The sequence below is a fragment of the Pandoraea soli genome (assembly GCF_902459595.1).
GTDB classification, from domain to species: Bacteria; Pseudomonadota; Gammaproteobacteria; order Burkholderiales; family Burkholderiaceae; genus Pandoraea; species Pandoraea cepalis.
The window spans coordinates 1-57671 of record NZ_CABPSG010000011.1 but is presented as its reverse complement, the minus strand read 5'-3'; the positions used below and the strand labels follow the sequence as shown (position 1 = coordinate 57671).

Genomic DNA, 57671 nt, shown 5'->3' with positions numbered 1-57671 from the left:
ATCGCCAGGTTCGCCAGCTTCACATGACCATAGCCGCGAATCTTCGCCGGCGCTTCGGCCAGCGCGATCACGTCAGCCAGCGTGTCGGCCGACAGGCCCGCCAACGCACGCGCCAGCGTCGTGCGATAGTCCGCGATCAACTGACGCTCCATGCGGCGCTCCAGCGTGTAACCGAAGACGTCGAGCGCACCGCCGCGCAAACCACGCAGCTTCGCCATGCCGCGCAGCACCGGCCACAGCCACGGCCCGATCGTCACCTTCTTCGGCACCGCACCGTCCTTGCCGCGAGCAATCAGCGGCGGCGCCATATGGAACTCGACACGGAAGTCGCGTCCCGGCTTGCCTTCGAAGGTCTCGCCCAACGCGTCGGCGAACGCCGTTTGCGCATACAGGCGCGCCACTTCGTACTCGTCCTTGTAGGCCATCAGGCGCGAGAGCTGCTGCGCCACGGCGCGCGACAAGCGGCCAGGCGCCCCCGCCACGCGCGTTTCCGCATCGGCCACCTGCTTCACGAAGGCCGCGAACTGCGCCGCATACGCTGCACTCTGATACTGGGTCAGCAACGTCATGCGATGCGCAACGAGTTCGTCGAACGTCATGTCGTCGGCCACCGGGGCATGCACCGGCGTCGGCGTGGCCTTGGCCGTCGTCTGCGTCAGCGCCGTCGGATCCCCCGCCGCCAACCGACCGATCGCCAGCGCCAGCTGGTTCATCGGCACCGCCACGTTGTTCAGTTCGATCGCACGTTGCAGCGCGTGCAGCGACACCGGTACCAGCCCCAGTTGCCACGCAAAGCCGAGCATGATGATGTTCGCGCCCATCGTGTCGCCGAGGAAACGCTGGGCGAGCGCCTGAGCGTCGCACGCATCGAGCTTGTCGCTACCGGCCGCGTGACGCATCTTTTCGAGCAGCGCGTCGGCATGAAGATTCGCATCGGGGTTCTGCACGAACGTCGCGTTCGGAATCGCATGCGTGTTGACCACCACGCGCGTGCGGTCGCGTCGCACGGTTTGCAGCGCATCCGCACTGGCCCCCACGACCATGTCGCACGCGAGCAGCACGTCGGCCTGCTGCGTGTCGATACGCACCTGGTTGAGCGCCTGCGGCGTGTTGGCGAAGCGCACGAACGACAACACGGCGCCGCCCTTCTGCGCGAAACCCATGAAGTCGAGCACCGACGCGCTCTTGCCTTCCAGATGCGCCGCCATCGTGATGAGCGCGCCGATCGTCACCACGCCGGTGCCGCCCACGCCCGTGACCATGATGTCGAACGGGGCATCGCCCGCGAGCGCGCTCGGCTGCGGCAGCGCGTTCAGACGTCCTTCGAAGGCCGCCTGATCGAAAGCGGCGGCGAGCGCCTTCTTCAACTGCGCGCCCTTGACCGACACGAAGCTCGGGCAGAAGCCGTTCACGCAGGAGAAGTCCTTGTTGCATGACGATTGATCGATGCGGCGCTTGCGCCCCAGCGCCGTTTCCACCGGCTCGACCGACAGGCAGTTCGATGCCACGCCGCAATCGCCGCAGCCTTCGCAAACCGCCTCGTTGATGAACAGACGCCGATCCGGATTCGGGAATTCGTTTTTCTTCCGACGACGACGCTTCTCGGCCGCGCACGTCTGATCGTAGATGAGCACGGTCGTGCCGGCGATCTCGCGCAACTCGCGCTGCACGGCGTCGAGTTCGCTACGGTGATGGAACGTCGTGCCCTTCGGGAACTGGCCTTCGTGGCCGATGTACTTCTCCGGCTCGTCGCTCACCACGACAAGTTTCGCAATGCCCTCGGCTTCGACCTGACGCGCGATCTGCGGCACCGAAATCGAACCGTCGACCGGCTGGCCCCCCGTCATCGCCACCGCATCGTTGTAGAGAATCTTGTAGGTGATGTTCGCCTTCGACGCCACCGCCTGGCGAATCGCGAGCAGCCCCGAGTGGAAGTACGTGCCGTCGCCCAGATTCTGGAAGACGTGCGCACGCTTGGTGAAGTGCGAGTGCGCGGCCCAGTCCACGCCCTCGCCGCCCATCTGGATCAACCCCGTGGTGTCGCGATCCATCCACGACGCCATGAAGTGACACCCGATGCCGGCCTGCGCGATAGAGCCCTCAGGCACCTTCGTCGACGTGTTGTGTGGGCAACCCGAGCAGAAATACGGCACGCGGCGCACGCCGTCGGCCGGGTTCGACAGGATGTCGTGCGCCACGAGATCGACCACACGCTCACGACGATCCAGCGCCGGACGATGCTTCGCCAGCCAATCGGCGAACACCGGCAACACGCGCGACGGACGCAGCTCGCCCAACGCGGAGAGCAACGTGCGCCCCTCGGCGTCGGTCTTGCCGAGCACGCTCGGGCGCGTGCCCGTCGTGCGGTTGTAGAGGTATTGCTTGATCTGCTGCTCGACGACCGGGCCCTTCTCCTCGATCACGAGGATTTCCTTCAGGCCAGCGACAAACGTGTCCAGGCGCGACATCTCCAGCGGGAACGACAGGCCCACCTTGTAGATGCGCACACCCGCCGCCGCGAGGTCGTCGACGGTGAGGTCCAGACGACGCAGCGTCTCCATCAGGTCGAGATGTGCCTTGCCGCACGTCACGATACCGACGTCGGCGTCCGGGGCCGGGGCAATCCACTTGTCGATGCTGTTCACGCGCGAGAAGGCGCGCACGGCGTCGAGCTTGTCCGCCAGACGCGCTTCGAGCGCCAGGCTCGGCAGATCGGGCCAGCGGTTGTGCAGGCCGCCCGCGGGTGCAACGTAGTCGGGCGGCTCGACCCAGTCGGTGCGGATCTTGTCGAGATCGACCGTGCCGCGCGATTCGACCGTCTCGGAGATGGCCTTCAGGCCCGCCCAGGCGCCCGAAAAGCGCGACAGCGCATAGCCGTAAAGACCGAACTCGACCAGTTCGCCGATGTCGGCCGGGTTGAGCACGGGCATGCTCCACGACATCATCGTAAAGTCGCTCTGATGTGGCATCGACGACGACACGCAACCGTGGTCGTCGCCCGCCACCACAACCACGCCACCGTGGCGCGACGCGCCGTAAGCGTTACCGTGCTTGAGTGCATCGCCGGCGCGATCCACGCCCGGGCCCTTGCCGTACCACATGCCGAACACACCTTCGACGGTGCGCTCCGGGTCGGCTTCCACGCGTTGCGTGCCCATAACGGCGGTGCCGCCCAACTCTTCATTGATCGCCGGCAGGAACTTGACGTTGGCCGCATCGAGCAGCTTCTTCGCCTTCCATAACTGCTGATCCACGCCGCCGAGCGGCGAGCCGCGATATCCGCTGATGAAGCCGGCAGTGTTCAGGCCGCGCGCGGCGTCGAGCTGGTGCTGCATCAGCAGAATGCGCACGAGCGCCTGTGTCCCGGTCAGGAAAATCTGACCGCGACTCGCCGTGAGCGCATCGGAGAGTTGATAGTCGGGATGGGCCAGGGAATTGGCGGTCGGCGTCGCGAGGGCGGCGCGCATGGGGGCATTCATCGTGTCTCTCCTGATCCCCGCGGCCTGCGCCAGAGCGATCTGACGACGGCGTCGGCCGTGCTTCGGGGGCATTTGTCCTGTTCGTCTCGATGTCTCGACCGCATCGAGCGGCCGCGCATCGGTATGCAAGCAGTGTATGGGGAGGCAGGAGAAAGATTTTTACTATTTCACTCCATTTGACGCACAATTAGAAACGTTCATTTCGTAAAAGGTTGTTTTGAGAAATGGAATTACTCGATAATTTTGCACGCCAGATTCTGCGACTATTGCAGATCGACTCGCGCCGCTCGGCGCAGGAGCTGTCGGATAACGTGGGATTGTCCGCAACACCGTGCTGGCGGCGCATCAAGGACATGGAGCAAAGCGGCGTGATCCAGCGCTACACGGTGCTGCTCGACCGGGAAAAGCTCGGCCTGCACGTGTGCGCCCTGGCCCACGTGCAACTCACCCGCCACACGGAGGGCGGCACGGAGCAGTTCGAGCGCGAAATCCGCACCTGCCCGGAAGTGACGGAGTGCTACAGCACCACGGGCGAAGCCGACTACATCCTCAAGATCGTGGCGCCCGACATCAAGGCCTACGACGCGTTCCTGCACGAACACATCTTCCGTCTGCCCGCAGTGGCCAACGTCAAGACCAGCGTCGTGCTGCGTGAAATCAAGTTCGATACGAGCCTGCCCATCTGACGCGCGCCTTTCATCCCATTCCCATTCATTGACATCGCGTCACCTCGCCCCCTTGACGCGTCGGCCGTTCTTCGTCAACAATGCAAATGATTCTTATTTGCATCTTCGTCCGGAGGCTGAACCTATCCGGCCGCAGGGCGTGAGATCTTTCGCCAGCCGCGCCTGCCGGCGTGTTCCCAAGCGTCGATAACGTCACGCGGAACACGACGATTGCCACGAGCGCTTGCCAGCCAGCAACGGGGTTTTCTTGCTCTGGGAGCCAGCAGTGAAGCAGTCGTCAAGCGGCGGGGGCCGCGCCTTTGTCATATCAACGCACCGGGGGGGCCGGAAATTCGGTGCTCACGGTTCGATCCGATCCGAAGATTCGCAACGCGACCGCGCGAGTGCGCATCGCTGGTGTCTCCGCCCGCTCGCGGGGGCGGTGCTTGCTGCGTTCTGGTCGCCTGCCGTCTTCGCGCAATCGGCCTCGGGCACCGGCTCGGCCGAGCCCGCGACGACGATTCAACTCGCGCAAGCCTCGCCCAACACGCCCTTGCAGCTCGCCGAAGCCAATCTGCGGGAGGTGAACGTCACGGCGACGCGCACGCCGACCGAAGCGGATCGAACCCCAGCGTCGATTTCGGTCATCACCGATCAGGATCTCGAAGAACAACAAGCGCAAGACATCAAGGAGGCCCTGCGCTACGAGCCTGGCGTCACCGTGCGCCGCGCACCGTATCGTCCCGCATCGGCGGCCGCCGGCGGCGGTCGCGACGGCAATTCGAGCATCAACATTCGTGGCCTCGAAGGCAACCGCGTGGCGCTCTTCGAAGATGGCATCCGCATGCCGTCCGGCTATGCGTTTGGTCCGCTCGAAGCCGGTCGCGGCGATTATCTGAGCATGGACCTGCTGCGCCGTATCGAAATCCTGCGCGGCCCCGCCTCGTCGCTCTATGGCAGCGACGGACTCACCGGCGTCGTCAACTTCCTCACCAAGGATCCGCAAGACCTGCTCGATGTATTCGGCAAGTCGACCTATGTGTCCCTGCGTCCGTACTACAACTCGATGGATCGCAGCTTCGGCACGACCGCGCAGGCCGCGTGGGGCGCCGATCAGTGGCAGGGCATGGTGATCGTCGACGGCAACAAGGGTCACGAACTCGACGGCAAGGGCACCAACGACTCGGCCAGCACCGCCCGCACAACGGCCAACCCGCAGGACAGCAACGGCGACTCCGTGCTTGGCAAACTGGTCTTCAAGGCCACGCCCCGCTCAACGTTCAAGCTCACGGGCGAGACCGTGCGCCGTCGGGTGGACGCGAACGTTCTGTCGGCCATCAATCCGCCCACGACGCTGGGCCTGACCACGAGCGATCGTCTCGAACGCAACCGAGTCAGCCTCGACTACGACTTCAACGACGCCTCGCAGGCCTACGTGCAGAACGCGCACGCGCTGCTGTACTTCCAGGACGCGAAGAACAGCCAGTTCGCGTACGAGAAACGCACGGCGGGCGATCGCACGCGCGACAACACGTACAAGGAGCGCACCGTCGGCGGCGCCGTGCAGGCGGAAAGCCACTTCACGACCGGCCCGCTCGCGCACAAGCTCGTGTACGGCGCCGACGCGAGCCTCGCGTACATCACCAGCTATCGCAACGGCACCGTGCCGGGCATGGGCGAGTCGTTCCCCAACAAGGCGTTCCCGGACACCGACTACACACTGTTCGGCGCCTTCGCGCAGGACGAAATCCGCTACGGCGCGTTGAGCGTCACGCCGGGCATTCGCTACGACGCCTACTGGCTCTCGCCGAAGCAGAACGATCCGCTGTATGTGTCGCAGACGGCCTCCGGCGCGCGCGTTCAACCGACCTCGTCGAACGATGGCGCGTTCTCGCCGCGCCTGGCGATCATGTACGAGATCGCGCCTTCGCTGATTCCTTACGTGCAATACGCGCGCGGCTTTCGCACGCCAACGCCCGATCAGGTCAACAACGGCTTCTCGAACCCGATCTTCGGCTACATGTCGATCGCGAACCCGAACCTCAAGCCCGAGACGAGCGATACCTTGGAGCTGGGCTTGCGCGGACGCCTCGCCACCACGCTCGGCCCCGTCACCTACAGCACCGCGGTCTTCGCGGGCAACTACCGCAACTTCATCTCGCAGCAGAACATCAGCGGCTCGGGCCGCCCGAGCGATCCGCTTATCTATCAATACGTGAACTACAGCCGCGCCCGCATCCAGGGCTGGGAAGGTCGCGCCACGTGGGCGCTCCAGGGCGGCGTGACGCTGCGCACGGCGATGGCCTACACACACGGCACGACGCAAAACAACGGCGCCGCCACCCAGCCGCTCAACACCGTCAATCCGTTCTCGATGGTGCTCGGCGTGCGCTACGAACCGAACACGACGTGGTTCGCGCAAGCCGACCTGCTCTTTCAGGCCGCGAAGGCACAAAGCCAGATCGCGAAAACCTGCACCTCGGGCACGCAGCAGAACCAGACCTGCTGGGCGCCGCCGTCGTCGGTCGTACTCGACCTGTCGGGCGGCTATCGCCTCAACAAGTCCGCGACGCTCTACGCCGGCATTTACAACGTGTTCGACCGCAAGGCCTGGAACTGGTCGGACGTGCGCGGCCTCGCCGATAGCTCGACGCTCAAGGACGCGTATTCGGCACCGGGCCGCAGCGTGGCCGTAAGCCTGAAGCTTCAGTACTGATCCGTCGGCACGAGGCGCGCAATGGCGCTCATGCGCCCGCTCGCGCGCCCGCCATCACGTAACGAACACAACGAACGCACCCCCTGCCACAAAGGAATCGCCATGATGAATACGCAAACCGCTACGCCCGCCGCCCGCCCGGCGTTCCCCGCGCTCGCCGACGTCACCCGTCTGCGCAGCGACTTCCACCGCGTCAAGACCGAACGGAACCTGCGCGATCGCGACGCCGCCGCCGCCCTGGGCGTCTCCGAAGGCGAGACGGTCGCGGCGTTCGTCGGCGAGCACGTCGTGAGGCTGCGTCCCGAGTTCATCGAGATCGTCGAGGCGCTGCCCGCGCTGGGGCGCGTGATGGCGCTCACGCGCAACAACGCCGCGGTTCACGAAAAGGACGGTCAGTACGAGAAGCTCTCGCACACGGGCACCATCGGCCTAGGGCTCGGCAAAGACCTCGACCTGCGCGTCTTCTATCACCAATGGGCGTTCGGGTATGCCGTCGAAACGCCGACGGAGAACGGCCCCCGCCGCTCGTTGCAATTCTTCGACAAGACCGGCACTGCCGTGCACAAGATGTTCCTGCGCGATCACAGCGATGCGCTCGCGTATGACGCCCTCGTCGCCCGCTTTCGCGCGAGCGACCAGACGCCGGGTCAGCACGTCGTCGCTGCCGACGCCCCGAAGGCCGAGATCCCCGACGCCGACGTCGACGCCGCCGCCTTCCAGCGCGACTGGCTGGCCATGACCGACACACATCAGTTCTTCGAACTGCTCAAGCGCCACCGGGTGTCGCGCGCCCAAGCGTTGCGTCTCGCCCCCCAAGATCATGCGCAACGCGTGAGCGCGACATCGGTGCGCACGTTGCTCGACAACGCCGCCGGCACCGCCCTGCCGATCATGGTGTTCGTCGGCAACGCGGGCATGATCCAGATCCACACGGGGCCGGTGAGGACGATTCGGGTGATGGGTCCGTGGGTCAATGTGCTCGATCCGGGCTTCAACCTGCATCTGCGTGAAGACCTCGTCGACTCGGCCTGGATCGTGCGCAAGCCGACGGCAGACGGCATCGTCACCTCGCTGGAACTGCTCGATGCCTCGGGCATGGTGATCGCCATGTTCTTTGGTGAGCGCAAGCCCGGGCAGGCCGAGCGCGACGACTGGCGCGAGACGCTCGCGCGAGTGAGGCATGCGTCGCACGCGGGCGATGCGCAAGGCGTCACGGAGAGTTCGACGTGAACCGCCCAATCGACACACGCGGGGCCTCGCGGCGCGCTCTGTTGACCAGGAGCGCTGCGCTGGCAGCCGGCGCGTGGCTGGGCGCGCGAGTCATTACGGCGCAGGCCAACGCAACGACGCCTGCGGCACTTGGACGAGATGGGCCGAAGCGCGTCGTGGTCGCGGGCGGCGCGCTCACCGAAATCGTCTACGCGCTCGGTGCGCAGGCGCGTGTGATCGCCAACGATCTGACGAGTCTGTATCCGGAAGCCGCCACCCGGCTGCCCAAGATCGGCTACCTGCGCACGCTGTCGGCGGAAGGCGTGCTCTCGCTGCGTCCGGATCTGCTGTTGGCCGGCGCGGAAGCGGGTCCGCCCAATGTGCTGTCGCAGATCGCGGCGGCGGGCGTGCCGGTCGAGCGCTTCGTGCACGGCTATACCGCCGAGCGAGTGCTGGACAACATTCGGGCCGTCGCCGTCGCCCTGCGCGTACCTCACGACGGCGCTCGTGTGGCGGACCGCTTCACCGCGGACTGGCTACGCGTTCGCGATCAGGTTGAACAACGGTATGGCATTGCGCGGCGCCCGCGTGTGCTCTTCATCCTCGGCCACACGGGCAACCAGGTGATGGTGGCAGGGCAGGACACAGCGGCGCACGCCATGCTCGCCTACGCCGGTGCGGACAACGCATTGCGTGGCTTCACTGGCTACCGGCCGCTCACGGCCGAAGCAGCGGTCGCCGCCCAACCCGACGTGCTGCTCACGACCACGAGCGGGCCATCGCCCGCCGATCCCGCTGCCACCCTGCTCGCACAACCGGGGCTGGCGAACACGCCCGCCGGGCGCGCCAAACGCGTAGTGAGCTTCGACGCGTTGTATCTGCTCGGCTTCGGTCCGCGTCTGCCCCAAGCGGTTGCCGATCTCGCGCTGCGCGTGCATCCCGTTTGAATGCGCGTCGGCGCCATCCCGAAACCTGCCACTCGCCATTGAACCCCCTATGTCAGCCGCTCCCCCGCTACCGAAGTCGTTGCCATCCCGCCAATCCGGAACCGGACACGCCACGACCGTTGCCACCGCGTTGGGTCACGCCAGCGCGGTGCGCTGCCGTCCGACCCGATGGATCGTCATGACGGCGCTCACCGGCTTGCTCGCTGTCGCGGTGCTTGCGGCGCTGTGCGGCGGGGCCTATCGCATTGCGCCCGGGGAAGCGATTGCCGCGCTGTTCCGGGGTGCCTCGGGTGACTTTGCACAGGATCAGGCACGCAACGTCATGTTGCAGATCCGTCTGCCGCGTATCGCGCTCGGCATCCTGGTCGGCGCGGGCTTCGGCGCCGCGGGCGCCGCGTTGCAAGCCCTCTTTCGCAATCCGCTCGCCGACCCCGGTCTGATCGGCGTGGCCAGCGGGGCGGCGCTGGGTGCGGCAGGCGTGATCGTCCTTGGTGGCGTTCTGCTGCCGGCAGCGTTGGCCGCCTCGTTCGGCCTGTGGTTGCTGCCAGCGGCGGCGTTCGTCGGTGCGCTCGGCGTCACGACGCTCGTCTACCGACTGGCCGCGGGACGCGGTCGCCTCGCCCTGCCGTTGCTGCTGCTCGCCGGGATTGCGATCAATGCCGTTTCGGGGGCGGCCATCGGTTTGCTCACCTACCTCGCCGACGATACGCAGTTGCGCACACTCACGTTCTGGACACTCGGCAGTCTCGGCGGGGCGCAATGGCCGATGCTCGGCGTGATCGTGTTGCCTGTCGCGCTGGGGATCGTTGTGCTCGCCACGCAGTGCCGCTCGCTTAACGCCCTGCTGCTGGGCGAAGCGGAAGCGCTGCATCTCGGGGTCGCCGTGCCGTCGGTCAAGCGTCGCGTGATGGTCGCGTGTGCGCTGTGCGTCGGTGCGTTGGTCGCGTCGAGCGGCATGATCGGTTTCATCGGCCTGATCGCGCCGCACGTCGTTCGGCTGATCGTCGGCCCCGACCCACGCGCCGTGCTCCCTGCGGCGGCACTCTTCGGCGCGATCCTGACGTTGCTCGCCGATCTGGTCGCGCGCACCTGGGTGGCGCCGGCGGAACTGCCGTTGGGCATTCTCACGGCATTGCTCGGCGCACCGTTCTTCCTCATGCTGCTGTGGCGGCGCCGAGGGCAGTTCGGGCTATGACGTCGATACCTTCGGTCTGACGAAACAGGACATTGCCATGCTCAGCGCACACGACCTCACGATTGCCCACACCGACACCCATGCGCCCGTGCTCGACGGCCTGTCGCTCGACATCCGTCCCGGCGAACTGCTCGTGCTGATCGGCCGAAACGGCGCGGGCAAGAGCACGTTGCTCAAGGCGATGGCCGGCGAACCTTTGCCACCGCGCACGCGGTTGCGCGGCGACATCACGCTGAACGGCGCGCCGCTCGCGCAATACACGGTGGCGGCGTTGGCGCGCTTGCGCGCTGTGTTGCCGCAAACGGCCCAGTTGTCGTTTCCGTTCAGCGCGCTCGACATCGTGACGATGGGGCGTTTGCCATTCCCGAGATCGCGTCGACGTGACGGCCTCGGGAAGAGCGTCGAGAGCGATACGGAAATCGCGACCCTCGCGCTGGAACGCGCGGGAGCGGCGCCGTTGCTGCATCGTGACGTGATGACCCTGTCGGGCGGCGAATGGGCGCGGGTGCAGTTTGCGCGCGTGCTCGCGCAGCTATGGCCTGACGACGACGCATCGGCACCGGCGGTGCCGCGCTATCTGCTGCTGGACGAACCGACGGCGGCGCTCGACCTGGCGCATCAGCATTACTTGCTCTCGCTCACGCGGGAGCTTGCCGGGACGTGGGGCTTCGGCGCAATGGCCATTGTGCATGACGTCAACCTCGCGGCGCGTCACGCAGACCGCATGGCGTTGCTTGCCAACGGACGCATTCTCGCCACAGGGACGCCCCGCGACGTGATGCACGCAGACCTCATCGAGACGACGCTCGGCCTGCCGGTGCATGTGATGACGCCCGAGACATTACCCGGTGGTTCGAGACTCGCCAACGCTCGCGCAGGTGTGCCTTTCGCACTGCCCGCGTGAATGCGCCGCGCGGTTCACGCGTCAGCGCAACCCGTCGTTTCGCCGGCATCAGACCACTCAGGGCGCGGGCACGCCGTCCTTCGCCAGATTGGCACGTGCGCACAATACGGCGGCGAGATCCCATAGCGCATAGCCCACGCTCTTGAAAATCACGGGCCCGCTCGAGCGGAAACGATCGGGCGTGATGATGGCGTCGAGCAGCGGCGCAGCACGTCCCCAATCGATGGCCGCATGCAGCAAATCACCGGCTTCGTGCTTGACCTCCCAGGTATCGACGACGAGCGTGCCGCGCACGGCGGCATCGCGACACAACTGCGGCGGCAACTCGCGCATGTCCGGGCGGAACGCACCGACACCCGCGACGAAGATGTCGTCACGCCAGCGCAGCACATCGCTATCGGGCAGCACAGGCTCGCTGCTGGTCGTCGCCGTGATCACGATGCTCACGGTATTGAGCACCGGCTCCACCGCGTCGACCACGGTCGCTTCCACGCCGAGCGTCGCAGCGTGTTCCGCGAGCGCGTGGGCACGCTCCGCGCTGCGTGAAAAGATCATGAAGTGACGCGTGCCCATCCCGGCGGCAAACGCTTCCAGATGTGCCCTCGCCTGCACCCCGGCCCCAACGATCAACACCGGCCCCTTGGGGCGCGGCGCGAACTTGCGCGCCGCGAACAGCGTCACGGCGGCCGTGCGACGGCCGGTGATGGTGGGTCCGTCGAGCAACATCAGTCGTTCCCCGGTATGCGGATCGAAGACCATCACCTCGCCGATGATCGACGGTTTGCCCACGCGGCAATTCTCGGGATGCACCGTGATGTGCTTGGTCATCGCGACATCGCGATTGGCGGCGGGCATCACCAGCAGCACGCCGCCACGGCGGCCGCGCTCTGGTTCGGTCAATGCGAAATGCAGACGCTCCGGCGCGCGCGCGGTGCCCGAGCGCATCTCCATGAGCATGGCCTCGATCCCGTCGGCCAACTGAGGGTACGGCAGCAACTGTGCGGTTTGATGCGCGTCCAGCGTGATCATCGATAGGTCTCCGCGCCGGGGCGTGCGTCATTGTCGGGCGGCAGCGTGCTCGTCGCCGTCACATTGCGTCACGCATTGGCAGGTCTGATTTGAGTGTAGCCTGCATCGCGTGAACGCGTCTGCCGCTTCAAAAATTATTCGCGACGCAGCGCACATGCGCTCAGCGATTCGCATTGCGCATGCGCTTGCCGTCGTCGAGCGTCGCACCGCGCACTTCGAAGTGCACGCGGTCACGCATTGCCCCGGCAGCATCGACAAGTTCGAGCGTGTGACGCCCCGGCCACGGCAGCCATCCCACTCGCGCATGGCCCGCAAGCGGCTTGCCGTCGAGCCGCCATGCGGCCCCCTTCGGCCAGGCGGCGGCCACCTGAAACCATAGACGCTGGTTCGCGGGCGGAATGTCCGGATCGAGCGCCACGATCGTGCCGTCGGGCGGCCCGGCAATTCGCCAGAGCGGTCCGCCGGGCGCTTTGGTCGCGAGCGAGGACAGCACGATTGTGCGCTGCGACGTTCCGGGAAGGAACCACTCGTCGCGAGCAGGTTCAACGTGCTCTGCGTACTGCACCGCAACATGTTCGAGTCCGGGCGGCGGCGCGGGCGGCAGGCTCGCCGTGCGTCGATGCAGATAGTCCATGAGGCGATGCCAGATCGGCGCGGCTCCGGACACCCCGGAGACGTCCCACATCGGCGCTCCGTCGGCATTGCCCACCCACACGCCGACCGTATAGTGCCGCGAATACCCGACGGCCCAGTTGTCGCGCATGTCCTTGCTGGTGCCCGTCTTCACGGCGGTCCAGTAACGCGTCGAGAGCGGGCTGTCGAGCCCGAACGTGCGGGTGCGCGCCTGCCGGTCGGCGATCATGTCCGAGACGATGAAACTGACCTGCGGCGAAAAGACGGTCGTGTGCGTCGCGTTTCGCGCCCGCGCATTCGTGACGTCGCCGCCGCTCGGGCGGGCCGTCGCCGGCATGCGCTCGTTCACACCGCTGGCGATGCCTCCGTTGGCGAGCGCGCGATAGGCGTTCGCGAGCGTGAGCAGCGTGACGTCGGCGCTGCCGAGCGCGAGACTGTAGCCGTAGAAGTCGCCGCTCTGCGTGAGCGGCAAACCGAGTGAGACGAGTGTCTGGGCGAACCGACGCGGCGTGACCATGACGAGCGTGCGCACGGCCGGCACGTTCAGCGACGACGCCAGCGCCGTGCGCGCGCTGATCCACCCCTTGAAGTGATGATCGTAGTTCTGCGGAATGTACAGGCCGCCACCCGTGGGCAGATCGATGGGCGAATCGTCCAGGAGCGACGCCGCTGTCATGCGATGCTCCGCAATCGCCTGGGCGTAGAGAAATGGCTTGAGCGTCGAGCCGGCCTGCCGCAACGACGTGACGCCATCGACCTGTGCCGCCGACGACAATGGCCCGGAGGAACCGACCCACGCGAGGACGTCGCCGCTTGCGTTATCGATGACGACAATGGCCCCGTCCTGCACATTGCGCGAACGTCCCGGCGCGCCCAGCTCGCGCAGCGTCTGCTGCAAGGTGGTCACCGCCATGCGCTGGAGATTCGCGTCCAGCGTGCTGACAATCCGCGTGCCCGCGGGCGGACGACTCGCGCTGAACACACGACGCGCGAAATGCGGCGCAAGGCCAACGGCATCGCGCGTCGTCATCACGCTTGCCGGTCGCGAAAACACGAGTTGCGCGTAGCCGTCGAGGCCGTTGCAGTCGGACGCCTGCCGCATGTCACGGAGAATGCCGCAGGCGCGCTGCGCCACGCGCGCGGCGGGCGCGTTCGGCGCACGCAGCAGCGCAACGGCCAACGCCGATTCGCGGGCGTCGAGTCCACTGGGGAACTTGCCGAACAGCGTTTGCGCGACGGCCGAGATACCGACGAGTTCGCCCCGAAACGGCACGAGGTTCAGATAGGCCTCGAGAATCTGATCCTTGCGCCAGCGTTGCTCAAGCCACAACGCCGTTGCCGCTTGTCCGATCTTCTGCGAAACGGATCGATTGCGGGTACTCGGGCGCAAATCGTCATCGAGCAGCCCCGCCAATTGCATCGTCAGCGTGGAGGCGCCGCGCGTGCGCGTGTGCCAGAGATTGCCCCATGCCGCGGCGGCCACACCGCGCCAGTCGACGCCGCTGTGCTCGTAAAAGCGCTTGTCTTCGGAGACGATCAACGCCTGACAAAAGGCGGGCGAGACATCGGCGAGCGTCACCCAGTCGCCGCGTTGCGCCTGCATGTCGGCCCGCAGGCGCTGCAAGGGAATGCCGCGACGATCCAGCAGGATCCAGTCCGACGCGCGCCAGTCGCGATGCACCTCGTCAAACGACGGGATGGCGTGCGCGGGTGCCGGGGACAGAAATGCCCCGAGCGTCAGCGCAACGCTCAACACGACCTGACGGCCAACGCCCCAGCCCCGACGTTCATTCACGGCGCGCATGCGTCTCACCCGGTTGCGAAGGATTCGACGGATCCGACGGACGCACTGCCATGATGCCGGCCGCGAGCATCAGTTGCGCGAGCGCGTAAAGAATCCAGATGGCGTACTCCTGCGCCAGGATGGGGCCAACGAAGCGCGTGGTGCCGATGAGCGCGTCCGAGACCGTGAAGAGCAGCGCGCCGACGGCGGCCCATTCACCCGGCAGGTCGGCCAGCAGCGCCGCCGAGGCCATCATCGCCAGCACGATCACGTAGCACGCCACCGGTGCCTTGAGTTCCCCCATTCCCGGCCAGTACACCGCGTACGCCAGCGCCGCCCCCGCCCACACCAGCACGATGGCGACACGATGCCAGCCGGGCACCTGCCCCCAGGGGCGCCGCAAGCGCCAGAACAAAACGAAATACGCAAGATGGGCCAGCAGGAACGCGCCGAGGCCCAGAACGAAGCCTTGCGCCAAGGTCGGCGAGGCGAGCAGCACGTCACCCGCGCCCGACAAGATCAGCGCCGCGCAAAGCCACACCCGCTCGCGCGGCACCCGGTGGTACAGCGCCGCGAACAACAACAATGCACACAACAGCACCTTGGCAATGCCCTGGTCGGCATAAGGTGCGCCGCTCAACGCCAACGCATAGGCGGCGCCCGCAATCGCGGCCAGCCACCAGAAGCGGCGCGCCTCTCGTGGCAGCGCCGCCACCGGGTCAAAGAAGTTCGACATCATGACGGTGCGCCTCCCATTCGTCATTACTTCGCCGGCACCACTTGCACTGGCGCGTTAGGCGTCTCGCCATACATCGCGGGTTCGTACATCGCTTCGACCCGCGTTGGCGGTGTCGCGAACTTGCCGACGTTGTTCAGACGCACCGTGTACTCGATCCGATGCTGCCCCTTCGGCAGGTAATCGTAGTAGGCACGATACGCGTCCTGGGCGCGCTCTTCGAAAGCCGGCATGGCGCCTTCGTTCTTCTCGCCCTGCGTGGCGATGACCGAGTCGCGCCCAAGCCCGCCGCCCAGCACTGTCGCCCCGCCCGGCAGCGGATCGCTCACCACGACCCAACGCATGTCGGCCTGCGCGTCGATATCCAGACGCACGCGCAATACCGCACCGCGCACGAAGCGCTCGCCTGCACGATCGGCGGCGTCCTGCACTTGAACGCTGCGCGTCACGCGATAGCCGGCAGAGAACGGCGCCTTGAGCGGGACCGCGGCCAGACTCTGGATCGTTGCCCACGGCTTGCCGGCCCCCGTCTGATCCAGGCGCAGCACATCGCGCGCGCTGTCCTTTCCGGCTGCCGCGTTGCTCAACCATGGCAACGAGACGGCCGGCGGCACGGTGCCCGCCTTGAGCTTGTCCCAGTCGACGGTTTGCACGCTGCCGCTCGTCTGGTTGTCGCGCTGCCACTGAATGGCCGTCTGCCCCGTTGGCGTGTCGCGCTCGAATCGCGCCGAGAATCGATCCACGGCCAGGCCCCCCCAGACGTTCGCCGTGGTCGTCGACCAGGCCCCTCGCGACTGCAGTCCCAGCAGGCCGATCACGAGACGCGGCATCTCGTCCTTCCATGCCGGGTTCGCGTTCATAAGCAACGCCAGCCGCGCCGCATTGGTCTCGGGGCCGACCATCAGCCACCAGAGCCCGTCGCTTGCCTGCGTGGAGAAACCCACACGTGTTCCCTGATACGACAGACGCGCCCTCAGGATCTGCTCGGCCTGCGCCATGCGCTCGGCACGCTGTGGCGCGTCGGGTAACCGTTGCAGGATCGCGTACCAGTCGATGACCGCAGACGTCGGCCAGTCGTTCGGTGCGAGGGTGAGCGAACTCAGCATGCGCGCGCTTGCCCGACCGTACCGGGACAACGCTTCGATGGCGCTCAGCTTGCGCAGCGTCAGGTCGTCACGCGGGGCCCAGAAGCGGCGCGTGAGACGCCCTTCGACGAACGCCGTCAGTCCGTCCTCCATGCGTGCCAGCGCGTCGTCCGGCAAGGCATAGCCCGGGTCGAGCGCCTTCGCTTCGCTGCTTACGGCCAGCAGATAGGCGGTGAGCGTATCGCTGCCCTGATTCGCAAAACCCTCTTGCGGCGGGAAGTAGCTCGCCAGTCCATCGTCGTCGAGATACGACGGCAGCGTGCCCATTACCCGTTTCCACTGCGCAGTGTCGCGCATGCCGATCGCCTTCGACGCCAGTTGCTCCAGGCAACCGTACGGATAGACCTCGAACCAGCGCTTCACTCCCGGCAATCCCTGCGACAGACGCGGTTGCAGGCTGATGCGAACCCCGCCGCGCAACTTTCCGGTGCTGTCTGCCACAGCGCCCGCCGGCGGCGCCATGGGCAACGTCAGACTGCCTTCGACCTGCGTGAGTACCGACTGCTGGACGCTTGCAGGTAACGACGGCCGGATGTCCTGCCCGACCTTGATCGCATCGCTCGCGGCGGGCGCCGTGCCCGTCGCCGGTGCCTGTGCACTGACTTCCCACAACACGCGTTGGGCACGCGTGTCCGCCAGTCCGGCAGGCGCCGTCACGTCCCACGTCACTTCGCGCGATTCGCCGGCCGGCACGTCAACCCGTTGCGGCGCCAGGGTTAGCTGCGTGGCGCGCGCGGTCAACTGCACCTGCATGGCATGCTGCGTGGTGTTGCGCACGGTGAACTGGGCACGATACGTGTCGCCCTCACGCACCAGCGGCGGCAAACCGGAGATCAGTTGCAGATCCTGCGTGGTGCGAATGGTCGCGGTCCCGGTGCCGAACCAGCCAAGCGCCTGCGCACCGGGCCTGCCGTCATCGGCCACCGCCACGATGCGGAAGCTGGACAGCGCATCGTTCAGTGGCACATCCACACTCGCCTCGCCCTTGTCGTCGAGCACGACGCGCGGCTGCCAGAGCAGCAGCGTGTCGAACAGCTCGCGCGTCGGGCTCTTGCCGCCGCCGCCGCCCGCCGGTACCGCCTTGCGACCGTAGTGCCGGCGTCCGATGATCTCCATCTGTGCGGTGGCCGTCGTCACGCCATAGCTGCGGCGCTGCCACATGGCATCGAGCAGATTCCAGCTCGTGTTAGGCGCCAGCTCGAGCAGCGCTTCGTCGACGGCCGCAACGGCAACCTCAGTGCCGGCCACGACCGGCTTGCCGTCCGGCTGCGTGACTTTGATCCGCACCTTGGCATGTCCACGCACCGGGTACGTCGCCGCGTCCGGCTTCACTTCCACGCCAAGACGCTGTCCCGCCGTGCCCACCCGCAACTCGGTCAAGCCGAAGCGATAGGCCGGTTTGCCCAGATCCACCAGCCCGGTCGGGGCCTGATACTCCCGGCCCTCATACCAAAACGCCCGGAACCATTCCAGCGGCTGCTTCCAGCCCCATTGGAAGAACGAGTACCAGGGCACTTCGTGGATTCGACCGCGCACCGCGAGCACCGACACATAAACGTTGGGGCCCCAGGTGGGTTCGACCTTGAGCGAAATGCTGGGGTCCTTGCCGGAGATCTCCATCGTGCGCGTCTGGATCACACCTTCGCGCTCGATCGCGACAAGCGCCGTTGCCGAGCGGAACGGCATGCGCACCTGGAGCTTGGCCGTCTCGCCCGGCTCGTAGGCCCGGCGCTCCGGCAGCACATCCATCCGGTCGGTATTGTCACCGCCGAACCAGACCTCGCCGCGTCCCGTCACCCAGACGCTCGTTGTCGACGTACTCAGATTGCCCTTGTCGTCCTTGGCCTGTGCCACGAGTGTAATTTCGCCCGGCTGCGAGAGCGAGACATCGCACGCCAGCAAACCGCGCTCGTCCGTCTTGCCGCTGCACACCGTGCCGAGATCCTTGACCTCGGTGTGGTTGTCGTACGCATAGAATCCCCCCACCATGCGCTTGCGGCTGCTGGTGGTCATCCGCGCCTCGGCGCGCACGTCCATCGCCACCCCGGCCTTCGGCTTGCCCTGCAAATCAAGCGCGAGCGCCTTCACCGGAAGCTTGTTGGTCACCGACACCCAGCTCTCGCTGCGCACGCCTGTGATGAGATTCGCGGGCCACAACGTGGCATTGCCGCGAAGCGTCTGAATCTCGCCGTTCGGATCCGCAAAGCTCGCCTCAAGCACGAGATCGCTTGGGCGGTCGACCTTGGGCAAGTCCTTGAGCGTCAGATTGCCCGCACCGTTTCTGTCGAGCACAAGCCGTTGTTTGTCGGCGACCAGCTTCTGATCGCTCGCGCCCGCACTCTCGTCATTGCCCTGATCCTCGTCATCGGCCCCCGACTGCGCCGACGGCGGACGGTACGGCGTGAAGCTGAAATCGTCGTACCCGTCGAAGGTCATGTCGCGCACGCGCAACAACGCCGAGACGCGCACCGGCAAGTTGCCCGCCGGGCCGCCCGCCACGTAATTCACCTGCACATTCACCGGGGCTTCGGTCTTGTTGATGAGCGGTGACTTCGCGGCATCGCGCACACCAATCGATCCGGCAAGCACCGGCAGACGAAACGCCTCCACGCGGAAATGCCCCGCGTCCAGCGACGCCGGATACGATTTCGGGCGTGAATCCGTCTCCGTGTAGTCGAGCGTCACCGCATACTCCCCGAGCTTCGCGCCCTGCGGAATCTGGAACGCGTTCTCGGCCAGCCGTCCGTTGCGCCACTTGATGGGCTGCGTGTAGGTTTGTCCGGAACCCTCATGGGTGATCGTCAACTGCGACGGCAAGCTCTCGGGCAACGCCAGCCCCTGCATCGTTTCCTGACGGATGAAGTGCTTCATCGACACCGTTTCGCCAACGCGGAACAACACCCGGTCGAATACCGTTTGCGCGCGCACGGTCGGACTGCTGCCACCGTCGGTCGGCACATGAAACCGCCAGGGCTCGATGCCGCGATCCCAGTCGGAAGACACAAACGCCATGTCGGGATCGTTCCCCTGCGTGCGGGCGACCACGAAGTACCCCGAGCGCATCGTCTTCTCGCAGTACCGGTATCGCTCGAGCGACTTGTCGATCTTCGCCACGCCCGTCTTGTCGGTCACGGCACTCGCCACTTCGCTGCCGTCGCAATCGAGCACGCGCACCTTCGCATTGGCCACCGGCTGGCCTTTGTCCAGTGTCGTCACCCACGCAATGGCATTCTCGCGGCCCATCTTGAAATGCACCCCAAGATTGGTGACGAGCACCGTCGTGCGTACGTACATCGGCAACGACTTGCCCAACAGGGCCGCCCCGAGCGATGGCGAGGCCAACTCCACGACATAGAAGCCGGGCTTCTGGAACGGAATGCCGACCACTTCGAACGGGCGCGGATCCTTCTCCTTGGGCACCGGCAACGTCAACGCCTGGACGCCAGGCCATCCGGACAGCAACGACAGGCTGCGCGTGTCGTAACGCGTGATCTTGCCCTCGACGATCACCGCGGCATTCGGCCCGAACGCCGCATTCGCCGCCGGGGCCGTCAGAATCGACGGCATTTCCTGCGCAATCTGCTTGCGGGTCATCGTCGTTTCGTCGAAGCGACGCACGCGCGACATCCAGTTCATGACCTCGGCGTCGTCGTCGACCCGCAATTGCAGGGTGCGCCCGCTCTCGCCGCCCCCGCCGGTCTTCGCGGCCTCGCCCGCCACCCCTAGCCCGTTGATCTGCAGCGCAGGCTCGACCTTGCGCAGCGTGACTGGCAGCATCGGCGGCATGCCGGGCTCGGCAAAGCGCTCCACAATGCCGAACGGCGCGGCCGCGAACTTGGCCAGCGGCGGCATCGTCGCCGTCTTCGTCTTCAACGGGAATTCGCCGGCATTGTCGAGCGCTCGGCCACTGTCGTCCGTAAATCCTTTCGGCAGCGAGATCGTCAGCTCGGCCTTCTCGGGGAACGGCGCGTTGAACGCGACATCGCTCACACTGGACGTGCGATCCGAATCGCTGAACGTCGGCGACCGTTCGGCACCCGCGCCATACAGACGAATCTTGGCCGCCATGTCGCGCGCAACGGGCGAGTTGAACGTCAGACGCAGCGGCCGCAACGGCGTGCAGGGTGCGTTCGCATTCTCGCGCTCGCAACTGAAACTGGCCGTGAACGGTTCCCGAACATCGTATTCAAAACGTCGCGCCTGCTTCGTCGGCACGCCCGACGGCGTGGTAATACCCGTGCCCCACACCAGATGCATCTTGGCGCCGGCCGCAAGCGTTCGGTTGCATTGCAGCATGACGACGCGCGCCGCCTGCTTGTCGAGATCGAAACGCTTGAGCAACGCCGCACGCGTGTCGCCCTCAATCCACTTCACGCCAATGCGCTCACCCACCCCTTCAGTCTCGCACCAGGCGTGCTGAATCACACTGGCAGGCTGTGCCGCGCCATTGAGCGTAAGGATGAAGATTTGGTTTTCGTCGATGGGGCCGTACGACGGACGAATGGACGTGACGGCCGGGCCGCCCGTGTTGAATGCATAACGCGTGGTGCCCGACAGCGCGGCGCCCGAGACCGCGGACAACCCACCGCGCATCTCGACCGAGCATTTCGCGCCCGGCGGCAGCGACGACTTGAAATCGTAGACCCAGATCTTCGGTTCGAGCCAGTGGCCCTCGCCTGCGAGCGATGTGTCGGTGCACGTCACGGCGGCTGGCGCCTGCGCGCGCGGATCGCCCGCCGGCACCATGGCTTCGTCGAACTTGACGACGACCTGGTCCACACTCGCGACCTCGCCTTGCGGACTGACGCTCGTGACGCGCGCCGCCTGCGCGGGCGACGCGGCGAACCCACCCAGACACAGCACCGCCCACACCCACGGCGCGGCCGGCCAGACGCGTTGCGTTCGGCTTTGCATGCCGGTCTCCTCCCGAGTTCTGGTCAGGCGATTCTACCCCGCAGTCGTTGGCATTTCGAACCGTTTCCCGTCTCATGCGCATCAGGAAACCGCAATTCGGATCGGCTGCGCGACCGAGCCGGAATCTTCTGGCTTGGGTTCCAGGATTCGCCTATGTCACACTGGCGCCTTTCCATGTTCGCAACGTGGGCGCCTCATGTCTCTAGCCATTCTCCACCCCAAGAAGAACGCACTGGTCTATCTGGTGAAGATTCTTAGTGGCTCGCTGATCGTCTGGTTCGGCCTGCGGGCGGCAGGCTTTCCAGAGCCTTATTGGGCGATGATCTCGCTCATCATCGTGACCGAACCGGATCCGATGCAGGCGCGGAGCAACTTCAAGGCGCGCTCGATCAACACGATTACCGGCGCCGGCATCGCCTGCATCGTCTTGCTCGTCATCGGGCCCGGGCTAGCGGCCATGCTTGTGGGCATCACACTTGCCACGCTGGCCGCAATGCTGGTGCAGAACTATCCGGCCAATTGGCGTCTGGGCCCGGCCACGGTGGTGATCCTGATGTCGGCAGCGCTGAGCGGACAGGGGCAAGGGCTGCATGAAGAACTCAGCCTCGCCATGTTGCGCGTGATCGAAGTACTCATCGGCTCCACTGTCGCGCTTATTCAGTCGCTAATCTATGGGCGCTACGTGAAGCCCTGGTTGATGCCCACTGACTGAAGCGTCGAACATACGGCAGCGCAAACGGCTTGCCGTGCGATCCATCGATCGGGCGAGCGAACGCCTGCCCGGAGCGCACAGAGAGATGCCGGGAGGTCCGGCAAAGGGAAGGAAAATCGCGATGCGAGGCGGCGTGACGCCGCACCCGCTCAGCGTGACGATTGTCGGTTCGCCAGATAGTGCAGCGGTAGCGCATTGCTGCGCTTGAAAGCGCTCAGCACGATGTTCGAGCGCACGTTCTCCACGCCCGGCACCTGCATCAGCCGCTTCATGACGAAGGCCGACAGGGCATTCAGATCCGGCACCACGATGCGCAGCAGGTAATCGGCCTCGCCAACCACCGCGTGACATTCGAGCACTTCGGGCAACAGATCGATTTCCGCCTGAAAACGTTCGATGACCTGATCGCCATGATGCTGCAGACGCAACGTCGTGAATGCCGTCACGGCCAGCCCCAACGCCTCGGGTCGCAGCACCACGCGATATCCCTCGATAACGCCTTCAGCCTCGAGCCGCTGCAGGCGGCGGCCTATCTGCGACGCAGAAAGCGCCACGTGCTCCGCCAACTGGTGATGCGTGGCACGGCCCTCCTTCTGCAACGCGTCCAGAAGAGCCAAATCGAAGTGATCCAGAACAAGCATGACGATTCTCCGCAATAAATCACATTTTTATGCGAAATTTATGCAAACGACTTTCACCACAGGCGCATTATGCGCCCATTTCGCATGCCATGCGCACTACACTTTCAATCACTGCCACTGTCTGATTGAGTCGTTCGCATCATGTCCCTTACTGCCATGCTCCGAGAGCAATTCGACGCCGGTCTCACGACCCGGCCCGACTTCACCATTGAACAACCCGTCGATCAATACGGCGCGGTCGATCACGCGGTGTGGCAGCAACTCTACGAACGTCAAACGGCGATGCTGCCGGGCCGGGTCTGCGATGCGTTCATGGACGGCATTCGCGCCCTCGACATGGACGCGCGTCGCGTGCCAGAGTTCGAACACCTGAACGAAAAACTGATGGCCGCGACCGGCTGGCAGGTCGTTGCCGTACCCGGACTCGTGCCGGACGATGTCTTTTTCGAGCATCTCGCAAACCGCCGCTTCCCGGCGACGTGGTGGATGCGCCGTCCCGACCAACTCGACTACCTGCAAGAGCCCGACTGCTTTCACGACGTCTTCGGTCACGTGCCGCTGCTCGCCAATCCGGTGTTCGCCGACTTCATGCAAGCCTATGGCAAGGCCGGCAAGGTCGCGCAATCGCTGGGGGCACTGCCCTTGCTCGCGCGTCTGTACTGGTACACCGTCGAATTCGGCCTGATGCGTGACGGCGACGGCCTGCGTATCTATGGCGCCGGAATTGTCTCGAGCCGCGGCGAAACCGACTTCTCGCTGACCTCGCGCGCGCCGAATCGGCTTGGATTTTCGCTCGAGCGGGTACTGCGCACGCAATACCGCATCGACACATTCCAGCAGACGTACTTCGTAATCGACGACTTCGCCCAACTGTTCGACGCCATGCGTGCCGACCTGCCCACGCTGTTCAGGACGTTTGCCGAGCAGCCGGCATTCGAGGCCAACGCCCGCCATCCCGACGACACGCCTATCCTGTTGCCGGCATGATGGCACGGTCTGGCTCGCCCCGGGTCGCGCCGCGGCCTGCCGTTCGACGCCTCCTGGCGCCCGGTTTTGACCCGACCCTTCGCGTTATAGGACAGGGCTCACGCACACGCCCAGCGCGCCTGTGAAACAATAGGTCGGATGAATCGGCAACCCTGCCGCTTCATGGGCGCTGCGCCCGGCCCAGCCGACAACCCTCCTGACACCGTACGCAGCCATCACTGACGCCATGCCGGCGTCGGTGCATGCCCGTTGGCCCGATTTGCACTGAACGCTTTGAAAGGAATGCCATGACAACACGACTCTCCTCCGAGGCACGCGCCAGCCTGACCGAAGTGCTGCCGGAGTGGCACCAGGTGGTCGGACGCGACGCCATCCAGCGCAGCTTCACGTTTCACGACTTCAATGAGGCCTTCGGCTTCATGGCGCAGGTCGCGCTCAAGGCCGAGAAGATGAACCATCATCCGGAGTGGTTCAACGTCTATAACCGGGTGGACATCACCCTCTCGACGCACGACGCCGACGGCTTGACCCAACGCGACGTCGATCTGGCACTGGCCATCGACCAGTTCGCAGGCGATCGCGCCTCCAACTGATCCGCCGCTGCGCGCTTGCTGCCGCGGGTAACGCCCAACGCGCTCAGCGCTTCGGCGCGAGCAGCGTGCCACGGCACGCCTTGGTACCGCAGTGGCAAGCGTATTCGCGTTTGAGCTTCGCCGTGTAGCGCGCGTCGATCACCAGACCGTAGTCGTAAAACAACTCTTCTCCAGGCTCGATGTCGCGCACGGCATAGATATAGACGTGTTCGCCCTCTTCACGCGCTTCGCAGTTGGGCGAGCAGGCGTGGTTGATCCAGCGGGCGTTGTTGCCATCAACCTTGCCGTCGATGCACCGTCCGTCTTCCAGACTGAAGTAGAAGGTGTGCGTCGGGTGCGCCGGATCATGAGGATGGCGACGCAAGGCCTCACGCCACGAAATGATCTCGCCCTTGTACTCGATCACGCGATCCCCTTTCTTGAGACGCTTGAGCGCGTACACCCCCTTACCGTGAACGCCCGACTTCCTGACTTCGATTCTGCGCTTGGCTGCCATCTCTATGCGATGAGGTTTCGTGGATGCAAAAAAGCGCAGTGTACAGGCAGGCGACACTCATGTGCGTGACAAGCGTCGACGAAAAAAAAACGTCACCCGGTACCGAATGACGTTCTCCCCCCCTGGGGCGCGCCGCTTGTACGTGACGAATACCGCTCAGGTTTTGCTATACAGCTTCCAGACCTTGCGCTGCATGGCGACGTCGGCGTCCTCGTGCGCGTTGCAGTCCAGCGGCAGACGCGAATCGTCATACGTCACATTGAAGTGATCGCAGTGGTATTGGCCTTTGCCGCGCGCCGACACCTCGAAATGACTGCACGTCAGGCACATGCGCTGCGGCGGTACGTCGCCTCGCTCCTGCATCGTGAAGATCATCTTGACGAGCGTTCGGTAGAGTTGGGCACATTCCTTCTCGCCCAGCGATTCCGACGCCGTGGTCAGGAAGTTCGGCCATTGCGACGCCTTTTTGGCTGCCGTCTTGCCGCGCGCGGTCAGACGCAGCGCCAGCGCGCGCCCGTCGTTCGCATCGCGCCGTTTCTCAACCAAGCCCTTGCTTTCCAACGTGCTCACGGCCTCACTGACCGTGGCCGATGTGAGTGCGGCATCCTCCGCAATCTCGCCTAATCGCATCGGTACGCCGCGCGCGAGCAAGAGCGTCAGAATCTCGCCTTGCGTCGGCGTCAATCCAGCCATTGCCGCGCCCTCCCAGGCGTGGCTCCGTAACGCAGTTCCCATGCGCAACAAACCAGCTGTCACGCGCTTGGATAGCGCTTCATCAAGTGGGGTCGGAGTAGCCATGATTTTCGTTAGGATTTCTAAAAACTATACGTCAGTAAAACAGCTTGTCAAATGAACTCACGGGCGGTGCATCACACGTCTCGTCATTGCATTGCATCCATCTCGGCGCCCCGCCCGGGGGAAACCCTAAGCCACTTCCGTGTCGATACGCGACGGCAAGTCGCTGTTGAACCCACCGTCCCACCACGATTCCATTGTGTGTTCTGAGTTTGATTTTGGCGTATCAGTTCTTGTACTGATCTCCCAAATCCTACTCAAGATGTTTACAAAATATTGGTGTCCTGCGCACTCGCTTTGCGAAGGATCAAATTGGGAAAAACATTTCGCATCCCATGCCAATTACGCGGCAGATCGAACAGGCGTCGCCTGCAGCGGCCATTGGGAACCGCCTCGCACCCCGCACGATCGCCCCTCACATCGGCAAAGCCTCGCCAGACATGGCTCGCAGACCGTAGCGATCCCACCCACGGGTCACCGTCGCGCACAACGACCTTGTGAAAATCCACTCGATTTTCGAGACATTTCAGCGCCATCCGACGTGGAGCGTGAGCGCCCCCCATGCCCCGCCTTTCGTAGCAAACGTCCACCGGCACGCAAATCATTTGAAACGCGACTGTAAATCGCCAATCGACGAGGGTGGCGTTGCGCAGGAAACTGGGGGGAAGTGCGGGGCAACGTGTCCGCGGGAAGCCCCTTCCGGATACGCGAATTGAAGAATTTGACAGTCCCGGCAATCTCGCTCGTTACATTTGGCGAAACCAGCATCGTTCACTTCTTGCACCACGCACGCCACGTCACATTTCAAAGTGGCGAGATTGTATCCGCGAACCGTTCAGCCAACGCAGGAACATCAAAATTATCCACAAAACCCCGTTTTTGGGGGTGCTCTGCACAATATTTAGGCGCCTGTGGATAACTTAATGGATAACCTATCGGACTCGTTGTGCATGGGTTCGGGATAACTCGCGAATCTTTCCACAGGGCCAAAAACTGTTCCGAGTTGTTCTTGGGATACCCGCTGTTTTTCCATCCAGTTCTCATTCGGGCAACTTTCTGTTTACTCGACGTTAACTGTGGTTATCCACAGGAGTGGGCCGCCTTTGTTAACTACTACTATGTATACATACAGTAAACCTATTAAAACCTTAAAACCTTGCTATGGACGACGCAAAAACGGCAAAACGCGCTTAGCCTGAACCGTGGGAAGGGCATCGTTCGCGGTGCACGATTCGGCCCATGGCGTAGGGACACGATGCTTCGTGTATGGCAAAAACCGGAAACGCTCCCTGCCGGGTACCGCGTGCCCGCCTGCTGCGAAACGTACGGGCAAGAAAAAACCCCGCCAAGGCGGGGTTCCTTACACCGATCGCATAACGACGATCGCGTCCACAAACCGACGGTATCCGGTGCGGCCCGTCGGTCAAGGCCTCAGGTCATGCAGCCCATCGCAAACATTGCTGGCGAACCATTTCGTTAAGTGACTTGGCTTCCGCGTGGACGTCGCGCAGCCAAACCGCGTCGTTCTTGCCGGATGCGACAAGCTGACGGACTTCTTCGCAAGCCACTTCGGCCTCCAGCACCGCGGCGTGCGGCTTGATGACCTCCAGCGTTTGCGTGATGTGCTGCCCCAATGTGGTGCGTTCGCCGGTCTGAGGATCGACGTAAGCCCCTTCCAGACCAAAGCGGCACGCTTCGAAGCGATTGAACGTGTAAACGAGATAATCGTCTTCGCTCAACACAAACGGACGCTCCTCGAGCAGATAACGGGCCAGGGACTGGATGTAACAGGCGATAGCGGCCGCGCGGCCGACCGACAAGGGGGTATCCATCACTCGCACTTCGATCGTCCCAAAACCCGGTTTCGGCCGAATATCCCAGTAGAAGTCCTTCATGCTCTCGACGACGCCGGTTTTCACCATCTTGTCGAAGTACGTCTCGAAGTCTTCCCACTTCAGCACGAACGGTGCGCGGCCCGACAGCGGGAACGCGAACACCGAGTTCAGACGCGCCGAATGGAAGCCCGTGTCGACACCTTGCACATACGGCGACGAAGCCGAAAGTGCAATGAAGTGCGGGATGTAGCGCGACATGGCGTGCAGCAGGTACAACGCACTGTCCGGATCCGGGCAGCCGATGTGCACGTGCTGCCCGAAGACCGTGAACTGCTTGGCCAGGTAGCCGTATAACTCGGACAGGAAGTGAAAACGTGGCGAATCGTAGATCGTACGTTCGCTCCAGCGCTGAAAGGCATGGGTGCCGCCGCCGCACAGGCCGACGTTGAGCTGCTCGCTCGCCGCCACCAGCACGTCGCGAACCCGGCCCAGCTGCGCGACGGCATCGCTATGTCGATGGCAGATGTCGGTCGACAGCTCGATCATGCTTTCCGTCATTTCCGGCTTGATCTCGCCCGGATGTGTCTCCTTGGCCACGAGCCGCATCAGATCGGCGGCGGCTTTGGTCAGATCGTAATCGTGGCGATTGACGATCTGCATCTCCAGCTCCACACCGAAAGTGCACGGCTTCGAGGGAATGAATGCTTCTAATGACATGGTTTAATCCTTCCGTTCACCGACCAGGGCCAACGCCCAATAAACCACCAACGGCGCGACCAGTTGCAGCACGGCGACCGTGCACATGACCACCGCCTTGACCATCGGATCGAACTGCGGGTAGATGTCGTACGTGTCGGCAACGAGTACGAACGCGAGACTGGCCATCGGGCACAACGACAACCCGAGCGCGACGGCCTGCTTGTAACTGATCCCCGCCTGATGGGCGACGGCCACCGTGCCCACCACCTTGGCGATGCCGCGCACCACGATGATGGCCGCCGCGGCTAGACCGCCGATCACGACGTATTCCCACCGGAACGCCAGCGACGTCAGCACGAAGAGCACCACCGCAAGCAACCAGCCGGCCGTGCCGAAGTACGCAGGCCAAAGCTGCGGACGCTCATCCAGATTTCGGAAAATGATCCCGGCGAGCAGCAGCGTGAGCGAGTTCGGTAGCTTGAGCATATGCACCAGCGCGACCATCAGCATGATCAAACCGATGAGAATCACGAAAGCATGCTGGTCCTGGCTACCGAACTTGCGGAAGATCAGATTGCAGGCCTTGGCCAGCACGAACGCCAGCACGATCGAGCCGATGAGCAGGTACAGGGGATGAAACAGCACGACCCAGACGCTCGAGTGATACGCCTGGTGCATCCATCCGTAGACAAGCTTCACCGCGACGACCGCATACACGCTGTTGAGCGCCGCCAAGGCCAGCAAACGCTCCGTCACCTGACCTTCCGCGCGCAGCTCGTTCTTGAGCTGGATCACCACGGCCGGAGAGGTTGCCATGCTGATTGCGGCGATGAGTACTGCGCTTAGCGGTGCCACCCCAAAAGCCCACAAGACGGTATAGACCGCCACGAACGTGAGCAAGGCTTCGAGCGCGCTGGTGAGGATGATCCAGGGGTTGGCCCGCATCCATTTCAGGTTGAGGCGGCTGCCCAGTTCGAACAGCAACAGACCCAGCGCCAGATCGATCAGCAGCCGGATGGCCGCGCTCGTCTGCGCGTCCAGCATTGAGGAAAGACCCAGGGTACCGCCGACCAGCCCGACCACGGCGTAACCGGTGATGCGCGGCAGGCGCAGTCTCCGGAAACAGATTTCCCCCGCGAGTCCGGCAAAAACCAATGCCAGCCCGGCGAAGAAAACGGGATCGGGCGTCGGTGGCCAGCCTGGAAAGAGGGACAGTTCCGACGTCATTAATGCTCGCTTTGCGCCGCTTGACGGCGCATCAAGTGGTGGAAAGGAAAGAAAGTCGCGCGCGGGGTTGCAGATTAAGAACAAATGCACGACGAACCAGAAGGGTTGGGCCCATTTTGCCACACTCGGTTTCCGACGCTTCCAAACGGCCGTCTCGACGGCAGGAGGTTTGACCTCGCACAAACCGATTCCATCCCGATGCCGAACCGTGGGGGATGGTCCACTTCGGAGGTGTGATATCGCCCTTCGACCAGGAAATACGGGGGCAAGCCCCAAGGGGGCGCCGCCCCCGCATGGGGCGGGGTTGCAATCGCTATAGGGTCAGATTCGATTTATTGAACCCGCGTGTGCTTTCGGAGAACGGCGGTAGGCAGGCGTGGGCCGCACGTAGTGAAGGAACGTGGGTAACGTCGATGGGCGATAGAGCGGTCGCGGGTGGCGGGGGGGGGCGGCTAGCGCAGGATTCCGCCAAGCCCGACGGCGTGCGAAGTCGGCGCGCCCCGGTGGAGCGCGTGCCTCGTCAGCCTTTGCGCAGCCAGTGCATCACGTAGCGCGCCGGGTCGATGGCGTCGGCCAGGTCGCTTCCGATCGGCCACGGTTCACCCTCGATCTGACTGGCGACCAGTTCCGCGCACAACGACGCGAACACGAGGCCCCGAGAGCCGAACGCGAAGCTGGCGTACAGACCGTCAAGGCGCGGCAGATCTCGGAGATGCCCGCCGCCCAGCTGTTGACGTTGCGTGTCGAGAGCGGCCATGTCAGGCAGTTGCCCCGCCATCGGCAGGCGGTCGGGCACCATGGAGCGAAACGCCGTTCGCCCGCCCAATTCGGCGGCGGCGTGCTCGTTCGCCAGCCCCCCATCGCCGAGCGTGTCGGCATGGGCTGGCAACAGCGTGGCAAGTCGACGCAGATTGGCTTGGTGATCGGTGACGCGTACGGCCTCGGCCGGGTCGTCGAAGCCGTACGTCGCGCCCGTGATCGGCCCGGCGCCCCCCAGTGGCGACGGCGCTACGTAGCCGTCTCCGCACACCGGCACGCGCAGGTCGGTCAACAGGTCGGGTGGCAGGAACGTCAATTGTCCGCGTACCCGTTTGACGGGGACAAACTCGGGCGCGAGGTACGGCGCGAGCAGTTTCTGGGAGATGTCTGCGGCCGTCACGACGATGGCATCGCCCTCGGCCAGCACGCGACCCGCCTCGTCGATCGCGGCCCAGCGGCCATTGCCGCGTTCGAGCCGTTCGACGTTCACGCCGTAGCGGGCATCGAGCAACGGCCCGGCGGCGACCAATTCGGCCCGGCAGAGCATCGCCGGCGCGAGCCAGCCGCCTTCCGGGAACCAGACACCGCCGTGCGCGAGCGTTTCGCCGGCAAGCGCAGAGGCTTGCGCCACATCGACCCACTTCGCGTAAGTCTGCGGATACCCGTGCGCCGTCATGAGTTGCTGCAGGGCATGCGCCTGATCGTCGTCCATGGCAACCTGGAGCAGGCCGTCGGCATGTCCGGGCAGTCCGCCCGGCAGCGTTCTCCACTGCGAGAGTGCGTACAGGAAGCCCGCCCGCGTCAAGCGCGACAGCACGTTATCGTCAACCGAAAGTTGCGGATGAAAGACCCCCGCCGGGTTGCCCGACGCGGCCGTCCCGGGCGCTTGTGCCCGTTCGAACAGACGCACCCGCCAGCCACGGGCGACAAGACGCCGCACCATCGCCGCCCCTGCCATTCCCGCACCGACCACAATCGCCTCACGAGCTCGCCGCGGGGGCGCGATGGGCGGATCGTAACGCCGCATGCGATAAGGTGGCGCGTAATCGCCGGCGAGCATGTTCCGCTCGCCGCCGTGTCCGGCACGCGGCGTCACCTGGAAACCCGCGCCGATGAGATCACGACGTACCGGTTCGACGGCGGTATGCGTTGCCAACGTGGCCCCGTCACGCGCCAGACGGCCAAGCGTCTTGAAAACGTTGGGCGTCCACAGGTCGGCGTTTTTCTCAGGTGTGAAACCGTCGAGATAGAACGCGTCCGCGCCCGCCCGCAAAGACGGCATCAGATCGAAGAAGTCACCGAAACCGACGCTCAGGACCACACCGGGTGCCGGCTCCAGCCGGTGCCAGCCTGCCACCGGGGCCGGCCAGACGTCGCACAGCTTCTGTACCAGAGGGGCGAGTTGCGTCATGCCCGGCAGCACGAGCATCGCCTCGAGACTTTGCCGCAGATCCTGGGCCCGGAACGGCCATTTCTCCACCGAGACAAAGTGCAGCCGCGCGGGCCGTTGCGGATCGTCCCGCCAGGCGGCCCACGTTGCCAGGAAGTTCAGGCCCAGGCCAAAGCCGGTCTCGACGATCACGAAAGTCTCGCGACCTCGCCAACGTTCGGGCAGACGGTTGCCGCCGAGAAAGACATGTCGCACCTGACCGAGCGCGTCGTCGGCGCGGTAATAGACGTCGTCGTAGACTGCCGAATAGAGGGTGCCGTCCGCGCGGGCCAACGGTTCCGCCGGCTTGACGGGACGAGCGCCACCGCGAAGCTTCATTCGCCGCCCCGCTCTTCGGTCACGATCTCGATGAGTCCCGGCAGCGAGACCACCCCCAACCACTCACCGGCCTCGTTCGCCACGGGCACCCAGTCGGCGTGCAACTTGCCGACGGCGCGCAGCGCCCCAACCAGGGTCATCTCGCCGTCCAGGGCTTTGAACGGCGTGATCACCGCCGTCCATAACGGGGGTTCACCGGTCGCTTGCCGCTGCCACCAGCTCGCGGCGTCGATCGTCCCGACAAGACGGCCGTCCTGGTCGCGGACTACGAGGTTGCGATAGCCCGTGGCGATAAAGCGCTCCCCGAGGGCGTCCGAGGTGTCGGCGTCGCTGACAATGGCGTCGTTGTCCACCGCGAGCGACGACAGGCGCATCTCGCTGCCCTGGCCGGTCATCGACAGCCAGCGGCCCGCCACCTGATTGCGGCGCAGCGACTTGGCGTAGACGGAGTCCGCGCGTAACGTGTGAGCCGTGATGTAGGCCGTCACGCACGCCAACATCAGCGGCAGCACGACCTGATAACTCAGCGTCATCTCGAAGATCATCAGGATCGACATCAGCGGCGCATAGGTCGTTGCCGCAAGGAACGCCCCCATGCCGACCACGGCGTAGCTGCTCGCCACCGAGGCGGCGGCGGGCGCGAGCGCATTCATCGCGATGCCATAGAGGCTGCCGAGCGCGGCACCGACGAAGAGCGTCGGGGTGAATACGCCGCCTACGGCGCCGGAGCCTGCCGACGAAGCGGTCGCCAGCACCTTGAACACCAGCACCATCGCAAGCGCCTGCCAGGCCCAATGCGTATGCAGGATCGAGTTGACCACGCTGTAGCCGTTGCCCCACACGTCGGGCACTTGCAGCGACAGGATGCCCACGATGAGTCCGCCAAGCGTCAGACGCAGGAACAGCGGCACGGGCAACGCGCTGAAGCGGTGCTTGGCGGTGTCGAGCAGGCGCAGAAACAGCGGCGCGAGCACGCCGGCGAGAATGCCCAGACCGACGTAGAAAAAGACTTCCCATCCGGAAACGAAATCGAAGCGCGGCATCTGGTAGACCGCTTCGTAACCGAGAAACTGACGGATGACGATGTTCGCGATGACCGAGGCGACGACCAGTGGGCCGAGCGTCGCGGTCGAAATCGAACCGTAGACGATTTCGGAAATGAACAGTGCGCCCGCAATCGGGGCGTTGTAGGCCGAGGTGATGCCGGCCGTCGCCCCGCAGGCGACGAGCAGGCGCAACCGCTCGGGCGGGAACGCGAGCACGCGCCCGACGAGCGACGCGAACATCGCGGCAAGCTGCACCATTGGCCCTTCGCGGCCGATCGACGCGCCCGAGGCCACCGAGCACAGCGATGACAGGCTTTTGACGAGGGTCTGACGCAGGCTCAGCACCCCGGTGCCGATCGCAATCGCCTCCATGTAGTCGTCGGAGCCCTTCTTCGGCACCCACAACGTGGCGAATTGCAGGATCAGCCCGGCGATCAGGCCGCCGGCGGTCGGCAGCAGCAGGCGTTGCCACCAGTTCAGGCCCTGCGCCAGCTCGACCATGCCGCTGCGGTGGCCGGCTAGTAGAAATTGCAGCCCCGAGAGCGCTTCGCGAAACGCCACGGTGGCCAACGCCCCCAACAGACCGACGATGCCGGCAAGCAGCAAGGTGATTTGCAGGGTATTCGGGGCGAACTGGCGCCGCACCCACACAACGACGGGCGATTTCGCCCAGGCAGACACTGCTGACACGGATAAAAGACTGTCGTGATCGGAATTGGGTCCCATGGTATCGACCGGCGACTGTTTTTGAAAGCGCGCGACCTGCGAGGTGATTTTTACGACTAAAAGTGAGTAATGCTCAGGTAAGGGGTTTTTGACGCTGGCGCTGGTGGATTCATCGTGTGAATCGCATACCGGTGGCGCGAGCATCCATTTACCGATTGCCTCTTGCTCACACCGGTCGCGATCAGCGGCGGCGACCGCCCCGAAGATTTTCTGAGCACTATTCAGATAACGGTAAATTTTGAGGCCGCAAAAAAGGTTGAACGGTTTTGCGTGACGGTTGACGTCGACAACGACGTCGTCCGAAGGCGGCGCCGCGCGACGAACGGTCGGCGCGGCCGCTTGCCACGCAACATAGCTATCCCGTTATCGTGGCTTCACTCGCTGCAGCAGGGCTTGGCTGCGTTCCACCGAAACGTCTGTTGCGGCACGTCAGGCGACGCGTCATTGCGACTGGCCACATTCCACGCGGTGAAATAGAATGGCGCGCAATTGAATTGGATTTGAAAAGTCGTCTACGAATGGCAGTGAACAAAAAAGCCGCACAAAAAACACCCGTGCGTCTGGAAGATCAGTTGGGTTTCGCGTTGTACTCGGCATCGCTTGCCATGACGAAAGCCTACAAGCCGGTGCTCGATCGACTGGGTCTGACATACTCGCAATACCTGGCGATGCTCGTGCTTTGGGAGCAAGACGACATTGCCGTCAATCAGCTTGGTGCGCGCCTCGGACTCGACTCGGGCACGCTTACGCCGCTGCTGAAACGACTTGAATCCATGGGGCTTTTGACGCGTCGACGAGGCGAAGCGGATGAACGTCAGGTGTTCATCGATCTTACGCCACGAGGGGTGAGTTTGCGTCGTGAGGCGCGTCAGGTGCCCGCGCAAATACAGGCGGCTACCGGCCAGTCCGATGCCGCGCAAAAGACCTTGCGCACGCTGCTCCTTCAGCTCAAAGACACTCTCAACGAAGCTTGATCTCAAGAAAAACGCACGCTTACCTTTAAGTTAGCGCGCGTCATTCAATTGTGCGCAATGATTTGCGTGAGCAGCGGAAGTTCAGTTGGCTGGGACGAGCGTTTCAATGCCGTCGATCTTGTCGACGGTGTGGCCGGCGTTGCGCCAGGCGTCGAGGCCACCCAGCAACGGACGAACTTCCGCGAACCCCTGTTGACGCAGTCGCTGCGCCAGGCGCGCGGCCGACACTTCGTTCGGGCACGCGCAAAACACGACGATGCGGCGATCGCGCGGTACATCTCGCAACTTTTCCTCGATTTCGCTCGGGGCAATGGCCAGCGCACCGGGAATCGTGAACGGATCGACGGCGCGCACCGCGGCGGAGCGCACGTCGATCACAACGGGCGTGATGTCGTCCTTCATCCAGCTTTCCAACGTCTGAACGCCAATGCGCGCCATGCGTAGCGAGCGCAGCAGACGGTAGCGGTTGAGCCAGCGGTTGAGCAGATACAGCGCGAAAACGAGCACGATCAGCCACAACACACCACGGCCAAGCGTGTCGAAGGTGTCGAGCAGGGCGACGATGTGCGAGGCAAAGCCCACGCCGAGCGCCACGGCGACACCGGACCAGACCAAAGCGCCGATTGCGTCGTACATCAAGAACGTGCGCCACGACACCCCCAGCGCGCCGGCCATCGGCACCGACAGCGCCGAGAGTCCCGGCACGAAGCGGGCAAACATCAATACGCGCACGCCGTGACGGCCCATCGCACCCTCCGTACGGCTCACGCAGGTATCGGGCGAGATCGACAGGCGGCACATCAGCCGCAAAATATGGTGGCCGTAGCGGCGTCCGGCGAGAAACCAGAGCGCGTCGCCCAGCAGCGCGGCGCCGATCGCCAGCGCGACGATCAGCGGCGCGGGGAAGAGCGACGTCGACGCCGTGACAATGAGGGTGGGATAGGCCGGCAACGGCAGCCCCAATGCCTGTCCGAAGATATTCAGAAAGACCAGCCAGAGCCCGTAGCGGGCAATCAGATCGAACAGCATGCAGGATCCCTGTCGGCAAATAGTCGCAATACCGCATGGTAGCGTCCGGCGGTCTCAGCCAGAAGGCGCGAAGCGGAGACGTAGTGTTGCTTTTCTGGAACGATCGCCGCGTTACGTTGCACCGGGTGGAGTTCGAGTTTCGCCATGGGGCGCCCGCGTCAGTGCCCGACAGCCGCTTGGGCCCCGCGCTTTGGTCGAGTCAGCCAGACGAGCACCGCCATCGCGAGGAAGACGTATCCCGACAGATGGAAGATGTCGTTCGTCGCCAGCATGAACGATTGACGTGTCACGAGATCGTTGAGCATGCCGAATTCGGTACCGTTCGCGAGTCCGAGCCCTTGGCGCAGTTGGTCGAGATAGCTCGTCGTCGCGTTGGAATACGGCGTGAGGTTCTCCGCCAGCCGTGCGTGATGGTAGATCGCCCGGTCCTCCCACATTGTGGTGCTCACGGCGGTGCCGATAGCGCCCGAGAGCGTACGGAAGAAGTTCGACAGGCCGGCCGCCGCCGCCAGACGCTCGTCGGACATGCTCGAGAGCGTGATGGTCGTCATCGGCACGAAGAAGCACGCAATGCCGATGCCCTGAACGAGCCGGGGCTCGATCACCTTCGCGAACGACAGATTCAACGCGAAGTGCGAATTCCAGAACGACACGCCGGCGAACACGATAAACGCGAAGGAGGCCACCGCGCGCAGATTCAACCGGTTCATGTTCTGGCCGATGATCGGCGAGAGCAGCAGCGCCAGCAGGCCCACGGGGGCCGTTGCCAACCCGGCCTTGCCTGCGGTGTAGTCCATCACCGTTTGCAACCACAGCGGGAAGATGACCACCGAGGCGAAGAACGTCATGAAGCCGAACGAGATCACCACGACGCCCAACGCGAAGTTGCGGTCCTTGAACAGCGTGAGATCGACGATGGGTTTGTCGGACGTCAGCTCCCAGATAATCAGGAACGACAGGCAGATCGCGGCGGCGAGCGCGAGCGTGACGATCAGGCCGCTGTTGAACCAGTCGTGATCCTTCCCGAGGTCGAGCATCATCTGCAACGAGCCCACGCCGATAGCGAGCAGCGCCAGACCAATCAGGTCGATGGGCAGCTTCTGGGTCTTCGTCTCATGCCCGCGCAGCAGGAGGAAGCAGGAGACGGCGGAGAAGATCCCGACCGGCACGTTGATGTAGAAGATCCACGGCCAAGTGTAGTTGTCGGTGATCCACCCGCCCACCACGGGACCGAAGATCGGCGCAACGATCACGGTCATGGCCCACAGGCCGAGCGCGAGGCCGCGTTTCTTTTCGGGGAAGCTGCGCAGCAGAATGGTTTGCGATAGCGGCACCATCGGGCCGGATACGAGCCCCTGCAGCAGCCGGAAGAGGACGAGCGTCTCCATATTGGGCGCCAGGCCGCACAACATCGACGCCACGGTGAACGCCGCGACCGACGATACGAACAGCTTCGCCTCGCCAACGCGACGTGCCAGCCACCCGGTGAGAGGCACCGCGATGGCCGCCGCCACCGCGTAAGAGCTGATGACCCATGTGCCCTGGCTGTTCGATACGCCCACGCTCCCCGCGATGGTGGGCACCGCAACGTTGGCGATGGACGTATCGAGCACCTCCATGAAGGTACCCAGCGCGAGGCCTACCGTGAGGATCGCCAGTCGCGTTCCGGTCAACGGCGCGCCCTGCGGTGCTGCGGGGGCGTTTGCGGTGGCTGCGTCTGCCATGTGAAGCGTCTCCGTGGAATGCTGGCCGGGTCGCAGCGACTCGGGCCAATGTGATCCCCGGATGGTGCCGCAGAACGGCGATGGTGTGCGACGAGGGTTTGGAATTCGGGCTCTAAATCGTCAGGATGCGCGCCGATCTCCCGATCAAACGGGACGAGCTCGCGTAGATCACGCGCCCCGTAAGGGTTTCGGCCGAGACTGCTTCGTTGCGTGTAATCGACGTGCGGCAAATGATCTTCGTTTGGCGAATGCGAGACGTTTTTGCCCCTTGACGTCACCGGGCCGTCGAGATTGAATCGCCGATGACGTCCGACGTGTGCGAAGCCACGTCGCGGCCCCTGGGCGTCGTCGTGCAGGCTCAACCACCGTTCTCTCGTCAGCGCTTTTGGCACCCCGGCGACTGCGAAACCACAGGATCAGCCCATGCAGCCAGGTAGCGTCGTTCCGCTTCAGTACAGTGAGTTTCTCGTTCTGCTCTCCTTCGTGATTTCGGCGCTGGGGGCCTATGTTGCGTTGGTGGCCGCGTCCCGTATTCGCGACGACGACGGTCGCATCAGCGCCGGCTATCTCGCGGTGTCGGCCCTGGCGTTGGGTGGCATTGGCATCTGGGGCATGCATTTCATCGGCATGGCCGCGCAGCGCATGCCGTTCCCCGTGTCGTATTCGCTGTGGCCGACGCTCGGCAGTCTGCTGTTGGCCGTGGTGGTCTCGGGGGCGGCGCTCTGGTATGTTGCGCGCGCACCCTATCGCAATGCCGTGCGCTGCGTGATCGGTGGCGTGGCGGGAGGCTTGGGCGTCGCAGGCATGCACTACCTGGGGATGAATGCCGTGCGCACGCAGGCGTATTTCGAATGGAATACGACTATCGTCGCCCTGTCGGTGGTCATCGCGATCGTGGCGGCGAGTGTGGCGCTCTGGCTGGCGTTCCATCTCGAGACGAGCCTGCAACGCGCGCTGGCGGCGCTGGTGATGGCGGTGGCCGTTTGCGGAATGCACTACACGGGCATGCGCGCCGGCACGATCATCTGCACATCTTCCACGCGTGCGCCCATCAGTATGCGGTTGCACGGCGACATGCTGCCGTATGGCGTTTTTCTGATCGCTTGCGTGGTCCTGCTGGCGATGGCGGTGCTGCTGTATCGCACGTCGCTTCGTCGGCGCGAGCGCATGGCGGCCCGGCTCGATGCGCTCATGCGTCGGCACGCGGGACCCGTCTGACGTCGCGGTTGCGTGCGACTGAAATGCGAAACGCCGGTCCATCGAAAAGATGGGCCGGCGTTTCGTTTGCTGAGCGCCCGTCGGCGCAGCGCACGGTTCAGTGCAGGATGGGGCTGCCTCCGACAGGCATGACGTCGCCTGTCTCGACCAGGTCGGCAATAAAGAACGGTTCGGTGTTGAGTTGTTTCGATGCACCGGGCTGGCCGGAATACCAGCACACCATTGCCATGTCGCCCAGCACGCGGGTGACGATGCCCATGGCACCCTGCGGCACTGCGATGTGATTGGATTTGACGATCGATCCGACTTGCACTTGAGCCTCCTGCGAATGACGAAAAACCGATGCACCAACCGGTCGGCCAATGCATCGTCATCCGACTATACCGTATTGCGTTATTGGCATCGCCGATTTCTCGGGAGCGGTCGTGGTAAAGCCGTCAGACGCTCCGCCATGGTGTTGCGCGAGCACATGATAGTGCGGGCCACGTGGCGTGCGCACCGAGTGGACGAGCGCATATCCCTCGCAATGCCACACGATCGGACGGGGATTCAGATCGGATGGTGCGCGCCGCGCATGGCGCAGCAACGTTACATGCGGGCGGAACGATTGCGTGAGCACGAGCGCGCCGGTGGCGCGCCATTGCGAGAGGAGTGCGTCGCGCGTGGCGGTGAGGCTCTCGGGCACACCCGTCGCGCCAGCCCAGACAACCTTGCGATCCGCCCAATAGCCCAGATGATCGAAGGTGAGCGTGAACGGGGTGAGCGGCGTGCGCTGCATGAGCGCGAGCAGTACTGGCAGACGAGTGGGATCGACTTCGTCGAGAAAGGCCACCGTCAGGTGCAGAGTTTGGGCACGCAGCACACGTCCGCCGCATTCCGCGTGAGCTGTAGCGGCCCACTCATGAAGCTGCGCGCGTACACCTGGCCCGGGCCACAGGGCAAGGAAGAGTCGCATGAGAACACCACAGGTTGAATCCTGCTGATGATTCTCATAGTAGACGGGCTACCGGGCGAATGCCAGTTGGGCCAGGCGCTGGCGAGCGTTACCCAACGCTTTAACGACGAGCGCTCGCTGGCAGCAAAAGCGTGAGACGGGCGCGGCGCCCGTTCCGTCAATTGGTCGAGATGGCGGGGGTGATGCCGCGGCGGCCGCGGCGGGGAGACTCCGCCGGTTTCTCTTGGGGTTTGGCCTGCACGGGCGGATGGATGATGCTGTTCCAGTTGTTCTGGATGGCGGTATCGGCGGTGTCGTGGGAGATGGCGCGCGAGATGTCGGCGCTCGGATTGAAAACGCCCGATCCCGTGGCGCCATTGGCGCCGGCCGCTGGCATTGCATTACCCGGGTTGGCTGCCGAGGAGGTGTTCTGTGCGTGCGCGTGCGTCGTCAGCATGAACGTGGCGCAGACGGAGGCGATGATGGCGGGCAGTATCGCCCGGCGGGAGGTTTGCAGCACTGGCGTGTTGAGCGTACGTTGGCCGGTGGAATCGTGGGTCATCAAGTGTCTCAGGCGGAGCGATGCAACGTCGCCGACAGCGCATGCCGGGGCGACGTCGGGATCACGTCATTTTTATGGAATCAGTAGCTACCGGGCGGGGGCTTCCAGCCCGGGGGCGGTGGCGGCGGTGGCGCATAGCGCTGCACCGGTTGGGACGGCATCATCATGTCGCCGCGAACCGGGACGCGATTGCCGGCCGCATACATGCACTGAACGTAGGCCTGATCATAGCGGCTTTGGGTGACGTATGCAGACGATTGCGCGTTGCCCATGCCGACGGCACTCCCGGTGAGCAGGCCCGCCCCGGCACCGATGGCGGCGCCAGAGCTGCCGCCGAAGGCTGCGCCGGCGGCCGCGCCGATGGCCGTGCCCAGGACGGCGCTGCCGATGGCGCTGTTGTTGGCGGCGGTGGCGGTATCGAGCCCGCCGTTCTGGCCGGAGGCGTATTGGCGGCAGTTGAAATCGTCGCGACGGAACTGGTCGAACGATTTACCAGTGCCGGGTAACGCCATGAGACTCGGGCCGGAGGGGACCACGGCGCATCCTGCGAGCGTCGCGGCGGCGATGACAATGGCCAGCGGTGCGGTAAGACGTTGCGCGCGCCGCTGGCGTCCGGTGGCGGGCGCCGCTTGGGGCGATTGAGGCGCGGCAACCGACGGATGACGCGCTCGGGAGACTGACGATTCGAATGACATGGTGCGTCTCCCGATCAGTTCGAGGCCGGTTGCGCGGGCACTTCGCGCCATCCGGCCGGACACGTTTTCACGTAGGGATAGTAGGCGCCGGCCTTGTCGCAGTAGTACCAGGTGTCGCTGTTCGCGCCGGACGGGTCGCCTTGGGCGCCGGGTTGCGGTTGTTCGATGTACTGCTGCGGCTGGCTGGGAACGACGACAAGGGGGGGCGCGTAGTACGGCGCGGGTGGATAGTAGGGATAGCCGTAGGGGTAGTAGCCGGGGCCGACCCAGACACGTACGCCACCGCCATGCCAGGCGAGGGCGCTGCCGCTGGCCATGGCAGCGGCCACGGCGACGACGCCGAAGCCGAGGACAACAGGAAGACGTTTCACGACACTGACCTCGAAGTCCGGACCCCGGGCGCGGTGGATTCCGCCTCGCGCATGCGCGTCGCCAACGAGGGGAATGTGACCCGATGAGACGCAACGCCGCCCAGGAGTTGATGATTTCGAGTCTAGGCCCGTCCCCCAGTCGGAGCAATTACGATGCGTGTGATAAGTGTTTCAAAGCATTACGTTTTCCATGGGATGGCATGACGATTGGGGACGCTCGCAACACGCAATGCCCATCACTTCCCAATACAAAACCGGCTGAAAATCACCCCGAGCAGATCGTCCGATGTGAATTCACCGGTGATCGTGCTGAGCTGCTCCTGCGCGAGGCGCAATTCTTCGGCAAAAAGATCGAGCGCGCTTGCGTTCCGGCGTGCATGGGCGTCCGCCATCTCGATATGTTCGCGGGCCGCGCGCAGTGCCGACAGATGTCGTTCGCGCGCGAGAAACACCCCCTCGTTGCCCGCCTGCCAACCGGCAATCTTGAGCAACTCCGCGCGTAGCAGGTCGATCCCCTGCCCACCCTTTGCCGATAGCCGCACACCGAGCGGCGCCGCGCCCTCTTTCGGCAACACCGTCGCCGGTTCGCCCGCCAGATCCGTCTTGTTGTACACACGCACGATGGGCACATGCTTCGGCAACTGCTTCGCGATGACCTGGTCTTCCGGCGTCATGCCGGTGCGCGTGTCGAGTAAATGCAGCACGGCGTCCGCCTTCGCGATCTCGCTCCAGCTACGCGCAATGCCGATGCGCTCGACTTCGTCCTCCGTTTCACGCAAGCCCGCCGTGTCGATGATGTGCAGCGGAATACCGTCGATCTGAATCGTTTGCTGCACCTTGTCGCGCGTGGTCCCGGCGATCGGGGTGACGATGGCCAGCTCCGCACCGGCCAGCGCGTTGAGCAACGACGACTTGCCCACGTTCGGCTGCCCCGCCAGTACCACGTTGATTCCCTCGCGTAGCAACGCCCCCTGCCGCGCTTGCGACAGCACCCGCGCCAGTTGCGTGCGAATGCGCTCGAGCTGCCCAAAGGCATCGGCTGCCTCCAGAAAGTCGATTTCCTCTTCCGGGAAGTCGAGCGTCGCCTCGACCAGCATGCGCAGATGAATCACCAGATCCACCAGCGAATGAATTTCGCGCGAGAACGCGCCGTCGAGTGACCGGCTCGCCGAGCGCGCCGCAGCCTCGGTGCTCGCTTCGATCAGATCGGCCACCGCCTCCGCTTGCGCGAGATCGAGCTTGTCGTTCAGAAACGCGCGATGCGTAAATTCGCCCGGCGTCGCCAGACGCACGCCCAGCTCCGCCCCTTCATCGAGACATCGCTGCAACAGCAACTGCAGCACGATGGGTCCGCCGTGGCCCTGCAACTCCAGCACGTCCTCGCCCGTGTATGAATTCGGGCCGGGGAAGTACAGCGCGATGCCGCGATCGAGCGCCTCGCCGGTGGCATCGAGAAACGGCAGATACGACGCATGACGCGGCTTGAGCGGCTGCCCGACCAGACGCGCGATCACACGCTGCACGGCGTCGCCGCGATGTTTGCCGAAGGACACCCGCACCACGCCGATCCCGCCGCGTCCGGGGGCGGTGGCAATGGCAGCAATCGGGACGGCGGAGACGGTGGCGCTCATGGCACGGTTCTTTGAAAAACAGAGGCTTATTTTGACATGCACCAAACAAAACCGCCCGCGAGAGACTCGCGGGCGGCTGTGTCAGTCAGACGGTCGGACCGGAAAACGTCAGGCCGCCTTTTTTTCCTTCTTGTTCCCGAGCATTCGGTTGATCGACCATTGCTGCGCAATCGACAACGAGTTGTTGACCACGTAGTACAGCACCAGACCCGAGGGCAGGAAGAGGAACATGAACGAGAAGATGAGCGGCATGAACATCATCATCTTGGCTTGCATCGGATCCGGCGGCGTCGGGTTCAAACGCGTCTGGATGAACATCGACACGGCCATCAGCACCGGCAGGATGTAATACGGATCCTGCGTCGAGAGGTCATGAATCCAGCCCAGCCACGGCGCACCGCGCATTTCCACCGACGAGAGCAGCACCCAGTACAAGGAAATGAACACCGGGATCTGGATCACGATCGGAATACAGCCGCCGAACGGATTGACCTTCTCGGTCTTGTACAGCTCCATCAGGGCCGCGTTCATCTTCTGCGGATCGCTCTTGTAGCGTTCGCGCAGTGCCTGCATCCGCGGCGTGATTTCCTTCATGCGCGCCATCGACTTGTAGCTCGCGGCCGACAGCGGGAAGAACACCAGCTTGATGATCACGGTCACGGCGATGATTGCCCAACCCCAGTTGCCGATCAGCCCATGCAGCTTCGAGAGCAGCCAGAACAGCGGCTTGGCGAGGATCGTGAAGTAACCGTAGTCCTTCGTCAGCTCCAGGCCCGGCGCAATCTGCTCGAGCATGTGCTCTTCCTGCGGACCGGCGAACAAACGCGCATCGACCGTCTCGCTGCCACCGGCCGGAATGCTCGCGAGCGGTTCTTTCACGCCCACGCGATACAGGCCGTTGTCCAGCTTGCCGATGTAGTTGTCGCGCTTGGCGCCTTCCTTCGGAATCCAGGCCGTGGCGAAGTAATGCTGCACCATGCCGATCCAGCCATCGCTCGACTGCTTGACGTACTTCGCCTTGTCCTTGTCGATGTCGCTGAACGTGATCTTCTGGAACTTCTCGTCGCTGCTGTAGACCGTCGGGCCCGTGAACGTGTGCGAGAACTTCGCGCCGCTGATTTCGTGGCCGTCGCGCACCAGTTCCATATACAGCGTCGGCTGAATGGCGGCGTCGGACTTGTTGACGATCGTGTTCGACACGTCGATCACGTAGCTGCCGCGATGGAACGTGTAAGCACGCACCAACTGCAGGCCGCCCTTGACCGGCGATTCGAACTTCACGGTCAGCGTGTCCCCCGTCATCGTGGTCGGGCCCGGCACCTGCGTGAAGATGTCGTTGTGGTTCGGGAAGTCGCCGCCGATCAGACCCGTGCGAGCGTAATACTGCTGGCTCGGCGTGTTGTCGAACAACACCACGTGCTTGTCGGCCTCGGTGGCGTCGGGCCATTGCTTGAGCGCCAGGAACGACACGGTGCCGCCTTGCGCGCTGATGTCGGCCTCGTAGACGTCGGTCGTGATGCGGACATTCTGCGCGGCGGCAGCGGCCGGCGCGTTGCCCGGGGCGCTACCCGCCGCGGGCGCCGCGTTGGCACCTTGCGGCAGGTCGTTGGCCGGCGTCGGACTTCCGCCCTTGGCGGCCGGGGTGGAGACCTCGGGCGTCGGGAAGAACAGCGACGAATGGCCATTGGCGCGTTGCCAGTTGTCGAAAAGCATCACGACAGACAGCGCGAAAATGACCCAGAGTACGGTGCGTTTGATGTCCATGCGGTAACTCGTGGTGGACGAAACTCAGGAATGGCCCGGCGCGCGGCGCGTAACTGCCGATGCGGCCGCAGGCCCGGACGAGACCGTCTGCCTGGCTCGCGACGTACCGCTTCCGGCGGCCGCATCGGCGGCGCCTTGGTCGGTGTTATCGGGAGCGTGACAGACGTGTCGAGCCGGCGGTACAGGATCGAAACCGCCGGGGTGAAACGGATGACAGCGACATAGACGCCGGGCCGTGAGATAAGTGCCGTAACCGGCACCGTGCTCGACGATGGCCTCGCGCGCGTAGTCGGAGCAGCTCGGATGGAAGCGGCAACGGTTCCCCAGCCAGGGACTGATCACCAGCTTGTAACCGCGCAGGAGCAACAACAGCACGCTTCGCATCTCGATTCCGCCTGTCAGTCCGGCCGAAGTGGCCGGTTGGGCGGCGCATGCCCGGGTTCGGGCGCTACCGTGTAGGACTCACTACCTTCTGTCTTGGCGTCGGTCGTGCGGCGCTTGCGGGCGGCTTTCTCTGCCGCGTCGAAGAGCTGCGCGAATTCAGCCTGGCACAGTGTATTCAACACTGGCGCGGCCGCCGCCGTGTACGTTCCCTTGTCGAAGCGCCGGGTCAGTCGCAGCACGAAGTCCCAGCCGGCCAGCGCGGTGCGGCGCTGGCGAAACATCTCGCGCGCCTGACGCTTGATCAGGTTGCGAGTGACCGCGCGGGGCGCGTGCTTCTTACCGACGACAATACCGATGCGGCCCTCATGAGGCGTGGCATCGATATCGACAAGGGCGTCCGGCGCAGACGCGCGCCAACGCATATACAACACGAAGTGCGCGCTGCGACGCAAAGGACGCAAACTAAAAACGGATGAAAACTCATCCGTTTTGAGAAGTCGCGCAGCTTTGGGAAACCCCATTGCCGGGACTTCGCGCCTTGCGGATTTGACGCGCAAACCGCGGTACGGCCGAGAACCGCGATTAGACGGCCAGGCGCTTACGGCCCTTGGCGCGACGAGCGGCGATGACCTTGCGGCCGCCACGGGTCTTCATGCGAACCAGGAAGCCATGGGTGCGCTTGCGGCGCGTCACGGAAGGCTGAAATGTACGTTTCATGATGCACTCACTGTGTGAAAAAATTCCCGCGCAGCAGCATCGTGAAACGCCACATGGACACCGTGAAAACCTGCAAATTCAAGGACTTTCACGCGCGGCCCAGCCGTCGGGAGTTGGATAGAATCCGGTTATCTTTCTAACGAACCCGCTATTTAATCGGCTTTTCCGTTGTGTGTCAATAGGTTAGCCATGACACGCGATACGCCGGTACGCGATCGGCACCGTCGTCGGCGGGGATCCACCAGCCAGCGGCCTTCCGGCGGTCGATGATGGCAGAAATCGCTTGAATCGCCGATTTCTGCCGATAGGGAAACACCTGACGAAGAAGATATCCCGGCGGTCGCGGCAAATCGTCGTATTTGCCGGGCATTTATGCAGGGACGGCGCGAAGTCAGGCGGGTTAACGCGGCCCGCCCGCCCGGAGACGCCGGTGCTGTGGGCATTCCTGTGGATAACTCGCTTTGCCAACGCTTTGGCGGTAAAATCCCCCATCATTTTTTTTCCCAGCAGAGTACCGGTGACGCCGCCATGTGGACAGCGCGCCGGGTTTTGTCGTCTGCGCGCGCCGACACCGGCCGTACGCGCGAGGCAAAACCCGAACGCAGCGCCATGGTTCGTGGGTTGCCGGGCGCCTGCAATGCGCCGCCGGTCTGACTCGACCCCGGCCGGTCCGCCCGTCCCGGCATTGCTCGGGAACGGGGTCGCCGGCTTGGTTTGCGACGTTCTGCCCCCATATCTGATGTATCGGATAGTGGGGGGATGAGTGTCGGCCGAACGAGTCGGACGAGCGCCCGCGCCACCTGGATACGCCCTGCATGAATGACTTCTGGCAACACTGCGCGACACGTCTCGAACAAGAGCTGACGCCCCAGCAATTCCGTACCTGGATCAAACCGCTGGCGCCGCTCGACTTCGATGAACAGGCGCGCACGCTCAAGATCGGCGCGCCCAATCGCTTCAAGCTCGATTGGGTGAAGAGCCAGTTCTCCGGGCGAATCCAGAGCATGGCGTCGGACTTCTGGAATGCGCCGATCGAAGTAACGTTCGTGCTCGATCCGAAGGCTGGCCTGCGCGTGCCGTCGTCGACCCCCGCCCCCACGCCTGCGCCGAGCGCGGCGCCCGCCCCGGCGCCCGCTGGCGGCGCGCGCGGGAATCCGGCCGTGGTTGCGTCGCAGGCTGCCGCGAATGGCGGTCGTGGCGCCGATTCGGCGTCGCTCGACGGTGAGCGCCCCGATCTGGAAGCGAGCGAGGCCGACGCGGTGCGCCGCAATTGGCGGGTGACGCCGCAAGAGCCGGTGCAATTGGGGGAAGTCGAGTCGATCTACGAGCGCTCGAAGCTCAATCCCGTGCTGACCTTCGACAATTTCGTGACGGGTAAGTCGAACCAGCTCGCGCGCGCCGCGGCGATCCAGGTCGCGAACAATCCCGGCACGTCGTACAACCCGTTGTTCCTTTACGGCGGCGTCGGCCTGGGTAAGACCCACTTGATCCACGCCATCGGCAACCAGTTGCTGGCCGAGAAGCAGAATCCGCGTATCCGGTACATCCATGCCGAGCAGTACGTGTCCGACGTGGTCAAGGCGTACCAGCGCAAGGCTTTCGACGAATTCAAGCGCTATTACCACTCGCTTGATCTGCTGCTGATCGACGATATTCAATTCTTCTCGGGCAAGAGCCGTACGCAGGAAGAATTCTTCTACGCTTTCGAGGCGCTCATCGCGAACCGTGCGCAGGTGATCATCACGAGCGACACGTATCCGAAGGAGATCACCGGCATCGACGATCGGTTGATTTCGCGCTTCGATTCCGGGTTGACGGTGGCCATCGAGCCGCCCGAGCTGGAAATGCGTGTGGCCATTCTCATCAAGAAGGCGCAGGTCGAGGGCGTGGGGCTGTCGGAGGACGTGGCGTTCTTCGTCGGCAAGCATCTGCGCTCGAACGTGCGTGAGCTCGAAGGCGCGTTGCGCAAAATCCTGGCTTACTCGAAGTTCCACGGTCGCGAGATCACCATCGAACTGACGAAGGAAGCGCTGAAAGATCTGCTGACGGTTCAGAATCGTCAGATTTCTGTCGAAAACATCCAAAAGACCGTGGCCGATTTTTACAATATCAAGGTCGCGGACATGTATTCGAAAAAGCGGCCGGCCAATATTGCACGGCCGCGGCAGATCGCCATGTATCTGGCGAAGGAGCTGACGCAGAAGAGTCTGCCGGAAATCGGCGAACTGTTTGGCGGGCGCGACCATACGACGGTGCTGCACGCGGTACGCAAGATCGCAGAAGAGCGCAGCAAGGATGCGCAGCTCAATCATGAGTTGCACGTGCTGGAGCAGACGCTCAAGGGGTAAAGCCGGGCGGATGCGCGGGGCGGCGGGCGGGGTAGCCGGCATCCCTGTGGATAAGCGGGGGGCGGTTTGGGGGAAACTGGCGTTTTCGGGCACAATAGCGGGTCGGCGCACAAAGCGTCCCCGGTTCGTCCACAGCGTTTTCCGCCCTGTTATCCCTTCTGCAAGCACTTGATCGATAAGGGAATCTTCGGGTTTTCAGCAGAAACTGGCACCCGTTAACAGTTACTACGAAGGATAAATATGCAATTGGTCAAAACTCAACGAGACAATCTGCTGCGGCCGCTGCAAATTGTGAGTGGCATCGTCGAGCGTCGCCACACGTTGCCGATCCTGGCCAATTTGCTCATTCGCAAGCACGGACAGGACATTTCCTTCCTGTCGACCGACCTTGAGTTGCAGATCACGACCACCGCCGACTGCGGTGCCGGCGCCGATGACGTGGCGACGACCGTGGCGGCACGCAAGCTGCTCGACATTCTGCGCAACATGCCCGACGCCGAAGTGGCGCTGTCGCTCTCGGACAAGCGTCTGACGGTGCAGGCGGGCAAGAGCCGTTTCCAGTTGCAGACGCTGGCGGCGGAAGATTTCCCGACGGTGGCCGAGGCCAAGGACTACGCCGCGAGCTTCTCGCTGCCGCAGCGCGCGTTCCGCCAACTGTTGGGCATGGTGCACTTCGCGATGGCGCAGCAGGACATCCGTTACTACCTGAACGGCATGCTGCTCGTGGTCGAGGGCGAGAAGATCGAAGCGGTCGCAACGGACGGTCACCGTCTGGCGTATTGCAACACGACGATTGCCGGCGAAAAGTTTGCGCGTCAGGAGGTCATCATTCCGCGCAAGACGATTCTCGAATTGCAGCGTTTGCTCGAGGACATTGACGATCCGGTGAAGATCGACGTGGCGCCGAGCCAGGTCAAGTTCTGTTTTGCGAACGTCGAATTGGTATCGAAGCTGGTCGAGGGCAAGTTCCCCGATTTCAATCGCGTGATCCCGAAGGGGTATAACAAGAGCTTCGTCATCAGCCGTGAAGAGTTGCATCGTTCGTTGCAGCGTGCGGCGATCGTCACGTCTGACAAGTTCAAGGGTGTGCGTTTCCTGGTCAGCGACAACCTGTTGAAGATCAGCGCGAATAACACGGAAAACGAAGAAGCGCAGGAAGAGATCGAGATTGATTTCACGGGCGAGTCGGTGGATATCGGCTTTAACGTGACGTACCTGCTCGACGTGTTGTCGAACCTCAAGGTCGAACAGGTGAAGGTGAGTCTGGGCGACGCCAATTCGAGCGCGTTGATCACCTTGCCGGACAACGACGAATTCAAGTATGTCGTGATGCCGATGCGCATTTGAGCGGATATTCCGCCGTACGCGCCGTCACATGCGCGAAGGGGCCGAGCGCCCCTTTGGCGTTTCTAGAGAATTATCCTTTTGCGGGATAAGCCGCCTTTGCGGCGCCGATGGCGCGCGGAGGGGGCAGGTCATGAAGCAGTAATTCGTCAGTTAATGACGCGGTAACCGGAAGATTGTCATGAGCGAACAGCAAAAGCAGGCCGATAGCGGCTATGGTGCAGCCTCCATTCAGATCCTTGAAGGTCTGGAGGCTGTGCGCAAGCGTCCCGGCATGTACATTGGCGACACGTCGGACGGCACGGGCCTGCATCACCTGGTATTCGAGGTGTTGGACAACTCGATCGACGAGGCGCTTGCCGGTTACTGCGACGACATCCATGTGATCATTCACGCGGATAATTCGATTTCCGTGACGGACAACGGCCGTGGCATTCCCACGGGGATCAAGTTCGACGACAAGCACGAGCCGAAGCGCAGCGCGGCGGAAATCGTGATGACGGAACTGCACGCGGGCGGCAAGTTCGACCAGAACAGCTACAAGGTGTCGGGCGGTTTGCACGGTGTGGGCGTGTCGTGCGTGAACGCATTGTCCACGTACCTGAAGCTCACCGTGCGTCGCGACGGCAAGAAGCACTTCATGGAGTTCCACCGGGGCGTGCCGCAGAACCGCGAGCTTGAGGTGATCGACGGCGTTGAGACGTCGCCGCTGAAGTTGCTGGGCGACACCGACAAGCGTGGCACCGAGGTGCACTTCCTCGCGGACGAAACGATCTTCGGCAAGGTCGAATTCCACTACGACATTCTCGCCAAGCGTATGCGCGAGCTGTCCTTCCTGAACAACGGTGTGCGTATTCGCCTGACGGATCTGCGCACGGGCAAGGAAGACGATTTCGCGTTTGGCGGCGGCGTGAAGGGTTTCGTCGAGTACATCAACAAGACGAAGACCGTACTGCATCCGACGATCTTCCACGTCACGGGCGAGCGCGACGGTATCGGCGTGGAAGTTGCGATGCAGTGGAACGACAGCTACAACGAGACGGTGCTGTGCTTCACGAACAACATTCCGCAGCGAGACGGCGGCGCGCACTTGACCGGTTTGCGTGCGGCGATGACGCGCGTGATCAACAAGTACATCGACGAAAACGAGCTGGCGAAGAAGGCCAAGGTCGAGACGACCGGCGACGACATGCGCGAGGGTTTGACGTGCGTGTTGTCGGTGAAGGTGCCGGAGCCGAAGTTCTCGTCGCAGACGAAGGACAAGCTGGTGTCGTCGGAAGTGCGTGCGCCGGTGGAAGAATACGTGGCGAAGGCGCTCGACGAGTTCCTGCAGGAGACGCCGAACGACGCGAAGATCATTTGCTCGAAGATCGTTGAAGCGGCGCGGGCGCGCGATGCCGCGCGCAAGGCGCGCGAGATGACGCGTCGCAAGGGCGTGCTCGACGGCGTGGGTTTGCCGGGCAAGCTGGCGGACTGTCAGGAGAAGGATCCGGCGCTGTGCGAGATCTATGTGGTCGAGGGCGACTCGGCAGGCGGATCGGCGAAGCAGGGGCGCGACCGTAAGTTCCAGGCGATTTTGCCGTTGCGCGGCAAGGTGCTGAACGTTGAGAAGGCGCGTTTCGACAAGCTGATTTCGAGCGAGCAGATCGTGACGCTGATTACCGCGTTGGGTTGCGGCATCGGCAAGGACGATTACAACATCGACAAGCTGCGTTATCACCGCATCATCATCATGACCGATGCTGACGTGGACGGCGCGCACATCCGCACGTTGTTGCTGACGTTCTTCTACCGTCAGGTGCCGGAGCTGATCGAGCGTGGCTACGTGTATATCGCGCAACCGCCGCTGTACAAGGTCAAGCACAACAAGGACGAGCGTTACATCAAGGACGAAGGCGAGCTGGCGCAGTACATGCTGAAGCTGGCGATGAACAATGCCGAGCTGACGCCGTCGACGGGGGCAGCGCCGATTGCTGGCGATGCGCTGGGCGAGTTGACGCGCAGCTACCAGTTGGCCGATGGGGTGATTGATCGTCTGAGCCGGATTTACGAGGCGTCGGTGCTCACCGCGGTGACGGAAGGCGTGGAGATCGAGCTGGACAATGAGGAAGCGGCGAAGCGCACGGCCGCGGCGTTGCAGGCGGCGCTGAGCGACGATCCGTTGGCTCCGGAGATCACGATTACGGCGGTGATGGAAGACGTCGAGAATGCGGAACCGGTGGCGGCATTGCGCGTGGAACGTCGTCACCATGGCAACGTGAAGCTGAGCGTGATCGACCAGGGCTTCCTGCAAACGGCGGACTATGCGCAGTTGCAGAAGACGGCGGAAACGTTCAAGGGCTTGATCGGTGAAGGGGCGACGATTCGACGTGGCGAGAAGTCACAGTCGGTGTCGAACTTCAAGGCGGCGATGAAGTGGCTGATGGCGGATGCGGAGCGCAACGTCTCGAAGCAGCGCTACAAGGGGCTGGGCGAGATGAACGCGGCGCAACTGTGGGACACCACGATGGACCCGACCGTCCGCCGCCTGCTGCGCGTGCAGATCGAAGACGCGATCGCTGCGGATGGGATCTTTACGACGTTGATGGGTGATGACGTTGAGCCGCGTCGGGCGTTTATTGAGTCTAATGCGTTGAGGGCTGGGAATATTGATGTTTGATGGTGTGTGTAAAGAGCGTCATAACCTGAGAAAAAAGAACCCATAAATTAAGAAATCTATGGATCTATTTTATCGATAGTTAGGTTTGGCTAATCATTCGTCGACACACGACTCACCCTGGCGTTTGAAGTTGGGCACGACGACTTGGATGTCATCTGTCTTGCCGTGAGCGGGGAATTCAAGAGAGATAGCCACTCCAAAACTTTGACGGAGTTGCTGTCGATCGCACACGCTTTTATTAAGGCATACGAATTTCACGTGACGGAAGGCCCACGAGCAGGGCCATGTTGCATTCTCAAAAATTTTCGGCGATAGCGTCTTTGAAACAACCAGTCAAACCTTTGCTGAGGTGGGCCGGAAGCAAGCGCAAGCTCTTGCCGATGCTGCGGCAACACGCGCCGCCCGAATTTTCCCGCTACGTTGAGCCTTTTTGCGGTTCAGCTTGCCTTTTTTTCGAACTTGCGCCTACACACGGTTTACTCGGCGATATTAATCCCGAGCTGATGCACTTTTATGCACGAGTTCGAACAAATCCGAATAAAGTTGGTGAACTCTTTCACGCGATGCCGACAACCGAACGCTTCTACTATGAGTTGCGTGCGGCATCGCCCGACAGCCTCGGCGCAAATGAGCGGGCAGCGCGATTCCTCTACTTGAACCGGTTCTGTTTCAACGGCGTTTACCGCACCAATCGCGCTGGCGTCTTTAACGTTCCGCGCGGAGTAAGAGTTGGTGCGCTTCCGACCCTTGAAGACATAGCTTCCTTCGGAAGATTTCTTCGCCGAGCAGACATCAAGGTTGACGATTTTCAAGCGGTTCTTTCGCATTGTGGACGTGGTGATTTTGTCTACTTGGACCCACCTTATGCGGGACGCGGTGTTCGCAATCGCGGGGAGTACGGCGCGAACTCCTTCTCTGAACAGGACCTCGGTCGTCTGCAGAGTGCGCTTCAGGGCGCGTCAGCGCGCGGTGCGAGAATTTTAATTTCCTACGCGGACGTTCCGGTCGTGCGGAAGGCCTTCGACGGGTGGCAAGTCACGGAGCTGACTGTCGGGCGAAACGTGTCCGGATTCACCCATGGACGCCGCGAAGTTCAAGAGTTGCTGATAACTAACTACTAACTGCGATGCTCTCATCGCGGGACAAGGATAGCGAGATGTGCGCGACGCTGCGAGTTGCTGTGTTGAGCGATTTGCACTACACCGAGCTTGCACACGGGCCCTGCTTGGCGCAAGCATCGGCTGCCGGTGGTCTCGACTTGATGGAAAACCTCATCAAGCGGTTCGAAGCCCTGGAGAAGCCCTCTGCAGACGTACTCCTCTGCCCCGGCGACATTACCGATAGAGCAAATCCCAAGGCGTTTGCAGCAGGTTGGGCTCAAATCAACCGGCTCGGCAAAGCGCTCGGCGTAAAACGGGTCGCCGCGGTTACCGGGAACCACGAGGTTCAGTCACGCGCGGATAAGAAGCTAATAGAACCAGGTAACGCCGAGCATGCCATTGACCCGCTCGAATTCCTGGTGCATGAGCCGGGCTACCCTGCAACATTCGCGCTACCGCATCAGAAATGGGTCTACTGGGGGCGAGGCTACGAGATTCTGTACGACGACGAATCCATCATCGTCTTGGTGAACAGCTGTCATTACCACGTCACGCTGCAGGACAACGAATTCGAGCGGGGACGGATTAGCGATATTGCGCTGGAAGAGCTCAGGAGCGATTTGAAGCATTTGGCGGCGGACCGGTCCTTCCGCATGCTTGTGGTGCATCATCCGCCGCTTCCGCACGAAGAACCCGGTCTAGAACTTGGCCGGACACCTATGCACAACGGAACGGCGCTGATGGCGGCGCTAAAGGAAACTGGGCTCGACTGGCTCGTTATTCACGGCCACAAGCATCACCATCGACTCACCCGTGGAGATGGAGAGGTGTATCAGCCGTTCGTTTTCGGCGCTGCCAGCTTCGGTGCAATGCTGTACGGTGACATGGCGAGTCGGACGCGCAATCAGTTCTACATCGTCACGCTTGAGACCGCCAAGGACGAGTTGGACGTGGACCGCCTTTCAGGAAACATTCAGGCGCTCCATTGGACGAACAGCGGCTGGGAAGAAACGGCCGACACGACTCGCGGTCTGCCGAGCGGGTGTGGGTTTACTTGGCGTCCGGTCGAGCTTTCTGGACTTGCTGCTCAGGTGCGCAGTCGTTTGCAAGCTTCGGGCGGGCAATTCCTCGAATGGTCCGAGGTGGTAGACAGCCTGCCACTGCTGCGGTTCCTGAGCCCTGGACAGATGTCTGCACTTAAGGACCAGATGACGCGCGCGAAAATCAGCCTGATTGATGACGGCAGCCTCTTTCCTCGCCAACTTTGCATCTCCGCATCATGAGTGAAACGACGAAACCGCTCAATGACGCGTTCAATGCGCGCTACCTCACGCCGGCGCAGGTTGCCGCCGAGTTCATCGCGCCGCCGAATTTCTCGCGCCTGCTCAGCCTCGACCACTGCATCATAGTAGGCCCTCGCGGAAGCGGCAAAACGACGCTCCTAAAAATGCTTCAAGTTGAAGCTCTCGAGCGTTGGCTACCCGCGCACTGCGATGAGCGGCAGGACTTCGCCGGCTTCATCGGTGTGTTTGTGCCTGCCGATGTTCGATGGGCTACGCAACTAGATTTTCATACCCGAGGTATCGCCTCAGAGGCAGGACGAGTCGCTCTGCAGACAGCGGCCTTTAGCCATGCAGTTTGCATGGCTCTTTTGGACGCGCTTGACCACTGTATCGCTGTCGCGAGAAGCGGTTCGACTCTCCAGCTCTACTCCTCGTTCGCAATTGACCGTAAATCGGAGTCCGAACTCGTTAAAGCCCTGGCGACACTGTGGCGTATGAAGGTTGATGTACCGTCGTTGTTGGGATTGCGCCAGGCTATCCGCGTCAGTCAAACCGAAATCCCAATTCTCGCTTCGAAACTTGCAAGTAGCGAATCTTTGGCGAAGATACTTGACACTCGGCCATTCTTGGGAATGGCCTGGCTGGACACACTTGTCGTTGCGCTCGAAACGATAAATGAAAAGATTGGTGTCAAGGACCAACGTTGGGCTTTGCTGTTAGACGAGCTCGAAATTGTTCCGGATGTGCTGCTGAAGAACATTCTGATGCCATTGCGCTCCTCTTCGCCGAACCTGATTTTCAAGCTTGCTTTGAGTCCGAGCGGTTCTGGAGGCGTGGTACTTTCGAGTGTCGAGCAGCACGCCCCGACTCACGGGAACGACTTCAAAACGATTACTCTCGGATACGTTCGCAAGGCTCAAACAAGAAGATTTTCGGCACAGTTGATGGCGGCGGCGTTGTCCCGAAAGGGCTTTGCTTCATCATTAGACGACCTGCGAACAATCATGGGCCCATCGTTTTTTAATCAGGCCCTTGAATCAACCGCTGAAAGCGCACAAAGCAAAGCGGTGTTGGCGAGGCAGAGGATTTTCCAAGAATTAGCGGCGAAGGACCCTTCCTTTGCCGCCACTCTAGAAAAGAAAGAGATAGGACCAAGTTCGTTGAGTTTTCCTGAAAAGGATAAGCGGGCTTGGTTTGTTCGGAAAATATATCCGCTGGTCGTGTTCCGGAATCACTACCGACGAAGCGCAGGTGCAGACGGTAAGGTGCTTGCTCGAGGTGCGGTAGGTATGCAGCTCTACTCAGGCTTTCCCACCCTGCTCGACTTGACTGAGGGGAATCCGCGGTGGGTGTTGTATCTCGCCGAGGAACTCGCAGCAGAGGCCGAAAAGCAGCAAAAAGACATTCGTGCTGTCGGCGTGCAATCGACAGTCATTGTCACATTTTACGAGCGTTTTGCCTCTCTGCTACGCGTTTATCCAGTTGAACAACCGGACCCTTCGCGGCCCACGACGCTGTTCGACTTCGTGGAGCGTCTTGCAATCTACTTGTCGAACAAGCTTATTGATGCTCCATTCTCAGCAGACCCAGCACTCTCGTTCATCATCGACGAGAAAGCGTATGAAAAGTACGGGCGCTTCATCGACACCTGCGTACAGCTTGGAGTGCTCATTCTCATGAATGCGGAGGTTGCAGAAGAAGGTCTCCCGGAACTGGGCGCTGGAGGCTTGGTGGGGAAGCGAGCGCGAATCTGTCATCGTCTCGCTCCAAAATTCCGGCTTCCAGTGCATACGACTCGGGCAATCGCTATGAGCACGGTGCTTTCGGATAACCCAAGTCGCGAACGCGCGGTTACCGTCCGGCAAGACAGGAAAACGCCGGCTAAGCCATCGGGCGACGGTCAGTCATCACTCTTTTAGACATGACAATTAAAACCTTTCGCAACATTCGCGTCTCGGATGAATTGCCTTTAGAAGCCGACCTAGTCGTAGTCTCGCTATCTGCTGAAAGCAGATGTATCAACGTCGTAAGTAAAGCTGCGCCCACAGCGAACGTTTGCCTTGCGGTCGTCGAGCAAGAGTCCGTATTACCTTCATTCTATGCATGCGAACAGACTCTACGAGAACTAAAATTCTCTACCATCAAAGAAAATATGCTGGAGGCCACTTTAGAGGCGGGCCTCTCTTCTTTCGAAAAACGGCACTTGGATGCTGTCATCGACATCTCCAGCATGTCGCGGGAAGTGATGGCTCGTTTGTTCACGTGGCTTCTTTGCATGCTGCCCGATGTCGAACTCAATTTGTACGTCTGCTACTCGTTGGCAGAATTCTCGGTGCCACCTGACACGGTTTCTCCAAACGAATACATCGCCCCTGTTGGGAGTCAATTCGCCGGTTGGCCCGCAGCGTCTCAACCTACAAGTGTGGTGGTGGGGTTGGGATATGAGCCACACAAGGCGGAGGGTGCGGTGGAATTCTTAGATGCTAGTGAGCAATGGCTGTTTATCCCCAATTCGCCTATTGAACAGTTTCGTGTCGAGGTCGAGAAGAACAATGAGGGCCTCGTGGAGCGAGCGCGGCGTTCGAATCGGCTGGTCGAGTACCAGGTTGATGACCCATCTGCTACGTACGGGCAGCTTGAGTTTTTGGTGTCAGACCTATCGCGTCGCTCGAATCCCGTGCTTCTACCATTCGGGCCGAAGTTGTTTTTCGCACTAGCGCTACTTCAATGTCACGAACACTCGCAGGCAGGAGTGTGGGCTGTGTCGGGGGAGCGCATTGGCGCAACGGTTGACCGGCGGCCATCGGGGTGCGTCATTGGGTTTCACGCCACGCTACAGTGACTCACAATCGTATCGATGTTCGGCAGTGAAAAGCCTTAGCAGCGTGCTAGGTCGGTCCGTCACTAGCGCGCCATCACGCGGCTCAAGCCGTATCCCCGCAATGTCGTTCCGACCGTGGTCGGTTACGACATAAGCCGCTTGCGGTGAATCCAATGCAACGCGCATCGATCCCAGCCTCCAAAGGCGGCCGACTGCACCACGCGATGTGGGCCGTCGGCCTCGACGCCTGTCTCGTTCAGATCTGCTGTTGACCGCCGTCGACGAACAGCTCGGCCCCATTCACGAAGCTTGCATCGTCGGATGCGAGGAACAGTGCAGCGCTTGCGATTTCCTCCGGCTCGCCGAGGCGTGCCAGCGGGATCTGCGGGTAATGCCCCTGACCTGACTGGTTTTTTCGTACCACTGGTGTCTAGAGACTCACGGCCCCGGTGGTTGAACTACATTCGCTAGCCC

The 57671-nt window shown here is 63.0% G+C and carries 42 protein-coding genes and 2 pseudogenes (1 of these 44 running past the window's edge); 18 read left to right on the top strand and 26 right to left on the bottom strand.

Going from position 1 to position 57671, the window contains the following annotated elements:
• Positions 1–3467 carry the 5' portion of an indolepyruvate ferredoxin oxidoreductase family protein gene (locus tag PSO31014_RS17670; protein ID WP_425494888.1) on the bottom strand. The gene continues 139 nt to the left of window position 1, outside the view, so only the first 3467 of its 3606 coding nucleotides appear in the window; the start codon lies at positions 3465–3467; its stop codon lies beyond the left edge, outside the window.
• Between the two features lie 236 nt (positions 3468–3703).
• Here PSO31014_RS17670 and PSO31014_RS17665 point away from each other — a divergent pair, with 236 nt between their 5' ends.
• The 6 genes and pseudogenes from PSO31014_RS17665 to PSO31014_RS17640 form a co-directional block, all read left to right on the top strand.
• Entirely contained in the window at positions 3704–4165 is a 462-nt protein-coding gene (locus PSO31014_RS17665; protein ID WP_130027606.1) for an Lrp/AsnC family transcriptional regulator, read from the top strand.
• 421 nt (positions 4166–4586) lie between these two features.
• Positions 4587–6860: a TonB-dependent hemoglobin/transferrin/lactoferrin family receptor gene (locus tag PSO31014_RS17660; protein WP_174976566.1), complete on the top strand. Its 2274-nt coding sequence runs from the start codon at positions 4587–4589 to the stop codon at positions 6858–6860.
• A gap of 102 nt (positions 6861–6962) precedes the next feature.
• Positions 6963–8090, top strand: a complete 1128-nt coding sequence (locus PSO31014_RS17655; protein WP_150552812.1) for a hemin-degrading factor — start codon at positions 6963–6965, stop codon at positions 8088–8090.
• Positions 8087–9016 carry a heme/hemin ABC transporter substrate-binding protein gene (locus PSO31014_RS17650; RefSeq protein ID WP_150552811.1) on the top strand — a complete coding sequence of 310 codons (930 nt, stop codon included), beginning with the start codon at positions 8087–8089 and terminating at the stop codon, positions 9014–9016. Before PSO31014_RS17655 ends, PSO31014_RS17650 begins: the two co-directional genes overlap by 4 nt.
• Positions 9017–9065: 49 nt before the next feature.
• Positions 9066–10211, top strand: coding sequence for a FecCD family ABC transporter permease (locus tag PSO31014_RS17645; RefSeq protein WP_246176765.1), 1146 nt, complete (start codon positions 9066–9068; stop codon positions 10209–10211).
• 103 nt (positions 10212–10314) lie between these two features.
• Positions 10315–11115 (top strand): annotated as a pseudogene (locus tag PSO31014_RS17640) (ATP-binding cassette domain-containing protein); the annotation flags it as partial.
• 57 nt (positions 11116–11172) lie between these two features.
• On the opposite strand, the gene PSO31014_RS17635 reads toward PSO31014_RS17640, so the two are convergent.
• The 4 genes from PSO31014_RS17635 to PSO31014_RS17620 all read right to left on the bottom strand — a co-directional run bounded on the left by PSO31014_RS17635 (position 11173) and on the right by PSO31014_RS17620 (position 21355).
• A complete protein-coding gene (locus PSO31014_RS17635; RefSeq protein WP_150552809.1) occupies positions 11173–12144 on the bottom strand; it encodes a delta(1)-pyrroline-2-carboxylate reductase family protein in 972 nt (323 codons plus the stop codon).
• Between the two features lie 160 nt (positions 12145–12304).
• Complete coding sequence (gene pbpC, locus PSO31014_RS17630) at positions 12305–14581, bottom strand: penicillin-binding protein 1C (protein ID WP_150552808.1); 2277 nt, start codon at positions 14579–14581, stop codon at positions 12305–12307.
• Positions 14565–15299 (bottom strand): lysoplasmalogenase, encoded by a 735-nt coding sequence (locus tag PSO31014_RS17625; RefSeq protein WP_246176763.1) that lies wholly within the window; start codon positions 15297–15299, stop codon positions 14565–14567. Before PSO31014_RS17625 ends, pbpC begins: the two co-directional genes overlap by 17 nt.
• A 23-nt stretch (positions 15300–15322) precedes the next feature.
• On the bottom strand, positions 15323–21355 hold the full coding sequence (locus PSO31014_RS17620) for an alpha-2-macroglobulin family protein (RefSeq protein WP_150552807.1): 6033 nt from the start codon (positions 21353–21355) through the stop codon (positions 15323–15325).
• A 196-nt stretch (positions 21356–21551) separates the two neighbouring features.
• Between PSO31014_RS17620 and PSO31014_RS17615 the strand changes: the two genes are divergently transcribed.
• Positions 21552–22067: an FUSC family protein gene (locus PSO31014_RS17615; RefSeq protein ID WP_150552806.1), complete on the top strand. Its 516-nt coding sequence runs from the start codon at positions 21552–21554 to the stop codon at positions 22065–22067.
• A 149-nt stretch (positions 22068–22216) separates the two neighbouring features.
• Here PSO31014_RS17615 and PSO31014_RS17610 read toward each other — a convergent pair whose 3' ends face one another.
• Positions 22217–22708 carry an Lrp/AsnC family transcriptional regulator gene (locus PSO31014_RS17610; RefSeq protein WP_017233863.1) on the bottom strand — a complete coding sequence of 164 codons (492 nt, stop codon included), beginning with the start codon at positions 22706–22708 and terminating at the stop codon, positions 22217–22219.
• A gap of 141 nt (positions 22709–22849) precedes the next feature.
• On the opposite strand from PSO31014_RS17610, the gene phhA reads away from it, so the two are divergent.
• Together phhA and PSO31014_RS17600 are read left to right on the top strand one after the other, a co-directional pair.
• A complete protein-coding gene (gene phhA / locus PSO31014_RS17605) occupies positions 22850–23695 on the top strand; it encodes a phenylalanine 4-monooxygenase (RefSeq protein WP_150552805.1) in 846 nt (281 codons plus the stop codon).
• 287 nt (positions 23696–23982) lie between these two features.
• Complete coding sequence (locus PSO31014_RS17600; RefSeq protein ID WP_150552804.1) at positions 23983–24288, top strand: 4a-hydroxytetrahydrobiopterin dehydratase; 306 nt, start codon at positions 23983–23985, stop codon at positions 24286–24288.
• A gap of 43 nt (positions 24289–24331) precedes the next feature.
• Here the strand turns inward: PSO31014_RS17600 and PSO31014_RS17595 are convergent, their stop codons facing one another.
• The 6 genes from PSO31014_RS17595 to PSO31014_RS17570 form a co-directional block, all read right to left on the bottom strand.
• The gene (locus tag PSO31014_RS17595; RefSeq protein WP_017233866.1) at positions 24332–24784 is read right to left on the bottom strand and encodes an SET domain-containing protein; all 453 of its coding nucleotides are present in this window, start codon (positions 24782–24784) and stop codon (positions 24332–24334) included.
• Between the two features lie 156 nt (positions 24785–24940).
• A complete protein-coding gene (locus tag PSO31014_RS17590) occupies positions 24941–25582 on the bottom strand; it encodes a MarR family winged helix-turn-helix transcriptional regulator (RefSeq protein WP_174976565.1) in 642 nt (213 codons plus the stop codon).
• A 1433-nt stretch (positions 25583–27015) separates the two neighbouring features.
• Entirely contained in the window at positions 27016–28131 is a 1116-nt protein-coding gene (locus tag PSO31014_RS17585; RefSeq protein WP_150552802.1) for a YbdK family carboxylate-amine ligase, read from the bottom strand.
• 3 nt (positions 28132–28134) lie between these two features.
• Positions 28135–29340, bottom strand: coding sequence for a cation:proton antiporter (locus tag PSO31014_RS17580; RefSeq protein WP_150552801.1), 1206 nt, complete (start codon positions 29338–29340; stop codon positions 28135–28137).
• 520 nt (positions 29341–29860) lie between these two features.
• Positions 29861–31867, bottom strand: a complete 2007-nt coding sequence (gene mnmC / locus PSO31014_RS17575; RefSeq protein WP_150552800.1) for a bifunctional tRNA (5-methylaminomethyl-2-thiouridine)(34)-methyltransferase MnmC2/FAD-dependent 5-carboxymethylaminomethyl-2-thiouridine(34) oxidoreductase MnmC1 — start codon at positions 31865–31867, stop codon at positions 29861–29863.
• Positions 31864–33564: a ClcB-like voltage-gated chloride channel protein gene (locus tag PSO31014_RS17570; protein WP_150552876.1), complete on the bottom strand. Its 1701-nt coding sequence runs from the start codon at positions 33562–33564 to the stop codon at positions 31864–31866. Before PSO31014_RS17570 ends, mnmC begins: the two co-directional genes overlap by 4 nt.
• Positions 33565–34157: 593 nt before the next feature.
• Between PSO31014_RS17570 and PSO31014_RS17565 the strand changes: the two genes are divergently transcribed.
• Positions 34158–34613, top strand: a complete 456-nt coding sequence (locus PSO31014_RS17565) for a MarR family winged helix-turn-helix transcriptional regulator (RefSeq protein ID WP_150552799.1) — start codon at positions 34158–34160, stop codon at positions 34611–34613.
• An 81-nt stretch (positions 34614–34694) separates the two neighbouring features.
• On the opposite strand, the gene PSO31014_RS17560 is transcribed toward PSO31014_RS17565, so the two are convergent.
• Both PSO31014_RS17560 and PSO31014_RS17555 read right to left on the bottom strand, forming a co-directional pair.
• Positions 34695–35642, bottom strand: a complete 948-nt coding sequence (locus PSO31014_RS17560; protein ID WP_150552798.1) for a DedA family protein/thiosulfate sulfurtransferase GlpE — start codon at positions 35640–35642, stop codon at positions 34695–34697.
• 158 nt (positions 35643–35800) lie between these two features.
• On the bottom strand, positions 35801–37366 hold the full coding sequence (locus PSO31014_RS17555) for a DHA2 family efflux MFS transporter permease subunit (RefSeq protein WP_150552797.1): 1566 nt from the start codon (positions 37364–37366) through the stop codon (positions 35801–35803).
• Between the two features lie 423 nt (positions 37367–37789).
• Here PSO31014_RS17555 and PSO31014_RS17550 point away from each other — a divergent pair, with 423 nt between their 5' ends.
• Positions 37790–38584 (top strand): MHYT domain-containing protein, encoded by a 795-nt coding sequence (locus PSO31014_RS17550; RefSeq protein WP_150552796.1) that lies wholly within the window; start codon positions 37790–37792, stop codon positions 38582–38584.
• A 97-nt stretch (positions 38585–38681) separates the two neighbouring features.
• Here the strand turns inward: PSO31014_RS17550 and PSO31014_RS17545 are convergent, their stop codons facing one another.
• The 11 genes from PSO31014_RS17545 to PSO31014_RS17495 all read right to left on the bottom strand — a co-directional run bounded on the left by PSO31014_RS17545 (position 38682) and on the right by PSO31014_RS17495 (position 46012).
• The gene (locus PSO31014_RS17545) at positions 38682–38897 is read right to left on the bottom strand and encodes a hypothetical protein (protein ID WP_150552795.1); all 216 of its coding nucleotides are present in this window, start codon (positions 38895–38897) and stop codon (positions 38682–38684) included.
• A gap of 57 nt (positions 38898–38954) precedes the next feature.
• The gene (gene thpR / locus PSO31014_RS17540) at positions 38955–39539 is read right to left on the bottom strand and encodes an RNA 2',3'-cyclic phosphodiesterase (protein ID WP_150552794.1); all 585 of its coding nucleotides are present in this window, start codon (positions 39537–39539) and stop codon (positions 38955–38957) included.
• A 157-nt stretch (positions 39540–39696) separates the two neighbouring features.
• A complete protein-coding gene (locus tag PSO31014_RS17535) occupies positions 39697–40080 on the bottom strand; it encodes a hypothetical protein (RefSeq protein WP_150552793.1) in 384 nt (127 codons plus the stop codon).
• Positions 40081–40160: 80 nt separating this feature from the next.
• Positions 40161–40775: a YMGG-like glycine zipper-containing protein gene (locus PSO31014_RS17530; protein ID WP_150552792.1), complete on the bottom strand. Its 615-nt coding sequence runs from the start codon at positions 40773–40775 to the stop codon at positions 40161–40163.
• 14 nt (positions 40776–40789) lie between these two features.
• Positions 40790–41146, bottom strand: a complete 357-nt coding sequence (locus tag PSO31014_RS17525; RefSeq protein WP_174976564.1) for a hypothetical protein — start codon at positions 41144–41146, stop codon at positions 40790–40792.
• Between the two features lie 236 nt (positions 41147–41382).
• The gene (gene mnmE / locus PSO31014_RS17520; protein ID WP_150552791.1) at positions 41383–42777 is read right to left on the bottom strand and encodes a tRNA uridine-5-carboxymethylaminomethyl(34) synthesis GTPase MnmE; all 1395 of its coding nucleotides are present in this window, start codon (positions 42775–42777) and stop codon (positions 41383–41385) included.
• Positions 42778–42885: 108 nt separating this feature from the next.
• Entirely contained in the window at positions 42886–44541 is a 1656-nt protein-coding gene (gene yidC / locus PSO31014_RS17515; protein WP_150552790.1) for a membrane protein insertase YidC, read from the bottom strand.
• Positions 44542–44565: 24 nt separating this feature from the next.
• Positions 44566–44925, bottom strand: a complete 360-nt coding sequence (yidD, locus tag PSO31014_RS17510; RefSeq protein ID WP_150552789.1) for a membrane protein insertion efficiency factor YidD — start codon at positions 44923–44925, stop codon at positions 44566–44568.
• A 14-nt stretch (positions 44926–44939) separates the two neighbouring features.
• Entirely contained in the window at positions 44940–45446 is a 507-nt protein-coding gene (rnpA, locus tag PSO31014_RS17505) for a ribonuclease P protein component (protein WP_150552788.1), read from the bottom strand.
• Between the two features lie 61 nt (positions 45447–45507).
• A complete protein-coding gene (rpmH, locus tag PSO31014_RS17500) occupies positions 45508–45642 on the bottom strand; it encodes a 50S ribosomal protein L34 (protein WP_010806664.1) in 135 nt (44 codons plus the stop codon).
• Between the two features lie 175 nt (positions 45643–45817).
• Entirely contained in the window at positions 45818–46012 is a 195-nt protein-coding gene (locus PSO31014_RS17495; protein WP_150552787.1) for a hypothetical protein, read from the bottom strand.
• 445 nt (positions 46013–46457) lie between these two features.
• Between PSO31014_RS17495 and dnaA the strand changes: the two genes are divergently transcribed.
• The 7 genes from dnaA to PSO31014_RS17460 all read left to right on the top strand — a co-directional run bounded on the left by dnaA (position 46458) and on the right by PSO31014_RS17460 (position 57218).
• On the top strand, positions 46458–47990 hold the full coding sequence (gene dnaA / locus PSO31014_RS17490) for a chromosomal replication initiator protein DnaA (RefSeq protein ID WP_150552786.1): 1533 nt from the start codon (positions 46458–46460) through the stop codon (positions 47988–47990).
• Positions 47991–48230: 240 nt separating this feature from the next.
• Positions 48231–49337 carry a DNA polymerase III subunit beta gene (dnaN, locus tag PSO31014_RS17485; RefSeq protein WP_017232945.1) on the top strand — a complete coding sequence of 369 codons (1107 nt, stop codon included), beginning with the start codon at positions 48231–48233 and terminating at the stop codon, positions 49335–49337.
• A gap of 178 nt (positions 49338–49515) precedes the next feature.
• Positions 49516–51993, top strand: a complete 2478-nt coding sequence (gyrB, locus tag PSO31014_RS17480; protein WP_150552785.1) for a DNA topoisomerase (ATP-hydrolyzing) subunit B — start codon at positions 49516–49518, stop codon at positions 51991–51993.
• Positions 51994–52277: 284 nt separating this feature from the next.
• Positions 52278–53114, top strand: a complete 837-nt coding sequence (locus PSO31014_RS17475) for a DNA adenine methylase (RefSeq protein WP_150552784.1) — start codon at positions 52278–52280, stop codon at positions 53112–53114.
• Positions 53115–53149: 35 nt separating this feature from the next.
• A complete protein-coding gene (locus PSO31014_RS17470; RefSeq protein WP_174976563.1) occupies positions 53150–54376 on the top strand; it encodes a metallophosphoesterase family protein in 1227 nt (408 codons plus the stop codon).
• A complete protein-coding gene (locus tag PSO31014_RS17465) occupies positions 54373–56295 on the top strand; it encodes an ORC-CDC6 family AAA ATPase (RefSeq protein ID WP_150552782.1) in 1923 nt (640 codons plus the stop codon). The genes PSO31014_RS17470 and PSO31014_RS17465 overlap by 4 nt, the downstream gene beginning before the upstream one ends.
• A 2-nt stretch (positions 56296–56297) precedes the next feature.
• Positions 56298–57218, top strand: coding sequence for a hypothetical protein (locus PSO31014_RS17460; protein ID WP_150552781.1), 921 nt, complete (start codon positions 56298–56300; stop codon positions 57216–57218).
• A 235-nt stretch (positions 57219–57453) separates the two neighbouring features.
• Here PSO31014_RS17460 and PSO31014_RS17450 read toward each other — a convergent pair.
• A pseudogene (locus PSO31014_RS17450) lies at positions 57454–57585 on the bottom strand (SDR family oxidoreductase); the annotation flags it as partial.
• Between the last annotated feature and the right edge of the window lie 86 nt (positions 57586–57671).

Coding starts and splice junctions, on each gene's coding strand:
- mnmC (WP_150552800.1), bottom strand. CDS start 31,867: ATGAAGCTTCGCGGTGGCGCTCGTCCCGTCAAGCCGGCGGAACCGTTG.
- pbpC (WP_150552808.1), bottom strand. CDS start 14,581: ATGCGCGCCGTGAATGAACGTCGGGGCTGGGGCGTTGGCCGTCAGGTC.
- phhA (WP_150552805.1), top strand. CDS start 22,850: ATGTCCCTTACTGCCATGCTCCGAGAGCAATTCGACGCCGGTCTCACG.
- thpR (WP_150552794.1), bottom strand. CDS start 39,539: ATGCGACTCTTCCTTGCCCTGTGGCCCGGGCCAGGTGTACGCGCGCAG.
- PSO31014_RS17530 (WP_150552792.1), bottom strand. CDS start 40,775: ATGTCATTCGAATCGTCAGTCTCCCGAGCGCGTCATCCGTCGGTTGCC.
- PSO31014_RS17475 (WP_150552784.1), top strand. CDS start 52,278: ATGTTGCATTCTCAAAAATTTTCGGCGATAGCGTCTTTGAAACAACCA.
- yidD (WP_150552789.1), bottom strand. CDS start 44,925: ATGCGAAGCGTGCTGTTGTTGCTCCTGCGCGGTTACAAGCTGGTGATC.
- gyrB (WP_150552785.1), top strand. CDS start 49,516: ATGAGCGAACAGCAAAAGCAGGCCGATAGCGGCTATGGTGCAGCCTCC.
- PSO31014_RS17560 (WP_150552798.1), bottom strand. CDS start 35,642: ATGCTGTTCGATCTGATTGCCCGCTACGGGCTCTGGCTGGTCTTTCTG.
- yidC (WP_150552790.1), bottom strand. CDS start 44,541: ATGGACATCAAACGCACCGTACTCTGGGTCATTTTCGCGCTGTCTGTC.
- PSO31014_RS17495 (WP_150552787.1), bottom strand. CDS start 46,012: ATGCCCGGCAAATACGACGATTTGCCGCGACCGCCGGGATATCTTCTT.
- PSO31014_RS17600 (WP_150552804.1), top strand. CDS start 23,983: ATGACAACACGACTCTCCTCCGAGGCACGCGCCAGCCTGACCGAAGTG.
- PSO31014_RS17580 (WP_150552801.1), bottom strand. CDS start 29,340: ATGACGTCGGAACTGTCCCTCTTTCCAGGCTGGCCACCGACGCCCGAT.
- PSO31014_RS17645 (WP_246176765.1), top strand. CDS start 9,066: ATGTCAGCCGCTCCCCCGCTACCGAAGTCGTTGCCATCCCGCCAATCC.
- dnaN (WP_017232945.1), top strand. CDS start 48,231: ATGCAATTGGTCAAAACTCAACGAGACAATCTGCTGCGGCCGCTGCAA.
- PSO31014_RS17595 (WP_017233866.1), bottom strand. CDS start 24,784: ATGGCAGCCAAGCGCAGAATCGAAGTCAGGAAGTCGGGCGTTCACGGT.
- PSO31014_RS17625 (WP_246176763.1), bottom strand. CDS start 15,299: ATGATGTCGAACTTCTTTGACCCGGTGGCGGCGCTGCCACGAGAGGCG.
- PSO31014_RS17655 (WP_150552812.1), top strand. CDS start 6,963: ATGATGAATACGCAAACCGCTACGCCCGCCGCCCGCCCGGCGTTCCCC.
- PSO31014_RS17565 (WP_150552799.1), top strand. CDS start 34,158: ATGGCAGTGAACAAAAAAGCCGCACAAAAAACACCCGTGCGTCTGGAA.
- PSO31014_RS17460 (WP_150552781.1), top strand. CDS start 56,298: ATGACAATTAAAACCTTTCGCAACATTCGCGTCTCGGATGAATTGCCT.
- PSO31014_RS17555 (WP_150552797.1), bottom strand. CDS start 37,366: ATGGCAGACGCAGCCACCGCAAACGCCCCCGCAGCACCGCAGGGCGCG.
- mnmE (WP_150552791.1), bottom strand. CDS start 42,777: ATGAGCGCCACCGTCTCCGCCGTCCCGATTGCTGCCATTGCCACCGCC.
- PSO31014_RS17465 (WP_150552782.1), top strand. CDS start 54,373: ATGAGTGAAACGACGAAACCGCTCAATGACGCGTTCAATGCGCGCTAC.
- PSO31014_RS17535 (WP_150552793.1), bottom strand. CDS start 40,080: ATGACCCACGATTCCACCGGCCAACGTACGCTCAACACGCCAGTGCTG.
- PSO31014_RS17585 (WP_150552802.1), bottom strand. CDS start 28,131: ATGTCATTAGAAGCATTCATTCCCTCGAAGCCGTGCACTTTCGGTGTG.
- rnpA (WP_150552788.1), bottom strand. CDS start 45,446: ATGGGGTTTCCCAAAGCTGCGCGACTTCTCAAAACGGATGAGTTTTCA.
- dnaA (WP_150552786.1), top strand. CDS start 46,458: ATGAATGACTTCTGGCAACACTGCGCGACACGTCTCGAACAAGAGCTG.
- PSO31014_RS17550 (WP_150552796.1), top strand. CDS start 37,790: ATGCAGCCAGGTAGCGTCGTTCCGCTTCAGTACAGTGAGTTTCTCGTT.
- rpmH (WP_010806664.1), bottom strand. CDS start 45,642: ATGAAACGTACATTTCAGCCTTCCGTGACGCGCCGCAAGCGCACCCAT.
- PSO31014_RS17470 (WP_174976563.1), top strand. CDS start 53,150: ATGTGCGCGACGCTGCGAGTTGCTGTGTTGAGCGATTTGCACTACACC.
- PSO31014_RS17590 (WP_174976565.1), bottom strand. CDS start 25,582: ATGGCTACTCCGACCCCACTTGATGAAGCGCTATCCAAGCGCGTGACA.
- PSO31014_RS17620 (WP_150552807.1), bottom strand. CDS start 21,355: ATGCAAAGCCGAACGCAACGCGTCTGGCCGGCCGCGCCGTGGGTGTGG.
- PSO31014_RS17615 (WP_150552806.1), top strand. CDS start 21,552: ATGTCTCTAGCCATTCTCCACCCCAAGAAGAACGCACTGGTCTATCTG.
- PSO31014_RS17665 (WP_130027606.1), top strand. CDS start 3,704: ATGGAATTACTCGATAATTTTGCACGCCAGATTCTGCGACTATTGCAG.
- PSO31014_RS17610 (WP_017233863.1), bottom strand. CDS start 22,708: ATGCTTGTTCTGGATCACTTCGATTTGGCTCTTCTGGACGCGTTGCAG.
- PSO31014_RS17635 (WP_150552809.1), bottom strand. CDS start 12,144: ATGATCACGCTGGACGCGCATCAAACCGCACAGTTGCTGCCGTACCCT.